The organism is Bradyrhizobium sp. sGM-13, assembly GCF_018398875.1.
GTDB lineage: Bacteria > Pseudomonadota > Alphaproteobacteria > Rhizobiales > Xanthobacteraceae > Bradyrhizobium.
Map to the genome: position 1 here is coordinate 222,883 of NZ_JAGWDK010000011.1, position 56,004 is coordinate 278,886.

54 protein-coding genes and 1 pseudogene (1 of these 55 only partly in view) are annotated in these 56,004 nt (G+C 62.6%); 25 read left to right on the forward strand and 30 right to left on the reverse strand.

Annotated features, from left to right (window positions below; genetic code table 11):
- Window positions 1-26, reverse strand: the 5' end (the start) of a protein-coding gene (locus tag KJQ96_RS19160) for a cupin domain-containing protein (protein WP_213288106.1). The gene continues 433 nt to the left of window position 1, outside the view; 26 of the gene's 459 nt are visible here — the first part of the coding sequence; its start codon is at window positions 24-26; the stop codon falls past the left edge of the window.
- A gap of 340 nt (window positions 27-366) precedes the next feature.
- On the opposite strand from KJQ96_RS19160, the gene KJQ96_RS19165 reads away from it, so the two are divergent.
- Complete coding sequence (locus KJQ96_RS19165; protein WP_213288107.1) at window positions 367-1,056, forward strand: hypothetical protein; 690 nt, start codon at window positions 367-369, stop codon at window positions 1,054-1,056.
- Window positions 1,057-1,069: 13 nt separating this feature from the next.
- Here KJQ96_RS19165 and KJQ96_RS19170 read toward each other — a convergent pair whose 3' ends face one another.
- Entirely contained in the window at window positions 1,070-1,483 is a 414-nt protein-coding gene (locus KJQ96_RS19170; protein WP_213288108.1) for an META domain-containing protein, read from the reverse strand.
- Window positions 1,484-1,744: 261 nt separating this feature from the next.
- Between KJQ96_RS19170 and KJQ96_RS19175 the strand changes: the two genes are divergently transcribed.
- The gene (locus KJQ96_RS19175) at window positions 1,745-3,487 is read left to right on the forward strand and encodes an ABC transporter ATP-binding protein/permease (protein WP_213288109.1); all 1,743 of its coding nucleotides are present in this window, start codon (window positions 1,745-1,747) and stop codon (window positions 3,485-3,487) included.
- A 16-nt stretch (window positions 3,488-3,503) separates the two neighbouring features.
- Here KJQ96_RS19175 and KJQ96_RS19180 read toward each other — a convergent pair whose 3' ends face one another.
- The 6 genes from KJQ96_RS19180 to KJQ96_RS19205 form a co-directional block, all read right to left on the reverse strand.
- Entirely contained in the window at window positions 3,504-4,016 is a 513-nt protein-coding gene (locus KJQ96_RS19180; RefSeq protein ID WP_213288110.1) for an HPP family protein, read from the reverse strand.
- A gap of 66 nt (window positions 4,017-4,082) precedes the next feature.
- The gene (locus tag KJQ96_RS19185) at window positions 4,083-5,096 is read right to left on the reverse strand and encodes a TorF family putative porin (RefSeq protein ID WP_213288111.1); all 1,014 of its coding nucleotides are present in this window, start codon (window positions 5,094-5,096) and stop codon (window positions 4,083-4,085) included.
- 373 nt (window positions 5,097-5,469) lie between these two features.
- Window positions 5,470-5,835 carry a histone gene (locus KJQ96_RS19190; RefSeq protein WP_213288112.1) on the reverse strand — a complete coding sequence of 122 codons (366 nt, stop codon included), beginning with the start codon at window positions 5,833-5,835 and terminating at the stop codon, window positions 5,470-5,472.
- A gap of 215 nt (window positions 5,836-6,050) precedes the next feature.
- On the reverse strand, window positions 6,051-7,361 hold the full coding sequence (gene glcF / locus KJQ96_RS19195) for a glycolate oxidase subunit GlcF (protein ID WP_213288113.1): 1,311 nt from the start codon (window positions 7,359-7,361) through the stop codon (window positions 6,051-6,053).
- Window positions 7,358-8,596: an FAD-binding protein gene (locus tag KJQ96_RS19200; RefSeq protein ID WP_213288114.1), complete on the reverse strand. Its 1,239-nt coding sequence runs from the start codon at window positions 8,594-8,596 to the stop codon at window positions 7,358-7,360. The genes glcF and KJQ96_RS19200 overlap by 4 nt, the downstream gene beginning before the upstream one ends.
- Window positions 8,597-8,914: 318 nt before the next feature.
- Window positions 8,915-10,408 (reverse strand): FAD-linked oxidase C-terminal domain-containing protein, encoded by a 1,494-nt coding sequence (locus KJQ96_RS19205; protein WP_213288115.1) that lies wholly within the window; start codon window positions 10,406-10,408, stop codon window positions 8,915-8,917.
- Window positions 10,409-10,633: 225 nt separating this feature from the next.
- Between KJQ96_RS19205 and cycA the strand changes: the two genes are divergently transcribed.
- The gene (gene cycA / locus KJQ96_RS19210) at window positions 10,634-11,026 is read left to right on the forward strand and encodes a cytochrome c-550 CycA (RefSeq protein ID WP_057841445.1); all 393 of its coding nucleotides are present in this window, start codon (window positions 10,634-10,636) and stop codon (window positions 11,024-11,026) included.
- A gap of 234 nt (window positions 11,027-11,260) precedes the next feature.
- Here cycA and KJQ96_RS19215 read toward each other — a convergent pair whose 3' ends face one another.
- Together KJQ96_RS19215 and KJQ96_RS19220 are read right to left on the reverse strand one after the other, a co-directional pair.
- Window positions 11,261-11,554, reverse strand: coding sequence for an antibiotic biosynthesis monooxygenase (locus tag KJQ96_RS19215; protein WP_213288116.1), 294 nt, complete (start codon window positions 11,552-11,554; stop codon window positions 11,261-11,263).
- Between the two features lie 127 nt (window positions 11,555-11,681).
- Complete coding sequence (locus KJQ96_RS19220) at window positions 11,682-12,647, reverse strand: alpha/beta fold hydrolase (RefSeq protein WP_213288170.1); 966 nt, start codon at window positions 12,645-12,647, stop codon at window positions 11,682-11,684.
- 263 nt (window positions 12,648-12,910) lie between these two features.
- On the opposite strand from KJQ96_RS19220, the gene KJQ96_RS19225 reads away from it, so the two are divergent.
- Complete coding sequence (locus tag KJQ96_RS19225; RefSeq protein ID WP_028351545.1) at window positions 12,911-13,090, forward strand: hypothetical protein; 180 nt, start codon at window positions 12,911-12,913, stop codon at window positions 13,088-13,090.
- A gap of 174 nt (window positions 13,091-13,264) precedes the next feature.
- On the opposite strand, the gene KJQ96_RS19230 is transcribed toward KJQ96_RS19225, so the two are convergent.
- From KJQ96_RS19230 to KJQ96_RS19245, 4 genes are all read right to left on the reverse strand, one after another.
- Window positions 13,265-13,921: a tetratricopeptide repeat protein gene (locus KJQ96_RS19230; RefSeq protein WP_213288117.1), complete on the reverse strand. Its 657-nt coding sequence runs from the start codon at window positions 13,919-13,921 to the stop codon at window positions 13,265-13,267.
- Window positions 13,922-14,013: 92 nt separating this feature from the next.
- Entirely contained in the window at window positions 14,014-14,139 is a 126-nt protein-coding gene (gene ykgO, locus KJQ96_RS19235; protein ID WP_002718645.1) for a type B 50S ribosomal protein L36, read from the reverse strand.
- Between the two features lie 287 nt (window positions 14,140-14,426).
- Window positions 14,427-14,876 (reverse strand): MaoC family dehydratase, encoded by a 450-nt coding sequence (locus tag KJQ96_RS19240; RefSeq protein ID WP_213288118.1) that lies wholly within the window; start codon window positions 14,874-14,876, stop codon window positions 14,427-14,429.
- Window positions 14,877-14,890: 14 nt separating this feature from the next.
- Complete coding sequence (locus KJQ96_RS19245) at window positions 14,891-15,367, reverse strand: MaoC family dehydratase N-terminal domain-containing protein (RefSeq protein ID WP_213288119.1); 477 nt, start codon at window positions 15,365-15,367, stop codon at window positions 14,891-14,893.
- Between the two features lie 107 nt (window positions 15,368-15,474).
- On the opposite strand from KJQ96_RS19245, the gene KJQ96_RS19250 reads away from it, so the two are divergent.
- The 4 genes from KJQ96_RS19250 to KJQ96_RS19265 are packed head-to-tail and all read left to right on the forward strand — an operon-like array spanning window position 15,475 to window position 18,423.
- Window positions 15,475-16,359, forward strand: coding sequence for an amidohydrolase family protein (locus tag KJQ96_RS19250; protein ID WP_057841450.1), 885 nt, complete (start codon window positions 15,475-15,477; stop codon window positions 16,357-16,359).
- A gap of 47 nt (window positions 16,360-16,406) precedes the next feature.
- Complete coding sequence (locus KJQ96_RS19255) at window positions 16,407-17,189, forward strand: dienelactone hydrolase family protein (protein ID WP_309142439.1); 783 nt, start codon at window positions 16,407-16,409, stop codon at window positions 17,187-17,189.
- Window positions 17,186-17,932 carry a haloacid dehalogenase type II gene (locus KJQ96_RS19260; protein WP_213288121.1) on the forward strand — a complete coding sequence of 249 codons (747 nt, stop codon included), beginning with the start codon at window positions 17,186-17,188 and terminating at the stop codon, window positions 17,930-17,932. Before KJQ96_RS19255 ends, KJQ96_RS19260 begins: the two co-directional genes overlap by 4 nt.
- A gap of 5 nt (window positions 17,933-17,937) precedes the next feature.
- Window positions 17,938-18,423 carry a YbaK/EbsC family protein gene (locus KJQ96_RS19265; protein WP_213288122.1) on the forward strand — a complete coding sequence of 162 codons (486 nt, stop codon included), beginning with the start codon at window positions 17,938-17,940 and terminating at the stop codon, window positions 18,421-18,423.
- Here the strand turns inward: KJQ96_RS19265 and KJQ96_RS19270 are convergent.
- The 3 genes from KJQ96_RS19270 to KJQ96_RS19280 form a co-directional block, all read right to left on the reverse strand.
- Window positions 18,420-18,779 (reverse strand): hypothetical protein, encoded by a 360-nt coding sequence (locus KJQ96_RS19270; protein ID WP_213288123.1) that lies wholly within the window; start codon window positions 18,777-18,779, stop codon window positions 18,420-18,422. The genes KJQ96_RS19265 and KJQ96_RS19270 overlap by 4 nt on opposite strands.
- A 124-nt stretch (window positions 18,780-18,903) precedes the next feature.
- Complete coding sequence (locus KJQ96_RS19275; RefSeq protein ID WP_213288124.1) at window positions 18,904-19,893, reverse strand: tripartite tricarboxylate transporter substrate binding protein; 990 nt, start codon at window positions 19,891-19,893, stop codon at window positions 18,904-18,906.
- A 173-nt stretch (window positions 19,894-20,066) separates the two neighbouring features.
- On the reverse strand, window positions 20,067-20,978 hold the full coding sequence (locus KJQ96_RS19280; RefSeq protein ID WP_213288125.1) for a LysR family transcriptional regulator: 912 nt from the start codon (window positions 20,976-20,978) through the stop codon (window positions 20,067-20,069).
- Window positions 20,979-21,095: 117 nt separating this feature from the next.
- Here KJQ96_RS19280 and KJQ96_RS19285 point away from each other — a divergent pair, with 117 nt between their 5' ends.
- The 4 genes from KJQ96_RS19285 to KJQ96_RS19300 all read left to right on the forward strand — a co-directional run bounded on the left by KJQ96_RS19285 (window position 21,096) and on the right by KJQ96_RS19300 (window position 24,561).
- Complete coding sequence (locus tag KJQ96_RS19285; protein WP_213288126.1) at window positions 21,096-21,848, forward strand: SDR family oxidoreductase; 753 nt, start codon at window positions 21,096-21,098, stop codon at window positions 21,846-21,848.
- A 72-nt stretch (window positions 21,849-21,920) separates the two neighbouring features.
- The gene (locus KJQ96_RS19290; RefSeq protein ID WP_213288127.1) at window positions 21,921-22,619 is read left to right on the forward strand and encodes a pirin family protein; all 699 of its coding nucleotides are present in this window, start codon (window positions 21,921-21,923) and stop codon (window positions 22,617-22,619) included.
- A gap of 175 nt (window positions 22,620-22,794) precedes the next feature.
- Entirely contained in the window at window positions 22,795-23,394 is a 600-nt protein-coding gene (gene wrbA / locus KJQ96_RS19295) for an NAD(P)H:quinone oxidoreductase (protein ID WP_213288128.1), read from the forward strand.
- Window positions 23,395-23,613: 219 nt separating this feature from the next.
- Window positions 23,614-24,561 (forward strand): DUF5996 family protein, encoded by a 948-nt coding sequence (locus KJQ96_RS19300; protein ID WP_213288129.1) that lies wholly within the window; start codon window positions 23,614-23,616, stop codon window positions 24,559-24,561.
- Window positions 24,562-24,729: 168 nt separating this feature from the next.
- Here the strand turns inward: KJQ96_RS19300 and KJQ96_RS19305 are convergent, their stop codons facing one another.
- Both KJQ96_RS19305 and KJQ96_RS19310 read right to left on the reverse strand, forming a co-directional pair.
- Window positions 24,730-24,921 (reverse strand): hypothetical protein, encoded by a 192-nt coding sequence (locus tag KJQ96_RS19305; RefSeq protein ID WP_213288130.1) that lies wholly within the window; start codon window positions 24,919-24,921, stop codon window positions 24,730-24,732.
- Between the two features lie 221 nt (window positions 24,922-25,142).
- Window positions 25,143-26,174 carry a glycosyltransferase family 2 protein gene (locus KJQ96_RS19310; RefSeq protein WP_375293184.1) on the reverse strand — a complete coding sequence of 344 codons (1,032 nt, stop codon included), beginning with the start codon at window positions 26,172-26,174 and terminating at the stop codon, window positions 25,143-25,145.
- A 323-nt stretch (window positions 26,175-26,497) separates the two neighbouring features.
- Here KJQ96_RS19310 and galE point away from each other — a divergent pair.
- Window positions 26,498-27,507, forward strand: a pseudogene (galE, locus tag KJQ96_RS19315) (UDP-glucose 4-epimerase GalE).
- Between the two features lie 104 nt (window positions 27,508-27,611).
- Here the strand turns inward: galE and KJQ96_RS19320 are convergent.
- Entirely contained in the window at window positions 27,612-28,214 is a 603-nt protein-coding gene (locus KJQ96_RS19320; RefSeq protein ID WP_213288131.1) for a DUF1080 domain-containing protein, read from the reverse strand.
- 462 nt (window positions 28,215-28,676) lie between these two features.
- On the opposite strand from KJQ96_RS19320, the gene KJQ96_RS19325 reads away from it, so the two are divergent.
- Window positions 28,677-28,916 (forward strand): DUF2171 domain-containing protein, encoded by a 240-nt coding sequence (locus KJQ96_RS19325; RefSeq protein ID WP_057841461.1) that lies wholly within the window; start codon window positions 28,677-28,679, stop codon window positions 28,914-28,916.
- Between the two features lie 60 nt (window positions 28,917-28,976).
- Window positions 28,977-29,315, forward strand: coding sequence for a hypothetical protein (locus KJQ96_RS19330; protein ID WP_213288132.1), 339 nt, complete (start codon window positions 28,977-28,979; stop codon window positions 29,313-29,315).
- Here the strand turns inward: KJQ96_RS19330 and KJQ96_RS19335 are convergent.
- Entirely contained in the window at window positions 29,289-33,377 is a 4,089-nt protein-coding gene (locus KJQ96_RS19335) for a GAF domain-containing protein (RefSeq protein WP_213288133.1), read from the reverse strand. The two genes, KJQ96_RS19330 and KJQ96_RS19335, sit on opposite strands and share 27 nt — an antisense overlap.
- Window positions 33,378-33,756: 379 nt before the next feature.
- Between KJQ96_RS19335 and KJQ96_RS19340 the strand changes: the two genes are divergently transcribed.
- The 5 genes from KJQ96_RS19340 to KJQ96_RS19360 are packed head-to-tail and all read left to right on the forward strand — an operon-like array spanning window position 33,757 to window position 37,921.
- Complete coding sequence (locus KJQ96_RS19340) at window positions 33,757-34,809, forward strand: Ldh family oxidoreductase (protein ID WP_213288134.1); 1,053 nt, start codon at window positions 33,757-33,759, stop codon at window positions 34,807-34,809.
- Between the two features lie 30 nt (window positions 34,810-34,839).
- Entirely contained in the window at window positions 34,840-36,207 is a 1,368-nt protein-coding gene (locus tag KJQ96_RS19345) for an LLM class flavin-dependent oxidoreductase (protein ID WP_213288135.1), read from the forward strand.
- 14 nt (window positions 36,208-36,221) lie between these two features.
- Window positions 36,222-37,007, forward strand: coding sequence for a fumarylacetoacetate hydrolase family protein (locus KJQ96_RS19350; RefSeq protein WP_213288136.1), 786 nt, complete (start codon window positions 36,222-36,224; stop codon window positions 37,005-37,007).
- Between the two features lie 26 nt (window positions 37,008-37,033).
- A complete protein-coding gene (locus KJQ96_RS19355; protein WP_213288137.1) occupies window positions 37,034-37,492 on the forward strand; it encodes a carboxymuconolactone decarboxylase family protein in 459 nt (152 codons plus the stop codon).
- A gap of 15 nt (window positions 37,493-37,507) precedes the next feature.
- Window positions 37,508-37,921 (forward strand): cupin domain-containing protein, encoded by a 414-nt coding sequence (locus tag KJQ96_RS19360; protein ID WP_213288138.1) that lies wholly within the window; start codon window positions 37,508-37,510, stop codon window positions 37,919-37,921.
- A 173-nt stretch (window positions 37,922-38,094) separates the two neighbouring features.
- Here KJQ96_RS19360 and KJQ96_RS19365 read toward each other — a convergent pair whose 3' ends face one another.
- The 6 genes from KJQ96_RS19365 to KJQ96_RS19390 form a co-directional block, all read right to left on the reverse strand.
- Window positions 38,095-38,952, reverse strand: a complete 858-nt coding sequence (locus tag KJQ96_RS19365; RefSeq protein ID WP_213288139.1) for a D-amino-acid transaminase — start codon at window positions 38,950-38,952, stop codon at window positions 38,095-38,097.
- Window positions 38,953-39,120: 168 nt separating this feature from the next.
- A complete protein-coding gene (locus KJQ96_RS19370; protein ID WP_213288140.1) occupies window positions 39,121-39,852 on the reverse strand; it encodes an amino acid ABC transporter ATP-binding protein in 732 nt (243 codons plus the stop codon).
- A gap of 88 nt (window positions 39,853-39,940) precedes the next feature.
- The gene (locus KJQ96_RS19375) at window positions 39,941-40,633 is read right to left on the reverse strand and encodes an amino acid ABC transporter permease (RefSeq protein WP_213288141.1); all 693 of its coding nucleotides are present in this window, start codon (window positions 40,631-40,633) and stop codon (window positions 39,941-39,943) included.
- A 2-nt stretch (window positions 40,634-40,635) separates the two neighbouring features.
- Entirely contained in the window at window positions 40,636-41,367 is a 732-nt protein-coding gene (locus KJQ96_RS19380; RefSeq protein ID WP_213288142.1) for an amino acid ABC transporter permease, read from the reverse strand.
- Between the two features lie 227 nt (window positions 41,368-41,594).
- Window positions 41,595-42,506: an amino acid ABC transporter substrate-binding protein gene (locus KJQ96_RS19385; protein WP_213288143.1), complete on the reverse strand. Its 912-nt coding sequence runs from the start codon at window positions 42,504-42,506 to the stop codon at window positions 41,595-41,597.
- 43 nt (window positions 42,507-42,549) lie between these two features.
- Window positions 42,550-43,644 (reverse strand): LysR family transcriptional regulator, encoded by a 1,095-nt coding sequence (locus KJQ96_RS19390; RefSeq protein WP_249734206.1) that lies wholly within the window; start codon window positions 43,642-43,644, stop codon window positions 42,550-42,552.
- 302 nt (window positions 43,645-43,946) lie between these two features.
- Here KJQ96_RS19390 and KJQ96_RS19395 point away from each other — a divergent pair, with 302 nt between their 5' ends.
- The 4 genes from KJQ96_RS19395 to KJQ96_RS19410 all read left to right on the forward strand — a co-directional run bounded on the left by KJQ96_RS19395 (window position 43,947) and on the right by KJQ96_RS19410 (window position 48,617).
- Window positions 43,947-45,206 (forward strand): FAD-dependent oxidoreductase, encoded by a 1,260-nt coding sequence (locus tag KJQ96_RS19395; protein WP_213288144.1) that lies wholly within the window; start codon window positions 43,947-43,949, stop codon window positions 45,204-45,206.
- Window positions 45,207-45,472: 266 nt separating this feature from the next.
- On the forward strand, window positions 45,473-46,441 hold the full coding sequence (locus KJQ96_RS19400; RefSeq protein WP_213288145.1) for a tripartite tricarboxylate transporter substrate binding protein: 969 nt from the start codon (window positions 45,473-45,475) through the stop codon (window positions 46,439-46,441).
- A gap of 174 nt (window positions 46,442-46,615) precedes the next feature.
- Window positions 46,616-47,101, forward strand: a complete 486-nt coding sequence (locus KJQ96_RS19405) for a tripartite tricarboxylate transporter TctB family protein (protein WP_213288146.1) — start codon at window positions 46,616-46,618, stop codon at window positions 47,099-47,101.
- A gap of 7 nt (window positions 47,102-47,108) precedes the next feature.
- A complete protein-coding gene (locus tag KJQ96_RS19410; RefSeq protein ID WP_213288147.1) occupies window positions 47,109-48,617 on the forward strand; it encodes a tripartite tricarboxylate transporter permease in 1,509 nt (502 codons plus the stop codon).
- On the opposite strand, the gene KJQ96_RS19415 is transcribed toward KJQ96_RS19410, so the two are convergent.
- Complete coding sequence (locus KJQ96_RS19415) at window positions 48,614-50,011, reverse strand: M20 family metallopeptidase (protein ID WP_213288148.1); 1,398 nt, start codon at window positions 50,009-50,011, stop codon at window positions 48,614-48,616. The two genes, KJQ96_RS19410 and KJQ96_RS19415, sit on opposite strands and share 4 nt — an antisense overlap.
- Before the next feature lie 185 nt (window positions 50,012-50,196).
- Here KJQ96_RS19415 and KJQ96_RS19420 point away from each other — a divergent pair, with 185 nt between their 5' ends.
- Window positions 50,197-51,579: an LLM class flavin-dependent oxidoreductase gene (locus KJQ96_RS19420; protein WP_213288149.1), complete on the forward strand. Its 1,383-nt coding sequence runs from the start codon at window positions 50,197-50,199 to the stop codon at window positions 51,577-51,579.
- Between the two features lie 137 nt (window positions 51,580-51,716).
- On the opposite strand, the gene KJQ96_RS19425 is transcribed toward KJQ96_RS19420, so the two are convergent.
- Both KJQ96_RS19425 and KJQ96_RS19430 read right to left on the reverse strand, forming a co-directional pair.
- A complete protein-coding gene (locus KJQ96_RS19425) occupies window positions 51,717-53,381 on the reverse strand; it encodes a thiamine pyrophosphate-binding protein (RefSeq protein ID WP_213288150.1) in 1,665 nt (554 codons plus the stop codon).
- 403 nt (window positions 53,382-53,784) lie between these two features.
- Window positions 53,785-55,722, reverse strand: a complete 1,938-nt coding sequence (locus tag KJQ96_RS19430) for an adenylate/guanylate cyclase domain-containing protein (protein ID WP_213288151.1) — start codon at window positions 55,720-55,722, stop codon at window positions 53,785-53,787.
- Window positions 55,723-56,004 lie beyond the last annotated feature (282 nt).

Sequence of the window (56,004 nt, forward strand, 5' to 3'; positions counted from 1 at the left end):
GTCGCCGTTAGCAGCAACTTTTTCATGCGAGTTTCCTCCCAAGCTGTATGCAGCAAGAGACGCAAATCGCAATGGGCGGTCAGGTATGGGAACTGGAGTGAAGCCTCGCGCCACAACGTTGCGTGCGTCACACCAGAAAAACTACATCATCAACGAAGGGCGAACCACAAGTCAGAAATGCTGACTTAATAGGCTGCCAAAGAGGTCGGTGTGCGCTTTGGGTCCTTCGCGTCTTAGGATTCGACGCTAATGACCCGGACGAACATCTTCTGTCAACCGAGCTCGTGCAGCACTTCGTTCGCCAGGTTGTTAAGACTCGATTCAGTTTAAAGGAACATCATCGGCTAGCCGAACCTGGGTCACACCATGCAAGACCGCGAGCCGAATACCGCTGAAAGCATCTTGTCGGGGAATGTGGTTGACGGCCGAGGGCCGGAGCAGCCAGCGAACTCGTGGGATTTTCTCAGGCTCGATCGCGATGACGTATTGGTGGTGCGGGAGTCATTTCGCGACCGGGCGCGCAACAGGTTGCTGGTCAGCGTGGCCGTGGCGGCCAGCTTTGGGTTGGGATGGGCGGGCGGCCTGAGCTGGCCCGAGTTGGCAGGCACGATCGGCCTTGAAACCGTTGCGCAGAAAGAAGCGCCCGCGCCGCGCATTGCTGAAGCACGGTCGAGCGGCAGAAGCGAAGGCACCCGGAAGACCGCATCCGCCTCGGACTCGCCCGCCATCGTCGGAAGCATTCCCAAGCCGTCCGCCGTGTTGTCGGCCGGTGCACGCCCGTCTGCGGGCCCTGCCTCGCAGGCAAATGCGAGCCCGTCGGCGATTGCGATGCGGCCGCAGCCTTTGGTGGCGGCGCCGGAAACCAAGCCGACGACCATTTCCGGCTGGACGGTTGTCGATGTTCGGGATGGCACCGCCGTTCTCGAAGGTCCCGACGGTATCAGGATGGCCGCGCGCGGCGACACCATTCCCGGAATCGGACGCGTCGAATCGATCGTGCGCTGGGGCGGCCGCTGGGTCGTTGCCACCGCCAGCGGCCTGATTGCGACCCCCTGACTGAATTCCCGACCTAGTTCGTGTTGATGCGGAAGCGCAGCGTCTTTGCGCCGACGAACGACACGAAATCGCCCTGCCGCTTCCAGGTGCCCGCCTCGGCGAGCGCTGCGATCAATTCGTCATCCTGCTGCGCGCGATCCAGCGGACAGGGCCGGTTCTCCATCGGGCCGTGAACGAAGATCACGGTATTGCCGGCCACCGAGAACTGGCCCTTGCCGCCCTTGCACCAGAGTTCCAGCACCACCTCGCCCTTGTCCCCGATCTCGAGATTGGGAATCCGCTTCGACCCGCGCTGACGATCCAGGTCGAGTGTCATTTCCGAGCCGAACGGAAAGCCGTTCTCGGCCCTGACCGGGCTGAGATGAAGTGCTGCGGTGATCAGCAGAATTGATGCCGCCGGCTTCGACATGCGCGCGAATGAAATCATGCAACCTCTCAAACGTCCGACACTGCGCGCCGTTCTATTGAACAACGATGTGATTGGCTAGCTGCCCGGCACGGCGAATTCGGCACTGCCGAAATCACTCACATCCTCGCGAAGTGGTCTCCCGGCCCGCGATGCCAGGGTTGACTTCAACACCCGGACACGCCAACGCTGACCGCGGCACCCCGTGTGGCCTAGCCCCGTAAAATCACCAATTGTCCCGATTTTTCAGGCCTTTGAGGCCCTCCCCGGAGACGGCAATCTGTGAAAAACATTCGCTCGACGCTCGCCGCCGTATGGCGCATCTCCGCGCCCTATTTCCGTTCCGAAGACAAATGGGCCGGCCGTGGTCTGCTGGCCGCGGTCATCGTGATCGAGCTTGCGATCGTCGGCATCAACGTCCTGATCAATCAATGGAATGCCCGCTTCTACAACGCGCTGCAGGATCGCAACTGGGACTCCTTCGTCAGCGAGATCATCTATTTCTGCGTCGTTGTCAGCATCTTTGTCGTGCTGGCGGTCTATCAGCTCTATCTCAATCAGTGGCTGCAGATCCGCTGGCGGCGCTGGATGACCGCGCAATATCTCGGTGACTGGCTGCATCAGGCCAATCACTACCGGATGCAGCTTCAGGGCGACGCGGCCGACAACCCCGACCAGCGCATGACCGACGACGTCAAGCTGTTCGTCGATCGCACCCTCAACATTGGCCTGGGATTGCTGAACTCGATCGTTACGCTGGCATCCTTTGTCGGCATACTCTGGGCCCTTTCGAACGCCGCGCCGCTGCATCTGTTTGGTCAGGACTTTGCGATTCCAGGCTACCTGGTCTGGGGCGCATTGATCTATTCGGTGCTCGGCACCATCCTGACCCATCTGATCGGCTGGCCGCTGGTGGGCCTCGATTTCCGGCAGCAGCAATATGAAGCGGATTTTCGGTTCAATCTGGTACGCGTGCGCGAAAATTCCGAGCAGATCGCGCTGCTGCACGGTGAGCAGGCCGAGCGTGAGCGCCTGCTCGTTCGCTTCGGACGCGTGGTGGAGAACTGGCTCGGCATCATGAGCCGGACCAAGAAGATTACGGCATTCACGGCGAGCTACAATCAGGCTTCAGTGGTCTTCCCCTACGTGCTGGTGGCACCGGCCTATTTCGCGGAGAAGATTCAGCTCGGCGGCATGATGCAAACCGCATCGGCGTTTTCGAACGTGCAGGGCGCGCTGTCGTTCTTCATCACCATCTACCGCCAGTTGGCGGAGTGGCAGGCGGTGATCAACCGCCTCGACGGGTTCGAGGCGGGGATCGTGGCGGCGCGCGAACTCACCACCCGCGACGACCGGATTCACGTCGTCAGAGCGGGCGGAGGCGCCATCGACCTCAAGGCTTTGACGCTGCGTCTGCCGAACGGAGCGCCGCTGGTGAACGCAGATGGATTCAGCTTGCGCAGGGGCGAGCGCACGCTGGTGACCGGCCCGTCCGGCTCCGGCAAATCCACGCTGTTCCGCGCCATCGCCGGCATCTGGCCGTTCGGCTCCGGCTCGATCACCGCGCCTGCCGGGGCGACCTTGATGATGCTGCCGCAGCGGCCGTATTTCCCGACCGGAACGCTACGGGCTGCGGTCGAATACCCGGCCAAGGAAGGGGTGTTCACGACCGGCCAGATCAGCCAGACGCTCGAATTGGTGGGATTGCCGAAGCTCGCGTCGCAACTCGATGAACACGGGCACTGGAATCGGACGCTGTCGCTCGGCGAACAGCAGCGACTTGGATTGGCGCGGGCGCTGTTGCATGTGCCGCAATACCTGTTTCTCGACGAGGCGACGGCGTCACTCGACGAACCTTCGGAAGCGGCGCTGTATCGCCTGCTCGAAGCTAAATTGCCGGCGACTACCATCATCTCGATCGGCCATCGTTCGACGCTCGATGTCTTCCATGATCGCAACGTCGTGCTTGCCCGAGCGGGAGACGGATTCGCGCTGCAGGACAACAAGAGCGCCGCTGCGTCGTAGCCATGTAGCCCGTTTCCTACAACCAGCGCCGCGGCCATGGCTGGCGGCGCACCCAGCGGTGCCAAACCCAGGAGAAGGCGGTCAACAGCAGCGCGCCGGCCAGCACCGGCGCGAGCAGGAACGTCCAGGGCAGATTGCCTGAGACCACCAGCAGCGGATTGATGCCTGCCGGCGGGTGGAAGGTCCCGGTGACGTACATCGCCAGGATCGAAAGGCCGACGGCGGCGGCCGCTGCCCAGGCCTGCGGTCCGGTCAGCTTCAGCACCGCGAGGCCGACCAGGGCCGACACCACATGACCGCCGATCAGGGCGCGCGGCTGCGCCGGCGCCACGTCAGGCGATCCGATCACCAGCACGATCGAAGTGGCGAACGGAATCACCGCGAGCGGATAATGCGCGGCGAACGAAAGCCACTCCATGATGCCGATGGCAATCGCGCCGCCGAGGCCCGCGACCGCGCCGGCCAGAATGTTGCGGTGATCGTTGCGGGAGATCGCCCGATACGCCGCGCGCCGCCAATCCCGTTTCATCTGCGCTACCCAAAAGAAAAGGGCGGCAGATCGCTCTGCCGCCCCCTCGTCTTCGACAGGAAGATCTTACTTCAGGTTGGTCATCGCGGTCAGGTCAGCCGACAGCTTGACGATGCCGGCGGCGCCGCACCAGTTCGAACCGACGCCCGACGGATTGATCGGGGTGACGAAGGTACCGCTCGAGACGGTGAGATTGCCGCGGGCGCTGAAGTCGCTGGTGAAGGCGTTGCAATCACCCTTCGACAGGTCGGTGTCGGAGTAACGGAAGTCCAGCGTGAACACCTTGTAGGTGAAGCCGATGCCGATATTCCAGGTGTTGTAGTCGGCATAGTTGATGCCGTTCGGGAAGATCGCGGTGCCATAGAACGAGTCCGAGGTGCCCAGCCACTGGCGGCCGAATTCACCCGACACATACATGCCGATGCCGCTGGCGCCGAACCAGGTGCTCGGCGCAATCGCCTTGCCGACGATCGAAGCGTAGGTGCCTTCGGCGCCGCTGTTGAGGAAGCTCGGCGTATAATAGGCGTTGCCGCCCAGCGAGAAGTTGTCGTTGAAGGTGTAGTTCACCTTGCCATAGACCTCGAAGAAGCTGAGGTCCTTCTTGATGACGTTGGTGTTGAGCAGAGCGTTCTGCTGACATTCGAGGCTGAGCGGATTGCCCGCGAAATCGGTCGTAACGCCGCCACCGTAGTGGCAGGTGCCGCCCGGATACATGTAGCCCCAGGCGCCGACGTCGACGGCGAAAGCGCCAAACGTCGCGCGGACACCGCCGTAGGCGTCAACTTCAGCCGCGGCACGGTTGGGGAAGGAGATGCTCGCGGCACCCAGGCCGACATAGAGCTGGAGGTCCTTGGTGACGTTGTAGCGGGGCTCGAAATAGGCGTTGACCGAGGGCTTGTGATTGGACTGGGTGATGCCGCGGAAGATGTAGTCGTTGGTGATCCCGGCGCCGAAGGCAATATCCCAGGGATCGAACGCGACCGGCGGCGGCGCCTTGAGGGCCTTCATCCGCAGATCCGCGGCGAGAGCCGAACCGGACACCATTGCCAGCGCCGTTGCTAACAAAGCCACTTTCTTCATATCGATCCCCATCACCCTTCTTGACAGTCCAGCTCCGGCGCCCCCCGGGCAAGCGATAACCGACTGCGGCCAAATGTCTTAACGTGGTCACAGAGTGGGCCGCGGCGTCATGGTCGTGAAGCAAAAAAGTCAAGCACGTGCCGCCTTTTTAGGCGTTTGGGACGTTTCCAGAAATGTTCTGGGCGTGTGTTGCATTCTCACAACAATTTCAGGGCTCCCGGCTTGCCCGGCAGCGTTCGGAATCGAAAAAGGCGGCACCGGTGACACACCGGAGAGCGGCTCTTACGAATCAGTCCTTTCGGTAGTCACAACGAAAAAGCCGCAGCGGGTGGGACGCTGCGGCCTCTCGAAATGTCCGGTCTCAGCGAACGAGCTAGTGCTGATCGCCGCCGCCGTTGGAGGAGCCCGATCCCCATGACGGATTGGACGGCTCCGGAGAAGCCCAGCTCGGCGCAGGCGCCGGTTCGGGCTCCGTCATCGCCGGCTGCGGCTGGGGAGCGGCGGGCTTGGCAGCCGCCTTCCTTTTCTTGGCCGGGCTCTTCTTTGCGGTCTTTTTCGGTGCGGCGGCCTTTGACTTCTTGGCCGCCGTCTTGGCGGATTTCTTCGCCGACTTCTTGGCGCCCTTCTTCGCTGTTTTCTTGGCAGCCTTCTTCGCCGACTTCTTGGCGGACTTCTTCTTCGCCGCTACGGCCTTCTTGGCCTTCTTAGCCTTCTTCGCCTTCTTACTCTTCTTCGCCATCGTGGTCCTCCTGTTGCGCCTGTCCATGTCGAGCGCTTCGATAGTCCGCAGGCTAGACCGGGGCGACACTTCTTCGAAGTGCCCTCCCGCTCCATCCTTGTCTGGGCATGATCCCGGGCGAGACGCTTAGCGCGCCTGTCCCGACGAAAACCGGATGCCGATCCGCTGTCGACGCGCGGAGCAGGCCTTCCGGATCATGCCCAAGGGCCGATCGATCAATTCAATCCTGGCCTGGGACCTCCCGTCGCCCAATCGAGAAGCTCAATCGTGTGCACCACAGGAACTGACGTACCGCCGGCAATTTGCACCATGCATCCAATATTGCCCGCAGCGATCATGTCCGGTTTGACTGTCGCAATGTTGGCGACCTTTCGATCGCGCAACCTGCTCGCAATGTCGGGCTGGAGAATGTTGTAGGTCCCCGCCGAACCGCAACACAAATGGCTCTCAGGTACATCTTTCACCACGAATCCATTCTTGGAAAGCAATTCTTTCGGAAGGGCTGTGATTTTCTGTCCATGCTGCAGCGAACAGGCCGAGTGATAGGCCACCGTTACGTCGCCTTTCTGGCTCGATGGCGTGAGCGCGATGCCGGCGAGATACTCGGTGATATCCTTTGCCAGCGCAGAGATTTGCGCTGCAGGGCTAGCGAAATCGCGATCCTCGCGCAGCATGAAACCATAGTCCTTGATGACCGTGCCGCAGCCCGACGCCGTGATCAGGATGGCGTCGAGGCCGCCTTGTTCCGCTTCCGTTTTCCACACCTTGATGTTGGCGCGAGCCCGCGCCAGCGCGTCGCCGTCCTGCCCGAGGTGATGGGTGAGCGCGCCGCAGCATTGCTCGTCCCTGACCAGGACCACCTCGATGCCGTGGCGCGTCAGGAGATTGATGGCGGCCTGGTTGATGCGCGGCGCCAGCACCTGCTGGGCACAGCCCTGCAATAGGGCGACCCGCCCGCGCTTCTCGCCCTGGGCCGGAAACACGCTGCCGCCCGAGGGGCCCGGCGGCGGAAGGCGTTTCGGCGCGAGCGCCAGCATCGCCTTGATTCGCCGCATCAGGCCGGGGGTCGCGGCCGCCTTCGCCGGCAGCAGGGCCGCGAACGGGCGGGCGAGCCGCGCCATGATCATGCTGGCGCGAAACAGCTCTGGCCGAGGCAGCACGAGCGCCAGCACCGCGCGCAAGGCCCGCTCGGCGAGCGGCCGCGAATAGTCGCGCTCGATCCGGACCCGCGCCTGATCGACCAGGTGCATGTAATGCACGCCGGACGGACAGGTCGTCATGCAGGCGAGGCAGGAAAGGCAGCGGTCGATGTGCTTGACCACCTCCGCCGTCGGCGGGCGGTCCTTTTCCAGCATCTCCTTGATCAGGTAGATGCGCCCGCGCGGGCTATCGAGCTCGTCGCCGAGCAGGACGTAAGTCGGACAGGTCGCGGTGCAGAAGCCGCAATGCACGCAGGCGCGCAGGATCTTGTCGGCTTCGGAGATATCGGGATCGGCGAGCTGGGCCAGTGAGAATTCGGTTTTCATGACGCTGATACCCTCACCATCCGGCCGCGGTTGAGGATGATCTTCGGATCGAAGCTGTGGCGCACGCGCTCGCTCAGCGCGGCGATGCCGCCGGATTGCGGATGGAAGACGTCGACATTTTGCCTGATCTCTTCGGACGCGCGGATCAGCGACGCGTGGCCGCTGGCTGCCTCGACGCGCTGACGCACCATCGCGGTTAGCGCGTCCGGCTTGGGCGGCAACGCCGCCCAGATCAGGCCGCCGCCCCAATCATAGATCACGTCGCCGCCGGTCTCGCGCGCCACCGCCTGCCCGAGCGCGCCGCCGGATGCCGGCGGACAGACGATCCGCCACACCGGCCAGGCGCCGAGCGCGCCGCTTGCGGCGAACGGTTCGACGTCGCGGATCGCGCTCCAGAGCGTTGCCGAGGCGGCGTCCTCAAGCATTTCCACCGACCCGAACGGCGCAAGCGTTTTGCCCAGCGAAGTGGCGCGATCCGCGACCGAAGCTGCGATGCCCTCAAGCCGCAACAGCGTGACCGCCCGCCCCTGAGAGGCAAAATCCGCAAGCGCGCCGGTCGCAGGGCGGAACGCCGAATTCGGCAGGTGCGCTGCGCCCGAGACGTCAAACGGCGAGCCGAGTGCTGTGGTCATCGCCCGGTTCGCGACCACATCGTCGAGGCCTGCGAGCACCAGCGTGCGCTCGCTCTCAGGCTTCGGCATCACCTTCAGCGTGACTTCGGTCATGACAGCCAGCGTGCCCCACGAGCCCGCCAGGAGCTTGCAGAGATCGTAGCCGGTGACGTTCTTCACCACCCGTCCGCCGGTCTTGAAGCTGTCGCCGAAGCCGGACACCGCATGCGCGCCCAGCAGGTGATCGCGGGCGCCGCCGGCCTTGATGCGGCGCGGACCGGCGAGACCTGAGCCGATCATGCCGCCGACCGTGCCGTTGCCGGATATGCCTGTCAGTGCCGACGTATCGATCGGCTCGAAGGCGAATTGCTGGTTCTTGGAATCGATCAGCGACTGCACGTCGGCGAGCGGGGCACCGGCCTGCACCGTGATGATCAGCTCGTTCGGCTCATAGGCGCTGACGGCGTTCAGCGCCGACACATCGAGCACGGCATTGGTCGCCATCGGCTGGCCGATGCCACGCTTGGTGCCATGGCCGACGATCTCAAGCGGCTGCTCGCCGGCGATCGCCGCCCGCACGACCTCCTCGACGTCCTTGGCGTCACGTACTTTTAGCGTGTCCACGGCGCACCTGATTTGCACGCGCTGAAACGCGGTCTTCGTATCTCGCTCGTCAGCGCCCGGAGGGCGTGAGAGTCCCCTTCACGTCTGAGACCGACTTCGGAGTCCGTCGCTAGAGCATGATGAATTTTGGTTAGATCGGTCTGGCCGCGCTTTACCTCTCCCGCTTGCGGGGGAGGTCGGCGCGAAGCGCCGGGTGGGGGTTCTCTCCACTCCGGCAGTGTCGCCCGCGGAGACACCCCCACCCCGACCCTCCCCCGCAAGCGGGAGAGGGAGCGCACCCTATCCGTGGTCGCAATCAACTCCAATTTCATCATGCTTTTAAAATCTCGGAATGTCCGGAAACGCCAATTTGCCGGCGTGCACGTGCATGCGGCCGAGTTCGGCGCAGCGATGCAGCGTCGGAAACACTTTTCCGGGGTTGAGCAGGCCCTGCGCGTCGAAAGCGCATTTCAGGCGCTGCTGCTGGTTGAGGTCCACTTCCGAAAACATCTCGCCCATCAAATCGCGCTTCTCGATGCCGACGCCATGCTCGCCGGTCAGCACGCCGCCGAATTCGACGCAGGCCCGCAGGATGTCGGCGCCGAAGGCTTCCGCCCGCTCGATCTCGCCGGGCTTGTTGGCGTCGTAGAGGATCAAGGGGTGCAGATTGCCGTCGCCGGCGTGAAACACATTGGCGACGCGCAGATCGTATTTCGCCGAGAGGTCGCGGATGCACGCGAGTGCCTTCGGCAGCGCGCCGCGCGGAATCGTACCGTCCATGCAGAGATAGTCAGGCGATATCCGCCCCACCGCCGGAAACGCCGCCTTGCGGCCAGCCCAGAACAGGTTGCGCTCGGCCTCCGACGTCGAAATCTGGCAACTCGTCGAGCCGCAGCCTTGCGCGATCGCCTCGACCCGCTTGATCAATTCGTCGACCTCGACGCTCGGACCGTCGAGCTCGATGATCAGAAGCGCATCGACATCGAGCGGATAGCCGGCGTGAACAAAAGCCTCGGCGGCGTGGATCGCCGGCTTGTCCATCATCTCCATGCCGCCGGGAATGATGCCGGCGCCGATGATCCGTGCCACGCATTCGCCGGCCGCCTCGACCTCGGCGAAGCCGACCATCAGGGCGCGGGCCGTCTCCGGCTTCTGCAGGATTCGCACCGTGATCTCGGTGATGACGCCGAGCAGGCCCTCCGAGCCGGTGATGATGCCCATCAAATCGTAGCCGGAATTTTCGGCGGCCTTGCCGCCGATGCGCAGGATCTCGCCGGACATCAGCACGATCTCGCAGCCCAGCACGTTGTTGGTGGTCATGCCGTATTTCAGGCAATGCACGCCGCCGGAATTCTCCGCGACATTGCCGCCGATCGAGCAGGCGATCTGCGAGGAGGGATCGGGCGCGTAATAGAAACCGGCATGCGCCACCGCCTGGCTGATGGCGAGATTGGTGACGCCGGGTTCGGTGACCACCACGCGGTTGTCGAAATCGATCTCGCGGATGCGCTTGAACTTGCCCAAGCCCAGCAGCACGCCGTCCACGAGCGGCAGCGCGCCGCCTGACAGTGACGTGCCGGAGCCGCGCGGTACCACCTTGATGCCGTGTTCGAAGCAGTATTTGAGAACTCTGGATACCTGCTCCGTGGTATCGGGCAGCACCACGACCATCGGCGGCTGCCGGTAGGCGGTGAGACCATCGGACTCATAGGCCAGCATCTCGGCCGCACTGTCGATCACGCCCTCGCCCGGCACGATCGTGCGAAGAGCGGTAACGATGGCCTCCCGGCGTTCCAGAACCGCCTGATCGGAAGCCGGCATCATGATGGCCATGCGAATCCTCCAGGCCCGGCGAATAACGATTTGTGGTGGTAAATCAAGCACGTCTGCCAAGGTTTGGGTAGGCTATCCGAAGGTCGGATTGCCATGCTTCAGACGATCAGTTCTCTCTGGGACAAGTCGGCAATGGTGAAACCTGTCAAAGTTTCGTGGCTTGTCCAATCCAAGCGGGCCTGCCACAAGAAATCTGCCTCTCTGGGAAGAAACAAAGAGCACCACATGAAAATATCGACTTTGAGCGCGCTGGTCGTCGTTACCTCATTGGCCGCGTCATCGGGCGCGCTGGCGCAGGACGTCGCCGCCGGCAAAACCTCGTTCAACAAATGCCTGGCCTGCCACGCGATCGGCGAGGGTGCCAAGAACAAGGTCGGTCCGGTGCTGAACGGGCTCGACGGCCGCAAGTCCGGCACCATCGAGGGCTATTCCTATTCGGAAGCCAACAAGAATTCCGGCATCACCTGGGGCAAGGATGTGTTCCTCGAATACATCAAGGACCCCAGGGCGAAGATTCCCGGCACCAAGATGATCTTCGCCGGCATCAAGAACGAGAAAGAGGCGAACGACCTCTGGGCCTATATCTCCTCGTTCGACAAGGACGGGAAGCAGAAGTGAGAGCTGCTTTTCTCCACCGTCCCCTGGAGGGGTCCGAGACGAGCGAAGCTCGCTCGTGGGTCGCCGCGTAGCGGCGGGGTGGGGTGAAGGTCTCTCCCCACCCCACAGTACCCGAGTGGAGAGATCACCCCACCCCGTCTCAGATTTCGCTGCGCTCCATGTGAGCCGACCCTCCCCCTCCAGGGGAGGGTGAAAGATGCTGCCCTGCTCGAGAGAGCTCCAGCACTCGCCGCGTCAAGCCAGCGTGTGCACGATCACCGGTCCGGCCGTCGCGGTGGCCGGCCCGGTCAGCAGCGGCGCCAGGTCGTGTTCGATCCACGCCAGCGCGCGCTTGTTGGATTCCTCGGCGGCCGCATAGTTGTTGAACAGGCTGATCGCGATCACCGTATCGTCGGGTGCGTAGACCACATAGTAGCCCATGAAGCCCTCGACGCCGCTGATGACGGGAATCGCGCCCTCCTTGATTCTGCGTGTCAGCTCTTCGGCCTTGCCGGGCTTGGCCTTGCCCTGACGAATGGCGGCGTACATGGGGCTCTCCCTCGAACGTAAGCTGCCCGATATCGCAACTCTTAAGCCTCATCCCTCGCGGGACGAGCAGCGGAATCCCGCGCGCGTTGATCGTATCTCATCCAATGCCGTCAGGCCACGCGCACGCTCAACGCGCCGCTACGGTCGCCACACTCGGCGGCAATGCGCCGATCATCGCCTCGATTTCGGCGACGACGAGATCGGGAACCGCATTCTGAATCATGTGACCGACGCCCGGCAGCACGATCAGTTTCGCGTTCTGGGCTGCCGCCGCGAACGGCCGTGAGTGGATGTTGGTCGACACCGTCTTGTCGGCGTCGCCGGTGATGATGGTGACGGGCGCCTTGATCTCGCCGTAGCGCGGCGCCTGCTCAGCGACCGCCGCTTTCAGCGTTACCAGATCGCGCGCATTGGCAATGAATTCGCGCGGCCGCAGCAACAGCGGCGTGGCGGTGTTTCTGACAAAGCCGTCCGGCATGGTCTGCGGCAGGAACACGCCCCGCGCGCCCGAATCCGCCAGCAGCATTCCGAGCGGCAGCGTGATGGTGTAGGCGAACAGCGGGCCGACTACCGGCGTGGCGATCAGCCTGTTGTAGCGCCCGACGCCACCGGGCCAGGGATAGGCCACCGGCGCGAGCATCACCAAACCGGCGACAGAATGCGGGTAGTCCAGCGCGATACGCGCCCCCAAAGCGCCGGCCCAGGAATGAACCACGAAGATCGCCTGGCCGACGCCGAGCTTGGTCAGCGCCTCCTCGATCATGCGGGCCTGAATTTCGGGCGTGGAGTCCTGAAGGCGGGCGCGGGTGCTCCAGCCATGCCCGGGACGGTCGATCAGGATCACGCGGTGGTTTCCGGCAAGCCGCTCCCCGACCGGCTGCCGCATCACTTCCAGATTGGAACTGGCGCCGTGCAGCATTACGATCGGCGGACCAGCCGCATCGCGCGGGCCGATATCGAGGATATGCAGGGCTCCGCCCGCCACCTCGACCATCCGGCCCTGGGCCGGATGGGCCCGTTCGCTGAGAAAAACGCCGGCTTGCGTGGCCAGCGCCAGCACCGCCAGCGCCGCCACTAAAATCACCACCACCATCAAGAGTTTCCGGCTGATTTTCTGCACCAGCGAGCTACGGCCCGGATCGGCGCGGGTTTCGGAAGCTGTCCACAGAGGGCAGAACCTGTGGATAGCGGGGTCATACTGACGTCATCAGCAAATTTGTACAGTGACGTTGCCACTTTTGCCATGTGTGCGCGTGCCTGATTGGGGGGTAGCCAGGCGCTTGCACTGTACCCAACATCCACAGGAACAGGGCCGCTCACTACAAATTGTTCCAGCGTATCATCGGAGGACTACCCATGATTTCCGACGCAAGCGAAGCCGCCATCGACCAGATCGTAGCGAGTTGCAATGGCGACATCCGCGGCGCACTCAAGGCGCTGCTGCGGGTCAACGAGCAGCTTGAGACTGAGTTGGCGCAAATCTACGCGGCGGTAGGCCTCGACGGTCTGGCCCGCGGCAGCAACGCCGTACACTAAGTCTCGTGAGAGGTCCTGTGAGCCGACGCGTTTTCCAAGACGCAAAAGGGCTCAATAGCACTCTGGTTGGTGCTCGTTTTCCGGCGTCTCTGCGGGCGGCTCGTCGACCGCCAGCTAGCAGCAGTTGGCGCACGCGGCGCGACGTGTCATGCTTGGTGCAATCGCCGCGAAAGTTCAGATATCGCGGCCTTCGACCTTTTCGGTCAGCGTCTTGACCAGTTCCGGCACCTTCTCGAGATGCGGGTTGACGGCCAGCGCCTTGCGGAAGGCTTCCAGCGCACGCTTTTCGTCGCCGATCTCCTGCATGATCATGCCGAGCCCGGCCAGCGCGCCGAAATGCCGAGGCTCGCGGATCAGCACCTGCCGAATGTCCTCAAGCGAACGGGTGTAGTCGTTCTTCAGGTAATACAGCGTGGCGCGACGATTCCATGCCTCGACGTAGTCGGGACGCAGCTTGACGAGAGAATCCAGCAGTTTTAGCGCGACGTCGACCTTCTGTGCATCCATCGCGGCCTTGGCGCGCAGCATCAACAGCGCAGCCGTGTCGCTCGGCGTCTGCATCCACTGCGCCCAGATCCGCGCCTCGACGTGTTTGGCGCTGGCTTCATCGGGGGCAGCTTTCAGGGCGCCGAACAGGAAATCCAGCCCGCGGGTGCGATCCGCATCAACCTTCGGAAGCTTGCTCGGCGCTTCCGGCAACTTCTTCTCGGATTTCGGTGGAGGAATGACCCTGGGGTCGTTCTGGGCAAACGTAGCGGCCGGCACGGCCGTCAAGGCAGCGGCAAGGACTACGATCCGGTAATTACGCGCGCCTGGGAATCTCAAAACCATGGAGCAAGTCTAGACGCGCAAAATCGCGCCGCAAAGCAGCAGATCGTCAAAGACCCGTGAAGCGAAGGAAAAAGCCGGCTGAGCCGCCAGGATTAACCCTGGCGGGCCTTGAAGCGGCGCTGCACCTTGTTGATCACGTAGACCCGGCCCTTGCGGCGGACCAGACGGTTGTTGCGGTGGCGACCGCGCAGCGATTTCAAGGAGTTACGGACCTTCATGGGACAATCCTGATGCTTTGAAAGGCCGTGTTGGAGGCCCGAACCTGAGCTACCCGAAAGTGGCAAAATGGGATTAATCCCGAAAAGCGGCCAACCGCCCGGGACGGGGCGGTTTCTAAGCAGCGCGAGCTCGGATGTCAATCCAGATGCGCCGTCTCAAGGCAGGCCCTCGGAAAATAGCCGTCATTCCGGGGCGATGCGCAGCATCGAACCCGGAATCTCGAGATTTCCGGGTCTGGTCCTTCGGACCATCCCGGAATGACGGTGTAGGGGCGGCCCAATCTGAATCAGTGGCAGAACAGGTCGCGCGGGAACTCGACCAGGGCCTCGCCGGTCGCGACCTTTTCGCCCGTCTGGTTCTTCACCACGACGTCGATCAACACCCAGCGGGATTTTTCAGTGACCTGCTTGGCCTTGATGATTCCGCTGGGCTGGATGGTGTCGCCCGGCCGGACCGGCTTGACCCATCGCGTCTCAAGCCGGCGGTGGATCGCGCCTGCAGGATAGGCCCAGTCGGTGATCATCCGCGAGATCAGACCAAAATTGTTCATGCCGTGCATGATGATGCCGCCGAAATTGGTCTTGCCGAAACTGCCCTTCATGTACTCGTCGTCGAGATGCAGCGGGTTGTAGTCCAGCGAGGCGTCGCAAAACAGTCGGATGGAGTCACGGCTCACCGCGAAGGCGGGACCGTCGATGGCATCGCCGGCTCTGAGCTTTTCGAACGTCGTGGTCATCGCAACCTCCCCGCTCACATCGGCCGAATCGTCCAGCCACGGCCGGAACAGATTACGTCGCCCTTCTGATTAAAGAAGACGTTGTCGTGCACCACGAACAGCCGCTCACGCTTGATGAACTTGTCGAGCGCGCGGGCCTGCAAGGTGATGACGTCGTTGGGCCTGGCCGGAATGTTATAGCTCCAGGACTGCCCGGCATTGACGGTGCCCGGCGAGCGCATCCAGTCATCCGCCGGAGTGCAGGAGAACATCAGGAGGATGTGGATCGAGGGCGGCGCGATCAGCCCGCCATAGCGCGTGGTCTTCGCATAGGCCTCGTCGAAATAGATCGGATGAGTTTCGCCGACCGATTTGCAGTACAGCTCGATCGCCTCTTTGGTCAGCGTGTAGGGGATGGTCTTGCGCGGCTCGCCGGGAACGATGTCGTCCCAGACCTTTCGTAAATTGGCGTCTTTCCAGAAATCGGTCTCGAAGGCCTGCGTTTGGGCCATGCCGCGCTCCCTTATTTTCCGTCTTTTGTTTCTGCCGCCTTGCGGAATTCGTTATATAGTATAATCAATTTTCCAGACCCAAAAATCAAGCCGGCGGGAAACTCAGGATGACCAAGCTCAAGCTGCCCGATATCGAGAAAGTCGTCGCGATCGACATCCACACCCATGCGGAAGAGCCCTGCGGGTTGCATGGCGACGACGGCTATGACGATTTTCAGGAGCGCATGGCCGAATACTTCAAATCGCCGCACAAGCATCCGCCAACCGTGCCGGAGACCGCGGCCTATTACCGCTCGAAGAACATCGCGGCCGTGATCTTCCCGGTCGATGCCGAGCGCGAGACCGGCTTTCGCCGCTACAACAATTACGAGATGCTGGAAGTCGCCTCCGACCATCTCGACGTTTTGATCCCGTTCGTCTCGATCGATCCGCACAAGGGCAAGTTAGGGGTGCGCGAGGCGCGCAAGCTGATCGAGGAATACGGCGTCCGCGGCTTCAAATTCCATCCGACCATGCAGGGCTTTTACGCCAACGACCGCATGGCTTATCCACTTTACGAAGCGATCAACGACGGCGGCGCGATCGCATTGTTTCACACCGGGCAGACCGGGGTAGGTTCCGGCATGCCCGGCGGCATGGGGATGCGCTTAAAATATTCCAACCCGATGTACATGGACGATGTCGCGGCTGACTTCCCCGACCTCAAGATCATTCTCGCGCACCCCTCCTTCCCGTGGCAGGAAGAGGCGCTGTCGGTCGCGACCCACAAGCCGAACGTCTATATCGACCTCTCCGGCTGGTCGCCGAAATATTTTCCGCCGATTCTGGTGCGCTACATCAACTCGATTTTGCAGGACAAGATGCTGTTCGGCTCGGACTGGCCAGTGATCACGCCAGACCGCTGGCTGGCGGATTTCGCCAAGCTCGAGATCCGCGAGGAGATCAGGCCCAAGGTGATGAAAGCCAACGCAAGGAAGATTTTGGGTATATAGTACGATGTCCCATGCAAGCGGACTATTGAGCACGAGGATGGTCCGTGGTGAAGCTCGCCAAAATCGCCTTCGCCGCCGCGCTCCTGATTGGAAGCGCGGCCAATTGCTTTGCGGCTGACAAGTCCCCGATCGTCGTTGAAATCGAAAGCCCGCTTGCCAGCCCACACCCGCTTCAGGGTTATCTAAGGCAAACCACTGACGCTGGCCCTTCCCCGGCCGTCATCCTGCTGCACAGTTGCAACGGTAACTGGCAGCGGACCGACGAGCGCTGGGGAAAGCGGATCACGGAGTGGGGCTACGTGACTCTCACGGTAGATAGCTTGGGTCCGCGCGGCATCGATAGCTGCCACCGGGCCCTGAAGTTTCTGGTACGGCTTCCATCGGTTGATCCCGCCCGCGTCGCGGTGCTGGGTTTCGCGCGCGGTGGCGCGACGGCACTCAGGGCGGTCGAACATGGCCCCTTCGAAAAGACATCGCCGAACAAATTCGGGGCCGCTATCGCGTTCTATCCACCTTGCAGCAGCTTCAAAGGCTATATGACAGCGCCGACGCTTATCCTGATCGGCGAACTCGACGACTGGACGCCCGCCGAGGAGTGCCGCAATATGGTGGACGGCCAGGACGCTTGGGGGATTTCACGGCAGGAGCGCGGCGCCCCGGTCAAACTGATCGTCTATCCCGGCGCCTATCACGCTTTCGATGCGCCTGGTCCAAAGAATCCGATCGAGGGTCACCACCTCGAATTCAACCAGTCGGCGACGGATCAATCGTCCGAGGCGCTTCGCGAGTTTCTCGGCGCGACCATCGGCGCGAAAGAGCAGTTACCATGACCATCAAAGCCGTTGTCTTCGACGCCTATGGCACGCTTTACGATGTCCAGTCGGTGGCTGACGTCACCGAGGACGCGTTTCCGGGCTATGGCGGGATCATCACGCAGGTCTGGCGCATCAAGCAACTCGAATACACCTGGCTGCGTTCGCTGATGGGACGCTATCAGGATTTCTCGGTCGCCACGCGCGACTCGCTGGCCTACACACTGCGCAGCCTCGGGCTGCAATATGACGACGATGCTTTCGCGCGCATCATCGAGAAGTATCTGCATCTCGATCTCTATCCGGATGCGCTTGCGGCGCTATCGGCGATGAAGGATCGCAAGCTCGCGATCCTGTCCAACGGCAGCCCCGGCATGCTGGGCGCGCTGGTGAAGAACAGCGGGCTCGAGCAGGTGCTCGATGCCACCATCAGCGTCGACGCGAAGAAGATCTTCAAGCCCAGCCCCGAAGTCTATGCGCTGATCGAGGAGGTGCTGCACGTGCCGCCCGCCGAGGTGCTGTTCATCTCCTCCAACCCGTGGGACGCCTGCGGCGCCAAGGCGTTCGGGCTCCACGTCGCCTGGATCGAGCGGGTGACGCCGGAAGCGATGGCGCTGGCCTGCCTCGAAAGCGAGACGCTGCCGCCCTTGACGATGTTCAAGATATTGCGCACCCAGATGGATGAGCTGGGATTTGAGCCCGATCATCGCATCCACAGCCTCTCCGAACTGCCCGCACTGGTGTCTGCCCAAAGGTCCTGAACAAGATGAGTCTACAATCCGTGCGCGCCTTCTTTGCAGAAAGGGCGCCCGAAATCCCCGTGATCGAATCCGAGATGAGTTCTGCGACCGTCGCGCTGGCGGCGGAGGCTTACGGCGTCGAGCCGGCGCGGATTGCGAAGACGCTGAGCCTGCGGATCGGCGACCGCGTCATCCTGATCGTCGCGGCCGGCACGTCGCGAATGGACAACAAGAAGGTGAAGGCGCTGTTCGGGGGAAAACCGAAAATGCTCGGCCTCGAGGAGGTCGCCGAGATCACCGGGCACGAGGTCGGCGGCGTCTGTCCGTTCGGACTGAAGACGCCGCTGCCGGTCTATTGCGACGTGTCGCTGAAGGCGTTCGACATCGTGGTGCCCGCCGCGGGCTCAACCCACAGCGCGGTGAAGATTACGCCTGCGCGCATGGCCGAACTGACGTCGGCCGAATGGGTCGACGTCTGCGAACTCAGGCCTGCGTCGGAAGCGGCTGCCTAATCGTATTCAAAGAACGGCCTCGGCTGCACCGCCTGCGGCTGTACCGGTTGCGGCGCACGTGAACGCGGCACCGTCTGTTGCGGCACTCCGCGCGGAGGCGGCGTCGGCTGCGCGTTGGCCTGCGATTCGAATACGGCGCGGCAACCGGTGGAGAGCTGCGGCGTGTTGTACCGCAAACATGCCACGATCCGGTTGACGTCCGGAATCTGGTCGCCGCAGAGCCGCCAGACGTCGGGCGTGCAGGCCATCTGCTGTTCCCAGGTTCCGCGATATTCCTGCGAGAAAGCGGGAACGGCAGTACCAGTTCCGCCGCCGATCGCGAGGGCGAGTGCAAGGACGATCCGCTGCGTTTGCATGGACAGGTCCCCTTCCTTTCAATTTTCACAGGCGCGGAAGCTCCGCGCGGCGACGGCACTAAGCCTGTCGAATGAATGCGGCCACGCGACGTTAGTGCGAACAAAAAAATGTGAAGCGGGTTCCCTACTCCACTTTGCCGATCTTCTTCACCGCCGCGACCAGCCGCGCGCTGTCTTCCGCAACGAATTTTGCAAATTCCGGCGCGTCCAGATAGGCGACCGGGCTGCCGGCGGTCTCATAGGTCTTGACCACCTCGGGCGCCTTCACGGCTTCCGCCATCGCTTCGCGCAGCCGCGTCATGATCGGGGCCGGCAATGCGCGTTGCGCAAACAGTCCCGCCCAGATGTAGAACTCGACATCCTTGTAACCGAGCTCCTTGAAGGTAGGCAGATCGGGAAAACTCTTGATGCGCTCGGCGCCCCAATTGGCGAGCACGCGCATTTTGCCGTCATCAACCTGCTGCTTCAGCGTGCCTGGCGCCGACGCCACCGCCTGCACGGTGCCGCTCAAGAGTGCGGTGAGCGCCGGCCCTGCGCCGCGGAACGGCACGTGCAGCAATTTGATGCCGGCGCTCGCGGCAAACATCTCCATCGCCACATGCAGCGTGCCGTAGGGACCGGACGAGCCGTAGGGAATTTGCCCGGGACGTTTCTTGGCATCGTCGACGAACTCCTGCAGCGTCTTCCACGGCGCGGATGCCGGCACCGCCAGCAGCGTCGGATCGGCGAGCACGCGCGCGATCGGTGCGAATTGCGAGACTTCATACGCCACCGGACGATCGAACAGACGGTCGGCTTCCGGCAGCACCGCAAGCGAAGACAGCGTCATCAATAGTGTGTGCCCGTCGGGCTCGGCTCGCGCCGCCGCTGCGTTGCCGACCGATCCACCACCGCCGCCGGCGCGGTTGTCGACGATCACAGGCTTGCCGAGGATCCGCTCCAGCGCCTGCGCGATCGGCCGCGCCGCGAGATCGGCCTGCCCGCCGGGCGGGAATGGGACGATCATGGTGATGTTGCGCGAGGGGTATGGCGCTTGCGCCAAGGCGGCGTTGGAGAGCACGGCTGGCGCGAGCGGCAATGCGGCGGCAGCTTTCAGAAGTTCGCGGCGGTTCATGGTGGTTTCTCCCCAGCGTTTGTTTTCGTTGTTGGAGACAGCCTAGCCTCAAATCGTAGGGTGGGCAAAGCGAAGCGTGCCCACCATTCATGCACAACGCCTGAAGTTGCTCGATACAAGCTCCTTTTGCCTGATCGTGGTGGGCACGCTTCGCTTTGCCCACCCTACGAAATTCACTTCCGCTTCTTCGCTTTCGAAAACTGCTTGGCCAGAAACTCCGCCAGCACTTCGACGCGCGCAGGCCTTGGGCCGCCGGGCGGCGTCACCAGGTGCACCGCGCCTTCGGGCTGGTGCCAGCCTTTCAGGATCACCTCCACCTCGCCGGACGCAATGGCGTCGCCGACGATGAAGTCCGGCAAATCGGCGATGCCGAGGCCGGCGATGACGGACGGCAACAGCGCCTCGCCATTGTTGACGCGGAGCTGGCCTGCGGGCCGCACGCTGGCCTGTTCGCCTGACGCATTGGTGTAGTGCCAGACGCCGGCTGTCGAGAGATAAGCGTAACCAAAACACCTGTGCTGGGCGAGATGCATGGGATGCGTCGGCCTGCCGTGGCGCTTGAGATAGGACGGCGCCGCGACCGTGTAGCGTGGCATCGCGCACAGCCGCCGCGCGATCAGCGACGAGTCCGGCAGGCGCGCGATGCGCAGGCCGGCATCGAAACCTTCGCCGATCAGATCCACCGTCGCGTCGCTCAGATGAAGATCAATCGAGACTTCCGGGAAGGCTGTGAGAAATGCCGGCAAGATCGGCGCAACGGCTTTCACGCCGAACGTCATCGGCACCGCGAGCCGCACCAGTCCGCGCGGCGCCATCGCTTGCGACAGGGCCTCGTTCTCCGCATCCTCGCCGTCGGCGAGCAGGCGCGTGGCGCGCTCGGCGAGCCTTTGCCCGGCATCGGTCAGCGCCAGCCGCCGCGAGGTGCGGTTGAACAGCCGCGCACCGAGCCGCTGCTCCAGCCGACTGACGGCCTTCGACACCGTGGCCTTGGACAGCGCCAGTTCGGTCGCGGCCGCCGCAAATGACCGTAATTCCACGACTTTTGCGAAAATCGCCAGCGCCTCGAAATCCGGGAGCTTGGACATTTTGGATCGCCTCCAAGGCTCATTTTCAGAAACAATGAGTTTCAACAGTTTCTATTTCTATACCACGGCGGGAGGCATATCCAATGGCCATCGGAATTCGAGCAACGGAGAAATCCAGTGACCAAGAAGCTCTCAGGCAAGGTAGCCCTCGTCACCGGCGGTTCGCGCGGCATCGGCGCGGCGTCTGCGCGCGCCCTCGCCGCCGATGGTGCCAATGTCGCCATCAGCTACGTCGCTTCTCCCGACAAGGCCGAGGCCGTCGTCGCCGAGCTGAAGGCCAAGGGCGTCAACGCCCGCGCTTACAAGGCCGATCAGGCATCCTCCGCCGACGTCGACCAACTGGTGAAGAACGTCGCGAAGGATTTCGGCCGGCTCGACATCCTCGTCAATAACGCCGGCGTCGCCGTCGGCGGCGCGGTCGATGATCCCAATGCCGACACTGCGGCATTGGCCCGGCAGCGCGCGTTGAACGTCGACGGGGTCATCACCGCGATCCGAGCGGCGGCGAAGCTGATGGGAGAAGGCGGCCGCATCGTCACGATCGGCTCCGGCATCGCGACCCGCGCCTCGTTCCCCGGGCTTGCCGATTACGCCGCCACCAAGGCTGCCGTCGTCGGCTACACCAAGGGCGCGGCGCGTGACCTCGGTCCCCGCGGCATCACCGTGAATGTGCTGCAGCCGGGATCGATCGACACCGACTTGAATCCGGACGACGACCGCGACTTCGCCGACCTCCAGCGCAAGCAGCACGCGCTGCAGCGCTTCGGCAAGCCGGAAGAGATCGCAGCCGGCGTGGTGTTCCTCGCGAGCCCTGAAGCCTCGTTCGTGACCGGCACAGTGCTCAATGTCGATGGCGGCTTCGGCGCTTAACTCAAATCCAGCGTGGCCGGGCGCATGCCGCCCGGCCACTTAATTCAAGAACTTTCAACGAAGGAATATCCCATGATCGAACTCAGACCATTTGCAAAACTCGCCAGCGCCGATCACGGCTGGCTGAAGGCAAAACATCACTTCTCATTCGGCAGCCACTACGATCCCGACAATATGGGCCACGGCGCGTTGCGAGTGTGGAACGATGACGAGATCGGGCCGAACACCGGCTTTCCCGCCCATCCCCACGCCAACATGGAAATCATCACCTATGTCCGCGAAGGCGCGATCACGCACCAGGACTCGCTCGGCAACAAGGGCCGGACTGAAGCCGGCGACGTGCAGGTGATGAGCGCCGGGAGCGGCATTCGTCACTCCGAGTACAATCTGGAGCCGAGCAAGACCAAGATCTTCCAGATCTGGATCGAGCCGACGACGAGGGGTGGCCAGCCGACCTGGGGCGCCAAACCGTTTCCGAAGTCGGATCGCTCCGGCAAGCTCGTCACCATCGCCAGCGGCATTGCCGGCGACAAGGATGCGCTGCCGATCCGCGCCGATGCGCGGGTGCTCGCCACCACGCTGAAGGCAGGCGAAAGCGCGGCTTACGAGTCGGCGAAGGCGCGTCACCTCTATCTCGTGCCGGCGGCCGGCAGCGTCGAAGTCAACGGCGTGCGCGTCAATGCCCGCGATGGCGCTGCGATCCGCGACGAGGCGAAGCTGACGATTACCGCGCTGGAAGATTCCGAACTGGTGCTGGTCGACGCGGCGTAGGGCCATTCACCGCTCGTCATGCCCGGGGCAAAAGCGCGAAGCGCGTCTTCGCGCTAGATGACCCGGGCATCCATCCTTCTTCGCGAGACTCCTTGCGAAGGCGATGGATTGCCGGGTCAAGCCCGGCAATGACGGCCCCAAGGACAACTCACATCAAACGCAAAGGACAATCACTATGGCGAAAGTACTCGTGCTATATTATTCCGCTTACGGTCACATCGAGGCGATGGCGAATGCCGTAGCCGAAGGCGCGCGCAAGGCCGGCGCCACCGTCGACATCAAGCGCGTGCCGGAACTCGTGCCTGAAGCGGTCGCCAAGGCCTCGCATTACAAGCTCGATCAGGCCGCGCCGATCGCAAACATCGAGGACCTCGCCAATTACGACGCGATCGTCATCGGCACCGGCACCCGCTTCGGCCGGATGGCGTCGCAGATGGCGAACTTCCTCGACCAGGCCGGTGGCCTCTGGGCCAAGGGCGCGCTGCACGGCAAGGTCGGCGGTGCCTTTACCGCGACGGCGACCCAGCATGGCGGGCAGGAAACCACGCTGTTCTCGATCATTACCAATCTCTTGCACTTCGGCATGACGGTCGTCGGCCTGAACTACGGCTTTGCCGGCCAGATGAAGCTCGACGAAGTCACCGGCGGCGCGCCCTATGGCGCCACCACGATCACCGGCGGCGACGGCAGCCGCCAGCCGAGCGAAAACGAACTCGCCGGCGCGCGCTATCAGGGGCGCGTGATCGCGGAGACCGCGAACAAGCTGCATGGCTGAAAGCGAAATGGGCGGCGTTCTCTCTTGCGAATGCCGCCCTATCGCAACTGGCATGCCGGCCGCTGCCGGCCATGGCGCAACGCATTGTGGTGCAAGAGCGCGCCTCGCGCGGAGCGCGGCGCTGCCCGGAATGCACGAAATCGTGAGGCATAGTTTCTAAACGCCTTATGAATTCGTGATAGGTCTTCGGCCTCCCGGTCGGCGCGCAAAGGTTCTAGCATGAGCAACAATTCGCAAGTCCGGTGGCCGGAATTGCCGACCGCGGCGTGGCGTGACACCTATGCGACGCTCCATCTTTGGACCCAGATCGTCGGCAAGATCCGCCTCGCTAAATCGCCATGGCTCAATCATTCCTGGCACGTGGCGCTTTATGTCACGCCGCGAGGATTGACGACATCGCCAGTGCCCGACGGCGCACGAACGTTCCAGATCGACTTCGATTTCATTGACCACACGCTGCGCATCTCGACCAGCGACGGCTCGCTAGAGCAATTTGCGCTAGCAGGACATTCGGTCGCCGGATTCTATGCCGCCACGATGGCAGCGCTTGCCGAACTCGGCATTGCCGTTGCCATCGACGAGATGCCGAACGAACTGCCCGATCCGATCAAATTCTCCGGGGACACCGTGCACGCCGCCTACGATCCAGATGCTGTCGGGTGCTTCCTGCAAATTCTCGTCAACTGCGACCGCATCTTCAAGCAATTCCGCACCGGCTTCCTCGGCAAGGCCAGCCCGGTGCACTTCTTCTGGGGCAGTTTCGATCTCGCGGTGACGCGCTTCTCAGGCCGCCGCGCGCCACGCCATCCCGGCGGCGTGCCACATTTGCCCGACGCTGTTGCCCATGAAGCCTATTCACACGAAGTCAGCAGCGCAGGGTTTTGGCCGGGCGGTGGCGCTATCGATTATCCTGCCTTCTATTCCTATTCCTATCCCGAGCCGCCGGGTTTTCGCGCGGCGAAAGTGCAACCGGATGCGGCATTCTTCAGCGAAGCGCTCAGCGAATTCATCCTGCCATACGACGCTGTCCAGACGGCTGCCGATCCCGACAAGGCGCTGCTCGATTTCCTGCACAGCACCTATGAGGCCGCGGCAATCGCGGCAAATTGGGATCGCGACGCGTTGGAATGCGATTCCGGGCAGCCCGGCGTGGTGAGGCAGGTTTGAAGCTGCTGTGCAGGGTGGCAAGGCCAACGGGTCGCGCGAAGGCGAGCCCAGCGACGAGCGCAAGGGCGCTCGCGGAGTGATGACAGGCTCCGCGTGCCCACCATCACGCGCGTGCAATGTCGAAAATGGTGGGCCCGCCTGCGGCTTTGCCTATCCTACGAACTGCCACTAATGACGCAGTTGCGGCTTCATAATGGTCTGGCGAACTTCGGCGCCGCAATCGGCGCATTCATAGGTGAAGTCAATCTTTGCCTGGTTCCAATGCGGTTCGACGTCGCGCACATACATTGGAAGCCCGACACAGCTCGGACAAAGGACGAAACCTGGCTCAATGCCATCATGATGAATATAGGCTGGCATGTTGGCTCTCCCCACGGCAGCAATTCACGAAGTAGCCCATCACCCGAAGCGCAGCATACGCGCGTGCGGCTAAGCCGATCATCAACTCTCGCGAACACACGATGAACGGCTGCATAATCCTGGCACGTGTTGCAGATTTGCACGGCAGTTCCCGTGCGGCAACAATGTGTCAGCTCATATCGCGCGACGGTGGCTTGCCGAGCGGGCGTCGATGAGCCGGCTCATGAGCCGATCTTCGATGCCTTGTAGGGCTGCGGCTCGAGGCCGAACGCAGCCAGCACGCCGCCGATCGCCACCATGACGGGATGCATGGCAATGGTCCACTCACGCTCGGTGAAGACCGCGTGCACGGCATAGCCGAGCGAAAGCGGCAGAGCAGCCAGCAGTTTGGCCGTCAGCTTCGCCCGCAACCAGAACGTTGGCGTCGCCTTGCGCTGGACGTGATAATTGATGGCCCCGATCCGCAGACCCCGCATCGCCAGCCATTTCAGGCTGGTCCGGCTTTGCGGCACGGTCTCGCTGATCGCGACTTCGGCCACCCAATGAAACTGCAAGCCGAGCCTTTTACAGCGATAGAAGAAATCGGTGTCTCCGCCGCCGAGAAAATTGAAGCGGAGGTCGAATGCCGGCATGCCCAATCGATCAAACACCGCGCGCCGGATCAGGCAATTACCGCAGCCATAGATCACCGGCACTGGACCTGAGGCGTCGTAGGCCGGTGCAAAAGCGGGATGGCGCCGCAGCCCACGCTTCCGTTCGTCATCGAATTCAGGGAAGACCGGCCCGCCGACGATGTCGGCGCCAGTCGCCTCCGCAGTCCCGACCATCTGCTCCAGCCAGTCCGGCGAAGCGATGTCGTCATCGTCGATCATCAAAAAGCTGGTGGCCAGCGGGAACATCTGCAGCGCCGTCTCGAAAGCGGCATTGATCGCATAGCAATTTCCCTGCCGCGGCTCGATCACGCACAGGCCTGCGAATTTCCCCGACGCGAGGTATTCGGCGGCAACCGGCACGCTCTCGCTCCTCGATGCATCGTTCTCCACCATCACGACGGCGAAGCGGCGGCTGGTGCGCTGAACGGCAAGCGACTGCAGCGTCCGGCGCAGGTATTCGGGACGGCGAAAACAGGGGATACAAACCACCGTTTCGGTTCCTGGATCGAGTGTCGGTGAAGCCGCCACCAGCGCACGCAGAGCCCTGACCGCCGGATCAGGCCGGCCCATCCTGATATCGCCGATTGAGCTCTCTGCCATGAAAGTCTGGTCGTTCACGAATATGTCTCATCGTCCCGAAACGGGATTGCCGGATTAATTCCGGGACACTTCCGTCTCGATAAAGCCGCTCGCTCGGGGGATTATCCCGTCCTTGCGGACGTAACGCGCACGGTGGTGCAAAAACCAATCCGGCAGCGAAACGTGACGCACCGAATTCCAGCGACGGTTAATGGATGGGGTTAATCCGCGGGCATCTGGCTGGAGCCGCGCCCGCTGTTCTGGCGCTATTGACCACCAATCCGCGAGCGCTTTATCTGTTGCTGAACAGGAGCCGATCGAGAGATCGGCGGGGCACAAAGCCGATGAACAGCCGTCCAATCATTCTCGTCACCGGCGGTGCGGGCTACATCGGCTCGCATTGCTGCAGGGCGTTGGATCAGGCGGGCTACCAGCCCGTCGTCTACGACAATCTTTCGACCGGCCATCGCAGCTTCGCCGCGGGCACGCTGGTGGTCGGCGACATCGCCGACAAGACGACGCTGGCGCGGACCTTTGCCGAGCATGACATCGCGGCGGTCATGCACTTCGCCGCGTCGAGCCTGGTCGGCGAATCCGTTGCCGATCCGCAGAAATACTACGTAAACAATCTCGCCGGCACGCTGTCGCTGCTCGAGACCATGCGCGCGGCCGGCTGCACCCGCCTGGTGTTTTCATCGACCGGTGCGGTATATGGCAACGCTGACAGCAAGGCGCTGCGCGAGGACTATCCCTGCGCGCCGATCGACCCCTACGGTGCCTCGAAATGGATGATCGAGCGCGTGCTGGCGGATTATCGCATAGCCTACGGCTTCGGCTCCTTCGCACTGCGCTACTTCAACGCCGCTGGCGCCGACCCTGCCGGCGGCATCGGCGAATTGCGCGAGGTGGAAACCCACCTCATCCCCCGCGCGATGATGGCACTGCAGGGACACGTGCCCGATTTCGCCGTGTTCGGTGACGATTACGACACGCCCGACGGGACGGCGATCCGCGACTACATCCACGTGACCGATCTGGCGGCTGCCCACGTGCTTGCGCTCGAGCTTCTGCTGCAGGGGCACACCGGCGGCGCCTTCAATCTCGGCACCGGCAACGGCTTTTCGGTGCGCGAAATCCTCGCGGCGATTGCCGCCGAGACTGGCCGCGAAGTCCGCATGTCGTCAAGCCCCGCCGACCAGGCGATCCGACCTATCTGGTCGCCGATCCCTCCGCCGCACGCGCGACATTGAACTTCCGTCCCGCCCATTCGGATCTGGCCACGATCATCCGTACCGCCTGGGCGTGGCACAAGAAGGCTCACCCGCTGAAGACGGGTGCGCCTGGTCGCGATTGAGGCGGATCGACTTCCGCTTCAATGCTGATGCGGCGACACCCCCACCCCGGCCCTCCCCACACGCGGGAGAGGGAGCCCAAGAGTGGCACAAGCCCCCAACGACTTTACAGCGGTTTGATCTGCACCTTGCGGAACTTGATCACGCCAGAGCCGTATTGCAGCGCGAACGGGCCGCTGGCGTGTTTTGAGTCCTGAACATCAACGGTCTTCTGGCCGTTCAGCACGACGACGAGTTGCGAGCCCTTGGCCGTGATTTCGTAGGTGTTCCACTTGCCGCCCGCTTTCGGCATCGGGTCGACCTTGGCCACATCGACAATCGCGCCGGTGCCGTAGGTCGGATCGGGCCGTTTGTCGAAGATGTTGACCTCATAGCAAGTCTTGGAATCGATTTTGGTCGACTCGTCGCATCGAATGAAAATTCCGCTGTTGGTGTCATCGTCGGCCCAGAACTCGACCTTCATCTCGAAATCCTTGTAGGAGGCCTTGCTGACGAGATACGAGGGATCCTTGCCCTCAGTGATCTTGTCTGCGACCAGCGCGCCGTCCTTCATCGCCCAATTGGCTTTGCCGACCTCGGTCCAGTCGCCCATCTTGGTGCCGTCGACAAGCGTCACCCAGCCATCGCTCTGGCCGGACGCGACGCTGGAAAATTGAACGGCGGCCGCGCCCATCAACAGGCCGGCGGCAAGTCTCGACAAACGGGTCATGAACATAGCCCTCCCATGCTGCTCTTGGTTGGGCGGCAACCTAGCATCACAAGGCCAGGCGGAAATCCCTTTTTCATGCTGCAGTTGCGTCATACGCATCATGCGTATCGCAGCCGGTCACGCATGCATGTGCGCGCCTTGTCCCACGAGAACGGGGGTGGCTAGCGCGGATGGACCACAGACATGAGCCTCGGCTCACGAGCCGATCGAGGAATCCATGAGGCTGACAAGCAGGTCTTGGCGATGCCTAGTGATACTGCTGCCGTTCGTTGCAATGACAGGCGTGACCGTTGTCGCCGCGCCAAGGATAAAGACGCCGTGCTGCTGATCATGGGCGAAGGTCCGGCGAGCTCAACGGTGGCGAAAGAGAAATAACCCCGGCCCCGCCGGTCTATTCCCCGCAGGCAACCATTTTGGGTGCGGGGCGTTTTTATGTCCTCAACTATCTAAGGGATGTAGAACATGGCTGTTACCGCTCAGATCAAGGAACACATGGACGTCATCTCGTCGGACAGGAAGACGGTCGGAAAAGTCGATCATCTGGAAGGACCCGACAAGATCAAGCTGACCAAGCAGAGCTCGCCTGATGGTGAGCATCACCACTTCATTCCAGTATCATGGGTCGATCACGTCGATCAGCACGTGCATCTCAATAAATCGGGCGCGGATGTGACCGCGCACTGGCAGCACGGCCGGCAGTGACCGGCTGACACGCATTGCGCCGCGTGCGGATGTGGATATCATCTGATGACAGGAGATGAGATGCATCATGCGGCGCGATTGCAGTTCGAACGCTTGATCGGCGAGTATGCGCGCTGGCGGGCTGTTCCTGAAACCGAACGATCGGCCGCCCCGGCCTGGTGGTGGGGACCGGCGATGGAGTTGCGCGGCGCGTCGCAATCCCTGCCGGCGGAATGGTGTGCCGAGCTTGGCCTGCCCAACCAGGCGACATATGCCGCCGCGGCAGAACTCCTCCTCAAAGCCTTCGCGGGACAGACGACCCTGCCCTGGCCGGACGACTTTCCTCGCAAGGCTTCGGACACCAAGCTCGCACGTGAGCTGCACCCGCAGCCGTCAGACGACGGTGCGTTCCAACCCTGACCCGGCTTCCGGCTGCAACGGCGGCGAGGCGAGTCGCGGTTCGGCCCGAAGCAGATCAGCCATCTGCTTTGCCGGCAGCGGTTTCGAGAACAGAAAGCCCTGCATCTCGTCGCAGGCGTGATTGCGCAGGAACGCCTCCTGCTCGACAGTCTCGACACCCTCCGCAATGACGGTCATGCCAAGCGCCTTGCCCATGCTGATGATCGCCTGCGCAATCGCCTGGTCTTCGGAATCGACAGGCAGGTCGCGAATGAAGGAGCGATCGATCTTGATGGTATCGATCGGGAACTGTTTCATCAGCGACATCGACGAATAGCCGGTTCCGAAATCGTCGATCGCAAGGCGAATGCCGCGGCTCTGGATCGCGTCGAGTACCTTGATCGCGCGCGAGACATTCCGCATCACCATGCTTTCGGTGACTTCAAGCTGCAGCAGCACCGGGGACATGCCGCTTGCCAACAGCGCCTCGTCGACATCGTGCAGCAGATGCGGATCGGCGAATTGCCGCGGCGACAGGTTGACCGCCATTGTAACCGGCCGCAGGCCACGGCGCTGCCAAGCCATGTTTTGCGCGCAGGCTTCCTTGAGCACCCAGCAGCCGATCGGAACGATCAGGCCGGTTTCTTCGGCTAGCGGAATGAATTGTCCCGGGGAGACGGTGCCGAGTTCGGGGTGTACCCAGCGCAGCAGCGCCTCGACCCCGGTGATCTGGCCGCTCGCCATGTCGATCTTCGGCTGATAGTGCAGCGAGAACTGGTCGCGCTCCAGCGCGCGGCGAAGCGCGCTCTCCAGCGTCAGCCGCTCGATCGATTGCGTCTTGATCTCCTTTGTGAAGAAGCGGAAGCCGTTCTTGCCGTCCTCCTTGGCGAGATACATCGCCATGTCGGCGTTCTTGGTCAGCGTTTGCATGTCGGTGCCATCCGACGGATACATCGCGATCCCGATCGAGGCCGTGGTGTGGCATTCGTGACCGCTGAGCTGCAGCGGCTGACCTAGTACGGAGAGAAGCTCGCCGGCTATGCGCTCCACCTCGTGGCGCTCGGCCGCCTCCTCCAGAATGACCACGAACTCGTCGCCGCCGAGCCGCGCCACTACATCGCTCGAGCGCAGCGCGCGGCGTAGCCTGTCGCCGATTTCCACCAGCAGCATGTCGCCGGCGTCATGCCCCAGCGAATCGTTGATGACCTTGAACCTGTCGAGGTCGATGAACAGCAGCGCAAACTCCCGCTGGTAGCGCGCAGCGGAGTCGATCGCGCGGCGAAGCATGCCGTTGAACATTTCCCGGTTCGGCAGGTTGGTCAGGCTGTCGTGCGACGCCAGGTACTCGATCCGCTCGTCCGCGCGGGTCTTCTCATCCGCGCGGTCGAAATTCTCTAGCGCAAAGGACACGTTGTCGACGAGCCGTTGCAACAACTCGGCAAATTCGGGCGTGAACGTATCCTTCTCGCGCGACATGAACGACATCACGCCGACGGCTTTCCCATGCACCAGCAGGGGGAATGAAGCGCCGGAATTCGTACCATCAAGACGCGCGCTCTGATGAAACGCCTCGGTATTGGGATCCGCGAGGTAGTCGTTGATGATGCAGGCGCGCTGCGAACGGATCGCCTGACCGCACAGCCCACGTCCCTCCGGGTGCGCCTCACTGGCCGATATCTTCGCCAGACGTGCGCTGAGGGCAGTCGGACCGGCGGCAGCGACAACGTCGAGATAGTCGCTGTCGGGTTTCGTCAACACGATGGAAGTCAGGGTAAACTTGCCTCCGTCGGCCGCGGCCTCGCAAACCAGATCGAACAGTTCCGCCCGCGACGTCGCGCGGATGATCGCCTCATTGGTTGCGCTCAGCGCCGCCAGCATGCGCGTCAGGCGCTCCTTCTGGATTTCGGTCCTCGCCTTGTCGTCGGCGCGGTCGAAATTCTCCAGCGCGAAAGACACGTTGTCGGCCAATCGCTGCAGCAGTTCCGAGAATTCGGGAGTGAAAGTGTCCTTATCCAAGGACATGTAGATCATGACGCCGACTGGCTCGTCATGCACCAAGAGGGGAAAGGCGGCGCCCGACTGAGCGCCATAGCTACCTACGACGGCCTGAAAGGCGGCAACGCGCTGGTCGCCAACATAATCATTGGTGATGCATGGACGCCTGGTTCGGAACGCCGTTCCGCTGAGCCCACGTCCCTCGGGTCGGCTTTCATCCGTCGACAACCTGACGTGCCGCGTCGTCTCGGCTGCCGGGCCAGAGGCGGCCACGATCCTGAGAAGGTCGCTGCCCGGAGTTGCCAGCGCAATGGTGGCCGATGTGAACCTGCCGCCATTTGCTGCAGCTTCGCACACGAGATCAAAGAGCTCCGTGCGGGACTTGGCCCGCATGATGGCTTCGTTGGTCCGGCTCAAAGCAGCGAACATCCGCGTCAGGCGCTCTTTCTGACTTTCGGTCCTCGCCTTCTCGTCCACACGGTCGAAGTTTTCCAGCGCGAACGAAACATTCACCGTGAGCCGCTGCAGCAACTCGGAAAATTCAGGCGTGAACGTGTCTTTCTCGGACGAGATGAAGAACATCACACCGACGGGCTGACCGGAAACGAGCAGCGGAAACGCAGCGCCCGACATAGCACCGTCGCTGTGAATGAACTGACGAAATGCCGATCCTCGCGGATCGGACCGAAAGTCGTTTGCGATGCAAGCTCGCCTGGAGCGGAACGCATTGCCGCAGAGACCGCGCCCTTCAGGCAGATCCGCGTTGGTCGAGACCTTGACCCGCCGCATGTTGTTTGCCGTCGGCCCTGCAACGGCCACCAGATCGATATCGTAGCTGTCGGGGCGGGCCAACAGGATACTGGTCGAGTTGAACCGTCCGCCGTTCGCGGCAGCTTCGCACACCAGCTCGAACAGCTCCGTGCGCGATGTTGCACGAACGATAGCTTCGTTGGTGGCGCTGAGCGCCGCCAGCATGCGCGCCAGACGTTGCTTCTGGGCGTCGGCCCGCGCCTTCTCGCTGGCGCGCTCGAAGTTTTCCAGCGCGAAGGAGACGTTTTCCGCAATCCGCGCCATCAGCGCGACGATCTCTTCATCCTCCGCCCACAGCTTTCCGACGAAGAACAGCAGCACGCCGATACTCTCATCCGCCTTGATCAGGGGAACGGCGACGCCGGCGGTAACGCCTGTCTCGCGGGCGGCCTGATGCCAGGGCTGCCCCTGTGTCGAACTGAGGATGTCGTTGTTGACGGCCGGCTGCTGTGTCCGGAATGCCTTGCCGCAGACGCCCGTTCCGTACGGGTTGCCGGCGTCGATCGAGAACGGCGCTCGCATGATCTGTTCGACGATTGCGCCTGTCCCGGCGGCCGGCTTCAGCCAAATCGAGTCCGGCTCTGCGAGCAGAACCACTGTGGCCGCGGATTTGCCGCTGTACACTGCGGCGTCGCAAACACGCTGATAGAGATCCTGTTCGGTCTTGGCGCGAAGAATGGCTTCGTTGGTCGCGCTGATGGCGCCGAACATCCGGTTCAACCGCCGCATCGCACGCTCGCCGTTCTTGCGCGCGGCTTCATGGTCGAAATTGTCGAGCGCAAACGAAATGTTTGCCGACACACGCTCCAGCATCGATACGAGCTGCGCGTCGATCGAGTGCGCCTCGCGCCGCGAGACCAGCAACACGCCGACGCTCTGGCCATTGCAGATCAGCGGCAGCGCTGCCGCCGCGCCCACCTGGTTGGCCTTGGCGCCCTCGCGCCAGGCCAGGGAACGCTGGTCGTTCAGGAAATCATTGCTGACGCATGCGCGCCGGTCACGGAAGGCGGGCCCGGCAACCCCGTTACCCTCTGGCGTATCAGCCACAATCGAAATGTCGATGCTGCGAAGGCGGAGCACGTCATCGCCGCAGCCGGCGGCAAAGCGCAGGAGATTGGTTTCCTTCTCCAGCAGGAAGACCGAGACAGCCAGGAAGTCGCCGACCGAGAACGCGGCTTCGCACACCTTCGCATACAGTTCTTCGGGCGATTTGGCGTACAGAATCGCTTCGTTGGTCGCATTCAACGCCGCGAGTGTGCGCGCGATGTCGGTCTTCACCTTCCCAAAGCTCCCTGCCGGCAGCGCCGGCTGCCGCTTGTGGATTTTATGCGTGCAACAGGCCTAAATGCGCGTTATTGGCGGCGGGAGTTGCGATTCAGAGTAAACGTCAGACCAACGGTGAACGACGCTGCTCCGGAGAACTACGGCCCATTCACGATTTGTCAGCCATACCGCTGGCGCGCGCCGGCCGGGATGCGGGACCTGCTGCAAGCAATCTTCGAATTTTGCAGGATGAAAATCCTGATGCGTGAGGGCCGTGCTGATGGCATGGCTAACAGTATATTTCCACGCTTGCCCTGCCGCGGGCGCTTTGAGAGCATGCCGGTACCAAGCACGACCCGCGGTTCGCGCGGGCGCTCAAGGTGGGGAAACTCCCATGCCGATGGTTCAGGCCGACCGTCTCACGCGAATCGGCGCGGCCCTGCTTAGGGCTGCCGGTGCAACTGAAGAGGAAGCCGGCGCGGTCGCCGTCGGCTGCGTCGACGCCAATCTCGCCGGCCACGATTCGCACGGGGTGATCGCGATCCCGACCTATATCGACCGCATCAAGGCCGGCCATATCGTACCCGGCGCCAAATGGACCATCATCCAGGAATCGCCGACTACGACCGTGATCGACGGCCATTGGGGGTTCGGCTTTCACGTCAACGCGAAGGCAATGGCCCTGACGATCGAGAAGGCGAAGACCGCCAATGTCGCGGCCTGCACGGTGTTCCGGCAAAGCCATGTCGGGCGTCTCGCCGCCTATCCGCTGATGGCGATGCGGGCCGGCATGATCGGGATTGCCGCCGCGGATTCCGGCCGCTCGCCGAAGCATGTCGCGCCGTTCGGCGGCCGCGAGGCAAGGCTCGGCACCAACCCGATCTCGATTGCGGTGCCGTCGGATCTTGAGGCGCCGTTCTATCTCGACATGGCGACCTCGGCGGTAGCAGCCGGCAAGATCGCACTGTCGGTCGCGCGCGGCGAACGGATTCCCCAAGGCTGGATCATCGACGCCGACGGACGGCACACCACCGACCCGACCCAGTATCGCAAGGGCGGGGCGCTGCTGCCGCTCGGCGGCAGCGAGGGCTACAAGGGAAGCGGCCTCGCCGCGATGGTGGAAGTGCTCTGTGGCCTGCTCACCGGCCTCGGTTTTGGCGTCGAGCCGACCGGCCGGCACAACGACGGATGTTTCATGGCGGTGTTTAACGTCGCGGCCTTCCGCCCCCTGAAGGATTTCGAGAAGGAGGTCGGCGAGTTCGCGCGTTATCTCAAATCGACGCCGCCGTCGGAAGGCTCGCCGGGCGTGTTCTATCCCGGCGAGATCGAACATATCCGCGAGCAGCAGCGCAGGCGCGACGGTATCGAGGTCGAGGACGCCACCTGGGAAAAATTGAAGGCACTCGCTACCGACTACAAGCTCATCGCTGAGCTCGACCTGAAATGAATCCAAACCAGTCCGCACAAGGAGAACGGCATGACACGGCAAATGGCGCTGGTCGGATTTTTGCAGGCGCAGAACTGCACCAACCTGCCGAGTTCATGGCGGCACCCGGAATCGCGCGACGATTCGATGTCGGCCGACTACTACCAGGAGATCGCCCGGATCCTCGAAGCCGGCAAATTCCACATGGCATTCTTCGACGACCGCCTGGCGATGCCGGACCGCTACGGCAACGACCATGCCCACACCGTCGAATACGGCATCCGCTGCGTGAAGATGGACCCGCTGATCGTGCTGACCACCATGGGCATGGTCACGACGAAGCTCGGCCTGGGGTCGACCTGTTCGACGACCTATTACGAGCCGTTCGATGTCGCCCGCCGCTTCGCCACGCTCGACCTGATGTCGGGCGGACGCGCGGGCTGGAACGTCGTTACCTCGCTTAACGACGGTGAGGCCCACAACATGGGCAAGGACGCCCATCTCGAACATGATTTCCGCTACGATCGCGCCGACGAGTTCATGGAAGTCGTGCTCGGCCATTGGGACACTTGGGAAGACGGCTCCTTGATCATGGACAAGAAGAGCGGCCGCTTCGCCGATCCCGCCAAGGTGAAGCGGCTCGATCACAACGGACAATTCTTCAAGTCGCGCGGGCCGTTCACGGTGCCCCGCTCGCCGCAGGGCCATCCCGTCATCATCCAGGCCGGCGCGTCCGGTCGCGGCCAGCGCTTTGCCGGGCGATGGGGCGAGGTGATCTTCACCGCGGCGCGCAACGTGGCCACCGCCAAGGAAGGCTATGCGGCGGTCCGCAACGAAGCGGCGAAAGCCGGCCGCGATCCCGACCAGATGTTTCTCTGTAACCTCACCACCCCCGTCTGCGGCGCGACCAAGGCCGAGGCCGAGGACAAGATGGCCGTCATCAACAAGCTGCCGCTGGAAATTGATGCGCTGTCGCTGCTGGCGGAAGCGCTGAACTACGACTTCGCCGCCAAGCCGCTCGATGAGCCGCTGACCACGGAAGAGCTCAAGAGCATGCAGGGCATCCTCGGCATTCGCGACGGCGTGCTGAAGGCATCAGGCAAGACCAATCCCAGCGCGCGCGACTTCGTCACCTTCTCCGGCCGCGGCCAGGTGCAGGATGCGATCGCCGGCGGCCCGAAGGAGATCGCGGACAAACTCGAAGAGATGTTCGTCGAGCGCGGCTGCGACGGCTTTGTCATCGCAGCCACCATCGTACCGGGCTCCTACGCCGATTTCGTCAAGCATGTGGTGCCGGAACTGCAGCGCCGCGGCCTGTTTCACAAGGACTATGCCGGCAAGACCCTGCGCGACAATCTCGGCCTGAAGCGGCCTGCCGCCAGCGCCTGGAAAAGCAGGCCCCAGGCCGCCGCCGAATAACAAGAGGACACTTTATGCGTTGGCTGAAATTCACCGCCGCCGGCAAGACATCCTGGGGCATTGTCGAGGGTGAGCGCGTGATCGCCGTCGATGGCGATCCGTTCGGCGAATGGCAGCGCGGAACGCAGTCGCATGCGCTAACGGACGTCAAGATCGAGCTGCCGCTGATCCCGCGCACCTTCTATTGCGTCGGGCTGAATTATCTCAAGCACCTCAAGGAAGCCGCCGACAAGGCCGGCACGGTGCCGAACGTACCCGACCGGCCCGAGATCGGCTATCGCGCGCAGAACGCGCTGATCGCCCATAATGAGGATGTGGTGATCCCGGCGAGCGCGACCGAGAAGGTTCATTACGAGGGCGAACTGGTGGTCGTCATCGGCAAGAAGGCAAAACACCTCACCGAGGCCAACGCGATGGATTGCGTGTTCGGCTACACGATCGGCAACGACGTCAGCGAGCGCACCTGGCAGAAGGCCGACCGCAGCCTGTGGCGCTCCAAGAATGCCGACACCTTCAAGCCGATGGGCCCGTGGATCGAAACCGATGTCGACCTCGACAGGATGGAAACCGTGATCCGCGTGAACGGCAAGGAGACCGGCCGCTTCCGCACCAACGACATGATCTTCGGCATCGTGCCGTTCCTCGTCGAACTCTCCAAATATTTCACACTGTCGCCGGGCGACGTGATCTGGATGGGCACCGACGGCGCCTCGCCGGATTTGAAAGCCGGCGATGTCGTCGAGATCGACATCACAGGGATCGGCACGTTGCGGAACAGGTTTGTGAGGGAGAAGGTTTGACGTCGTCAGAAAATGAGGAGAAGCGCATGAAGCCCCGGATGAACTACTACCAGGCCGCGCCTGAGACCATCAAAGCGCTTGTCGCGCTGGAAGCCCAGATCGTCGCTTCAGGTCTCGAAAAGTCGCTAATCGAACTGGTGAAGACACGCGCCTCGCAGATCAACGGCTGCGCGTACTGCATCAACATGCACACCCAGGACGCCCGCAAGCTCGGCGAGACCGAGCAACGGCTGTATCTGTTGAGTGCATGGCACGAGTCGCCGCTCTACACCGACCGTGAACGCGCGGCGTTGGCCTGGACCGACGCGCTGACGCTGATTGCTGAAACGCATGCCCCTGATGATCTCTACGAAGACGTGCGCGCCCACTTCTCGGAAACGGAGACGGTCAACCTGACCATGCTGATCGGGGCTATCAATGCTTGGAATCGGCTGGCGATCGCTTTTCGCGCGGTGCACCCGGTCAAGAAGGCGGCAGTGGCGTAAAGCGTGGAGGCCAATATGAAATTGACGATGCATCATGTCGCGGTAGCGGCCGTGGTTGCGCTGGCAATCGTCGGCATACCCACAGCCCATGCCGAAGGCGACAAGGTAACGCCGGTTCGTTCAGAGAGACTTCCCAACGTGCCCGGCAAGAGCCTGACGGCCGTCGTGGTCAACTACGAGCCGGGCGGCAAGTCGGCCAGCCATCATCACGCCGGCAGCGTATTCGCCTATGTGCTGTCGGGCAGCATCCGGTCAGAAAATTCGGCGACCGGCCCGGCGCGAGTCTACAAAGCGGGCGAAAGCTTCTTTGAGCCACCCGGCAGCGAGCACCTCGTCAGCGAGAATGCGAGCACGACGGAGCCCGCAAGCCTGCTGGCGGTTTTCGTTGCCGACGATGGCGCGCAACTGACGACGTTCGGCAAGAAGTGAGGGGTGTGAACCGCGCGCTCCGCTGTCATGCCCCGCCACCGGGTCTCGCCTTCGGCGAGCCCGATGACAGGCTCCGGCGGGGCATCCAGTACGCCGCTGCCTTTCGGCTCAAACACTGACGTCTCTGGAATACTAGGTCGTCCGGTCAAGCCGGACGACGACATCTTGGGATGCTAAACCGCCGTCGCCTTGGCGAACTCCACATAGATCTCGCGCAGGCGGTTGGTCATCGGGCCGGGCTTGCCGTCGGCGACCTTCTTGCCGTCAATCGACACCACGGCCTGTACGAACAGACTGGCGCTGGTAACGAAGGCTTCCTTGGCGGCCAGCGCTTCCTCGACGGAAAATGCCCGCTCCTCGACGCGGAGCTGGCGCTCTTCGGCCAGCGCGACGACGGCCTTGCGGGTGCAGCCGGGCAGGATCTCGCTGCCGTTCTGCCGCGTCACGATTACGTCGTCCTGGGTCAGGATGAAGCATGACGACGAGCCGCCCTCGGTCACCTTGCCGTCCTCGATCATCCAGGCTTCGCCGGCGCCCGCCACCGCCGCAGCCTGCTTGGCCAACACCTGCGCCAACAGCGCGACGCTCTTGATATCGCGGCGGGCCCAGCGCAGGTCCGGCACCGTGATCACGTTGATGCCGGTCTTGGCCGACGGCGCGTTGATGATGTCCTTGGTGGAGGTGAACATGATCAACGTCGGCCTTACGTTCTTCGGAAACGCAAAATCGCGCCCGGTGTCAGCGCCGCGCGTTACTTCCAGATAAACCATGCCGTTAATAAGATCGTTGCGCGCGACCAGCTCCTTCTGGATCTCCTGGATGCGCGCCGTCGTCTCCGGCAGCGCCAGCTCGATCTCGCCGACCGAGCGCTCCAGCCGCGCCAGATGCGAGGCGTTGTCGATCAATTTTCCGTCGAGCACCGCGGCGACTTCATAGATGCCGTCGGCAAACAGGAATCCGCGATCGAGGATCGAGACCTTCGCCTCGGAAAGCGGGACGAACGAGCCGTTGACGTAAGCGATCTGTTCCAAAATAGAGTCTCCTGGAGGTAGCGAAGCCGGTGGCGGCATTCCTATACGTAAATTGTTACCGTGGCTGAAGCTTAGACCGTCATTCCGGGACGCCTTGAAAAGGCGAACCCGGAATCTCGAGATTCCGGGTCTGGTCCTTCGGACCATCCCGGAATGACGGGAGCATCCCTAATGCGACAGAATCTTCGACAAGAACTTCTGCGCGCGCTCGCTGCGCGGGCTGCCGAAGAAATCCGTCTTCAGCGCGTCCTCGACGATCTCGCCCTTGTCCATGAAGATCACGCGATGCGCGACCTTGCTGGCAAAGCCCATTTCGTGGGTGACGACCATCATCGTCATGCCCTCATGGGCGAGATCGACCATCACGTCGAGCACCTCGCTGATCATCTCGGGGTCGAGCGCCGAGGTCGGCTCGTCGAACAGCATCGCGATCGGGTCCATGGCAAGCGCCCGCGCGATCGCGACGCGCTGCTGCTGGCCGCCGGACAATTCGGCCGGGTATTTATTCGCATGCACCGTCAGCCCGACACGCTCGAGCAGCTTCTGGCCCTTGGCCATCGCCTCGTCATGCGAGCGGCCCAGCACCTTCTCCTGCGCGAGACACAGGTTCTCGATGATCCTTAAGTGCGGAAACAGCTCGAAATGCTGGAACACCATGCCGACGCGCGCGCGCAGTTTCGGCAAATCGGTCTTGGGATCGTTGACCTTGATACCGTCGAGAATGATCTGGCCTTCCTGAAACGGCTCCAGCGCGTTGACGCATTTGATCAGCGTCGACTTTCCCGAGCCCGACGGGCCGCACACCACCACCACCTCGCCCTTGGCGACGCGGGTGGTGCAGTCCTTCAGCACCTGGAAACTCGGCCCGTACCATTTATTGACGTGGCTGATTTCGATCATGAACCCATCCTTTTGAGCATGATCTCCGGGCAAACGCTTCGCGTTTGTCCCGAGGAAAACCGGTTTCCACCTTTCCGGATCATGCTCGCTACCGAACAATAGCAATGCGTGCCTGCAGGCGCCGGACGCCATAGGACGCGACACAGGAAATCACGAAATAGACCGCGGCCGCGAACAGATACATCTCGACCAGCCGGCCGTCGCGCTGCGCCACCTTGCTGGCGGCGCCCAGGAAATCCGGGATCGACAGCACATAGACCAGCGAAGTGTCCTGGAACAGCACGATGGTTTGCGTCAGCAGCACCGGCAGCATGTTACGAAACGCCTGCGGCAGCACGATATAGCGCATGGACTGGCTGTAGGTCAGGCCGAGCGCGCTCGCCGCAGCCGGCTGCCCTTTGGAAATCGACTGGATGCCGGCGCGCATGATCTCGGAGAAATACGCCGCCTCGAACATGATGAAGGTGACGAGAGACGAGGTGAACGCGCCAACGCGAATGGGCCGCGATGCGCCGGTCAACCACTGTCCGATATAGGGCACCAGGAAGTAAAACCAGAAGATCACCAGCACCAGCGGCAGCGAGCGCATGAAGTCGACATAGAGCCCGGCGATGCTGCCGAGCAGCTTGTAGCCGGACAACCGCATCAGCGCGATCAGCGTACCGAAGACCAGGCCGCCCAGCGCCGACAACCCGGTCAGCATCAGCGTAAAACTCATGCCGTCGAGGAACAGGTAAGGCAGCGAGCGGCGAATGACATCGAAATCGAGATTGTCGAACATCGCTATTTCCCCGTGATATAGCCGGGGATCGCCAGGCTGCGTTCGAGGAAGCGCATGCCGGTGACGACGACGATGTTGATCGCGAGATACATCACGGTCGCGGCGGTGAAGGCCTCGAACACCTGGAACGAGAATTCCTGCATCGCCCGCGCCTGGCCGGTCAGTTCGATGAGGCCGATGGTAATCGCGACGGACGTATTCTTGATGGTGTTGAGGAACTCGGAAGTGAGGGGCGGCAGGATGATGCGGAACGCGATCGGCAGCAGCACGTAGCGATAGCCCTGCGCCGTGGTTAGACCCAGCGCGGTCGCGGCATTCTTCTGTCCACGCGGCAGCGAGGCGATGCCTGCGGCCAATTGCACGGCGACACGCGCCGACATGAACAACCCGACCCCGATCGCCGCCGTCCAGAACGGCGCATTGGGAATCTGCTTCAGCCACAGCCCCGCGCCGCGCGGCAGTAGTTCCGGCAACACGAAGAACCAGAGGAATAACTGCACCAGCAGCGGCATGTTGCGGAAGAATTCGACATAGCCAAAGCCGATCCAGGACGCGGTTCTCGACGGCAGCGAGCGCAGGATGCCGACGATCGTGCCGAAAAACAGCGCGATGACCCAGGCCAGCAATGCGGTCTGGATGGTCAGCAGCAGTCCCGACATCAGCATGTCGAGATAGGTCCCCGCCCCTGTCGGGTTCGGCTCGAAAAAGATGTGCCAGTTCCAGTTATAGTTCACGCTGCACCTTGTCCCCGAAAGTGCCGGTAAAGCTCTTGGTTATGACTGCGTATGCAAATGTCCGGCCATTCTTTGCTTTCAAAAATGGCCGGACTTGCCGGTTGGAAGACCCTCATCCTGAGGAGCCGCGCATTGCGCGGCCTCTCGAAGGATGAAGGCCCAACTGATGCCTCATGGATTCGAGACGGCGCTGGCGCGCCTTCTCACCATGAGGATCAACGTATCACTTACTTATACGAATCCGGATCCGGCGAGTCCGACGGCTTGGCGAATTCGTTCTTCAACTCGGCGCTGATCGGCGTGTTGAGGTTCAGCCCCTTGGGCGGGATCTTCTGCGTGAACCACTTGTCGTAGATCTTCTGGCCCTCGCCGCCGGTATAGAGCGCCGCCGTCGCCGCATCGACCACCTTCTTGAAGGCCGGATCGTCCTTGCGCAGCATGATGCCGTAGGGCTCGGGCTTGGAGAACGCATCCTTGGAGATGACGTAATCGCCCGGCGCCTTCGAACCGGCAACCAGGCTCGCAAGCAGGATGTCGTCCATCACGAAGGCCACGGCGCGATCGGTCTCGACCATCAGGAATGCCTCGGCGTGATCCTTCGCCGGGATGATGTTGATGTTGAGGTTGCGCGCCGCGTTGGCTTCGGTGAGCTGCTTGATGTTGGTGGTGCCGGCGGTCGAGACCACCGGCTTGCCCTTCAGATCGTCGATCGAATTGATCTTGCTCGCCTTCTTGGAGACATAGCGGCTCGCGGTCAGGAAGTGGGTGTTGGTGTAGGAAATCTGCTTCTGGCGCTCGGCATTGTTCGTGGTCGAGCCGCATTCGAGATCGATCGTGCCGTTGGCCAGCAGCGGGATGCGGGTCGACGACGTCACCGGGTTTAGCTTGATCTCGAGCTTGTCGAGCTTGAGCTCCTTCTTCACGGCATCGACGATCTTGTAGCAGATGTCCATGGCGTAGCCGATCGGCTTCTGGTTGTCGTCGAGATAGGAGAACGGAATCGACGAGTCGCGGTAGCCGAGCGTGATGGCGCCGGTATCCTTGATGTTCTTCAGCGTCCCGGTGAGTTCCTGGGCCGTTGCCGGCCCGGCGCACAACGCACCCGCGACCAGACAGCCGATAATATGACGGTGTTTCACGTAACTTCTCCCTCCAAAGGTTTCAGATGATTGCTCATCCACCCTAACTCAGCAACTTGCCGGGCCGTTTGGCCGGCGGTCTCGAACCTGTCTTGGCAAGACCCTTGGCAAGACCGCCTCCGGCGTGCCCGGCACTATGCCTGCACAATTCGGACCAAAACAGATTTAGCGCCCGTTGGCCATCATGCATTCGGCCCCTGAATGCGACTAAAGACAAAGGCAACGCCCATTTGTTGCCGCCGATCGGGACCAGCCGCTTCCGGCCGGAAGCCGCCACAGTCCCCTCCGTTAACCAAGCCACACCGCGTCCGCTGAGCGCCATCCCGCACAGCACGTCCGACATGTCGCTTTCAATGGCCCGCACACCGAAAATGGGGGCGGTCTCCAGGATGAGATCGACCAGCCGGGCAAAATAGACGCCGGGCGAATACATCAAAAGGGGGACCGGATGCGACGCCCGGCCGGGTAGCGACGCGCCGCCCTTCGCCACCAGCGCCTCGCTGGCATAGGGCCGCAGGAACTCGGTGCCGAGCGTGACGCGTTCGTAGCGGTCCGGATCGAGGTGGATCGGCTGCTGGGCATGGTGGTAGCAGATCATCAGATCCACGTTGTCGGAGACGAGCGAGGTGACGAGATCGTGGATGTTGCCGACGACCACGGAGCAGCTCAACCGCCGCTCCTGTGACCAGGCCTGCCACCAATGCGGCAGCCGGGCGGTGGCCATCGCGAACGGCAGGGCGATGCGGATATGTTCGTTGCGGCGAAGCGGCTTGCCGCCAAGCTCGACGCGGCTGTCGAGCATCTGCCGCAGCAACTCGCCGGCATGCTCGCGAAAGCGCTCGCCTTGCGGCGTGAGCTGCGTCGGGTACACGCTGCGGTCGATCAGGTCGAAACCGAGCCAGGCTTCGAGGGACTTGATCCGCCGGCTGAACGCGGCCTGAGACGTGTTTCGCTTCTCGGCAGCGCGGGTGAAATTGCCGGTCTCGGCCACCATCAGGAAATCCTGAAGCCAGCGAAGCTCCATCAAGCCCCCCGCATTGCAGGCGATCGCCGCGCCGTCACGATAGCCGCTCTGGGGCAACGCATGGCTGCGGACGCCAACCGGCGCCGGTTCTCGATAGCAAATGTCAGGCTCCATGCCGGCAAACGTAGCGGGTCGCCACGCGGCATGACCAATGCAAGCTTTGCATCGCCTCCGCTCGCCTTCGCTTCTGCGGCAGTCCCCGTCAATTCTCCCCCCGCTCATGTCAGCCGTTCCGCATTCGCCCATGATCGCATCTTCCTTAGCCTGCCACGCCTCCGGCAGGTTATGCAAATTTTGCATCATGCAGACTTGGCATCAATGGCGGCGTTCCGTGGCCTTAAACCTGGTGCGCAACAACCCTTCGTCTGATCGATCCTCATGCTCGATCGGGCGGTCACCAGGATTGAGACCTCGAAATGAAAATCTGCGTACTGGGCGCCGGCGTCATCGGACTGACGACCGCATGGTGCCTTACTGAGGCCGGTCACGACGTCATCATTGTCGACCGGCACGCCTCCACCGCGAAAGATGCCAGCGCCGCCAATGGCGGCCAGCTCTCTTACGCGTTCGTGGCGCCGCTGGCGTCTCCGGCAACACTCAAAAAGCTGCCGTCGCTGCTGCTGTCGCCGGATTCGCCGATGCTCATCCGCGCCGGCCTCGATCCAGCCTTGATTTCCTGGGGCGCGCGCTTCCTGCTCGCCTGCCGGCCGGCAGCCGTGCGCGAGACCATTGCAGCGCAAATTGCGCTCGCCGCCTTGAGCCGGAGCGAGCTGGCGCGGCTGACGCAAAGCCTGATGCTCTCATTCGGATTGCGAACGGCCGGCAAGCTCGTGGTGTTCCGAAGCCGGAACGAGTTCGATATGGCACGACGCGCGGTCACCGCGAAAGCCGGCGAGGACGGTCAACAGGTGTTGACGTCGGCGGAATGCCTGGCGCTGGAGCCTGCGCTCAGACTTGACGCGCACGAATTCGCGGGCGGCATCTTTACGGCCTCCGAGCAGGTCGGAGATTGCGCGGCCTTTTGCGCAGGACTGACGTTCCGCCTGCAACAGCAACGCAGCGTCGAATGGATACTCGGTACCGAGGTTGCCGGGCCGGTCCGTTCGGGCGGCCGGCTGGTCGCCGTCGACACCGGCAAGGGACATGTGCAGGCGGACCATTTCGTTTTGTGCATGGGCGCAGCATCGCGTGCATTTGCGAAGGCGTGCGGATTCTATCTGCCGATCCATCCGCTCAAAGGCTACAGCATCACACTTTCTCCGGCGCCGGAGGCGCGCCTTCTTCGGCACAGCGTCACGGATATGGAACGCAAGCTGGTATTTGCGCCGCTCGCGCGCGACGGGCGCACAACCATACGGGTTGCCGGCATCGCCGATCTCGAAAGCGACACCACGATCGATGCAGGACGCGTCGAAGTCCTGCGCAGCGCCTCCGCCGAGCTGCTTGGGATCGACGCAGCCGGCGACATCGAGCCCTGGTGCGGGCTTCGTCCTATGACGCCCGACAGCCGGCCGATCATCGGCTGGTCGCCGCTTGATGGCCTCTTCATCAACTCAGGACACGGCATGCTCGGTTGGACGCTGGCGTGCGGCAGCGCGCGGCTGACGGCGGACTTGATCGGTTGCAAGCCGTCGGTCACCGCGACCGGAGCGTTTGCCCTGCGCCGCGCTGCCTAACGAGCGGTGACGTTGCGAACGAGTGGGCCGACAATCCAGGCTGGTCGTCATTGCCCGAATTCGTATGGTGCGGCGGCAGCTAAATTCCGTCGTCCGGGATGCCGCGGCAGGCCGACTGCCGCTGGCGTCATTTCCAGCTTGTTGCGACGCGGACGCGAGCCCCCTGCCGCCAACACGCTTTTCTTCCTCGGCGATTTCAGGGATGATCCAGCCCGGGAAGAAACAAGCGGCTCTCGTGTCAAGGAAGCTGCAGGGGAGTGTTGCATATGTTCAGACGTAGCCATTTGGCGACCGCTATTGCTGCCTTCATGCTGATATCCGCAGCCGCCGGCGCGCAAGAATATCCCACCAAGCCGATTACGCTGATCGTCCCGTGGCCGGCCGGCGGCTCGACCGACATCTCGATGCGCGCGATCGCCGAAAGCGCTTCCAAGGTGCTGGGACAGCCGATCGCCATCGACAACAAGGCTGGCGGTAGCGGCACCGTCGGCCCGGCCACTATGGCGGCAGGCGCCAAGCCTGACGGTTACACCATCGCACAGATTCCGATCACGGTGTTTCGGCTGCCGCTGATGCAGGAAGTGTCGTGGGATCCGGCCAAGGACTTCACCTATATCGTCCACCTCACCGGCTACACGTTCGGCGTTACCACCAGCGCCGAGTCGCCCTTCAAGACGTGGAAGGACGTTGTCGACTACGCCAAGCAGAATCCCGGTAAGGTGACCTATGCGACGCCGGGCGCCGGCACATCGCTGCATATCGGCATGGAGCAGATCGCGTCCCTGGCCGGCATCAAGCTCACCCAGGTTCCTTTCAAGGGCGGCGCGGAAACCAACGCCGCGGTGCTGGGACAGCACACGATGCTGCAGGCGGATTCAACGGGATGGCGACCGCTGGTCGACGCCGGCAAGCTGCGGCTCCTGATGGTGTGGACCTCGGCGCGTTCGCCGAATTATCCCGACGTGCCGACGCTGAAGGAGCTCGGCTATCCCATGGTCTATGACTCGCCATTCGGCATCGCCGGACCGAAAGGCATGGACCCGAAGATCGTCGCCAAGCTGCACGACGCATTCAAGAAGGCGCTGGACGATCCGGCCGTGATCGCGACGCTGGCGAAATTCGACATGGTGCCCAGTTACAAGAGCACCGAGGACTACAAGAAGTTCGTCGTCGAAGTTACCGAGTCAGAGCGCAAGGTGGTCGACAAGCTCGGTCTGGCGAAAAAGACGAACTAGCCGCAATCGTGTCCCGGACGCGGTGCAGCGCGTTTGCGCTGCTCCGCAGAGCCGGGACCCATGACGCCAGCCGTGGACCCCACCTCTGCAGCGCAACGTCATAGCGCGTCAAGGCGCGCGTAAACGCGTTAACGGCGCTGCACTGCGTCCGGGGAACGCCTGAGAGAGTTTCGCATGAGTAACGACAGTGACGTCAAATTCCGCCTCAACAATTCCGAGCTGTGGGGCGGACTGATCGGGCTTGCGCTCGGCGGCTTTGTGATCTGGTCCGGGCTCAAGCTGAAGCTCGGCACCATCAACGATCCCGGCGCCGGCTTCGTGCTGTTCTATACCGGCATCCTGATGTGCCTGTTCGCTACCTCGATCATCATCGCCGCATTGACCGAGGGCGGGCCGACCTTCGGCTCGCGCTGGATGAACACGCGCTGGACCAAGCCGCTGCTCGTCATCGTCTGCCTCGTCGCGTTTTCGTTCGCGCTCAACCCGCTCGGCTTCCTATTGTCCTCGATTCCGCTGATGCTCTTGTTGTTGCGCGTGGTCGATCCGGTGCGCTGGTCGCTGGCCATTCCGATTGCCGTGCTGGTTCCGCTGGGCATGTGGTGGATCCTCAAACGCCTGCTCCTGATCCAGTTGCCCTCCGGCATTTTCGAAATCGGTTGATCGCGCCATGGATACACTCGTCAATGTCGCCCATGGCTTCGGCGTCGCCCTGCAGCCCATCAATCTGATCTACTGCTTCATCGGCGTGTTCATCGGCACGCTGGTCGGCGTGCTGCCCGGTATCGGTCCGATCTCGGCGATGTCGCTGCTATTGCCGATCACGCTGTCGGGCACACCGGAGTCCGGCATCATCATGATGGCCGGCATCTATTACGGCTCGATGTATGGCGGCTCCACCACATCGATCCTGGTCAACATTCCCGGAGAGGCCGCTTCCGTCGTCACCTGTATCGATGGCCACCAGATGGCCAAGAAGGGGCGCGCCGGTCCGGCGCTCGGCATCGCCGCGTTCGGCTCGTTCTTCGCCGGCACCTTCGCGCTGATCGCGCTGATGCTGGTGGCGCCAAAGCTCGCCAGCGTCGCGATCGCGTTCGGACCGGCCGAATATTTCAGCCTGATGGTGCTCGGCCTCGTCGTCTTGACCTTCCTGACGCAGGGCTCGATGGCGAAGGCGCTGTTGATGGCCTGCATCGGCGTCGTGCTCGGCGTGGTCGGGCTCGACAGCATCACCGCGCAGCCGCGCCTGACCTTCGGCCGGGTGGAGCTGATCGACGGCATCGGCCTCGTTCCTGTGGTGATGGGCCTGTTCGGCGTCGCCGAAGTACTGCTCAACACCGAGCAGGTCATCAAACGCGACATCATCAACACCAAGATCACGCACCTGCTTCCGAGCAGGGAGGACTGGAAGGTCAGTACCGGCCCGATGTCGCGCGGAACGATCCTTGGATTTTTCCTCGGCATTCTGCCCGGCGGCGGCGCGGTGATCTCCTCCTTTGCGTCCTATGCTCTGGAAAAGCGGCTGTCCAAGACACCGGAGCGCTTTGGCACCGGCGCGATCGAGGGCGTCGCAGGTCCCGAAGCCGCCAACAACGCGGCCGCTGGCGGCGCCTTCATTCCGCTGATGACGCTCGGCATTCCGCCGAATGTGGTGATGGCGCTGTTGCTCGGCGCCTTCGTCATTCACGGCCTGCAGCCCGGCCCCTTGATGATCACGCAGAATCCCGGCCTGTTCTGGGGCATCGTCGCCAGCATGTATATCGGCAATCTGATGCTGCTCGTGCTCAACCTGCCGATGATCGGGATGTGGGTTCAGCTTCTCAAGCTGCCCTATAACGTCCTGTTCCCGCTAATCATCCTGTTCACCATCATCGGCGTCTACTGCTCCAGCAACAACGTGTTCGACGTCCACGTGATGATCGCGTTCGGCGTGATCGGCTATTTCATGCGCAAGCTCGGTTACGAGCCGGCGCCGCTGGTGCTGGCCTTCGTGCTGGGGCCAATGCTAGAGAACAATCTGCGCAAGTCGCTGATCCTGTCGCAGGGCGATCTCATGACCTTCGTGGAACGGCCGATCTCGGCCGTATGCCTGACGTTCGCCTTGGTGTTGCTCGTCGCGCCGCTGCTGCCGGCGCTGCGCAAGAAGCGCGAAATGGTCGCTCTGGACGAAGAGGCTTAGCGCCGCACCGCGCCGACCGGCGGCTTCTCGCCGAGATCCCAGAACAGCCCTGCCATGATGGCGAGCGCCTCCTCGGTGACCGGCAGCAGGATGTGCTCGTCCGGCGCATGCTGCGAGCAGCCGGGATAGGAATGCGGTACCCAGATCGTCGGCAGCCCCAGCCCTTCGGCAAACACGTCGTTCGGCAGTGAGCCGCCGAAATTCGGCAGGATCGCCGGCGCCTTGCCCGTAGTCTTCAGGATCGATTCCGCAGTCCAATTCACCCAGGGGCTATCGACATCGGTGCGCGAAGCGGCGAAACGTTGCGTGCCGCTGACTTCCACCATCGGAAAGCCGTTGGCGTGCAAATGCGTGCGCACGGCGTCAATGACCTCTTCGTATTTGGTACCGACGACGAAACGAAGTTGCAGCACGGCATTGGCGCGTCCGGGGATGGCGTTGGCCGGCTTCTCGATACTGCCGGACGACATCGCCAGAACTTCCAGCGTATTCCAGGCAAACAGCCGCTCCGCCGGTGACAATCCCTCCTCGCCCCAGTCGGGCGCCAGCGCCGGCTCGTCCGCGGTCGGCTCGATGCTCACATCCGCAAGCGCCGCGCGGACGGCATTCGAGATCCGCGGCGGTTTGAGTGCGTCAAGCTTCATCCGCCCCTTGCCGTCGACGAGGCTCGCGATGGCGTTGCAAAGAATCGTCGCGGGATTGGCGAGCACGCCGCCCCAATTGCCCGAATGGTGGCCGCCTTCGCGCAGATTAACATCGAGATGAATGCGGTTGCCGCCGCGGCAGCCGAGAAAGATCGTCGGCCGATCGGCCGAGAGCCGCGGCCCGTCGGATGCCAGGAACAGATCGGCTTGCAGCTCCTCGCGATGGGCTTCGCACACCTGCCGCAGATCGGGCGAGCCGATCTCCTCGCCGGTCTCGATAATGAATTTGGCATTGAAGCCAAGTTTGCCGCCGCGGGTCTCGCGCACCGCGCGCAACGCCGCAAGGTTGATGCTGTGCTGGCCCTTGTTGTCGGCGGTGCCGCGGCCATAGACGCGCTCGCCCTTGGTCGTGACCTGCCACGGATCGAGATTGTCGCGCCATTCGCCTTCCATGCCGTCGACGACGTCACCATGGCCGTAGGTGAGCACGGTCGGCAGAGAGGGATCCTCACGATAATCCGCCAGCAGATAGGGGCCCTTGCCGGTCGGCGATTCGATCAGGCGGGTGGAGAAGTCGAGCGCGGCGAAGGCCGGCTGGAGGTCGTCCACGAGATAGGCGCGCAACGCCTCGCCGCTGCCGGGATTCTGGCTTTCGGTCCGATATCCAACCCTGCGACCGAGCTCGGCGAGAAACGCGCCGGAATGAAGATGCTCGCGTACCCGCGCAACCGCGTCGGTTCTATCAGCCATATTTCTTTCCCTTGTTCGCAAACGTGTTGGGGCCGCAACCTATCGGGATAAGCCGCCCGCTGGAAGTGGCAGGGCCCGCCGAATGGGCCTTGCTAAACGCAGCGAGGATGCAACAATTTCAGGCAACAGCCCGGCGTTTAACCGGGCAAATGCGCAAGGCAACTGCGCGCTGCGAGGTTCGCGTCATGACAAAGCAAATCCGGCTCAACGCCTTCGCCATGAACTGCGTGGCGCATCAATCGCCGGGGCTCTGGACCCATCCGCGCGATCGCACGCTGGACTACAACGGCCTGCCCTATTGGCTCGACCTGGCGAAGACACTGGAGCGCGGCCGGTTCGACGGACTTTTCCTCGCCGACGTGCTTGGCGTCTACGACGTCTTTGGCAACAGCCCGGACGCTGCCCTGCGCAATGCCGCGCAGACGCCGGCCAACGAGCCGCTGATGCTGATCCCGGCAATGGCGGCGGTGACGCAGAATCTCGGCTTCGGCGTCACCAGCAATCTCTCTTTCGAGCCGCCCTACCCGTTTGCCCGCAGAATGTCGACGCTCGATCATCTCACGGAGGGACGCATCGGCTGGAACGTGGTGACCGGCTATCTCGACAGCGCCGCCCGCGGCGCCGGTAAGGACAAGCAGACCGCGCATGACGACCGCTACGACATCGCCGACGAATATATGGAGGTGGTGTACAAGCTCTGGGAAGGAAGCTGGGAGGATGGCGCCGTGCTGCGCGACCGCGCGCACGGGATTTTTGCCGATCCTTCCAAAGTGCATCGCATCCAGCACGAGGGCCGCAACTACCGGCTCAACGCCATCCATCTTAGCGAGCCGTCGCCACAGCGGACGCCGGTGCTGTACCAGGCCGGCACCTCGCCGCGCGGTCGAAGGTTCGCCGCCCAACATGCCGAATGCGTATTCATGTCGGGCCCGTCGGCCAAGATCATCGGGCCGCGGGTTGCCGCGATCCGCGCGCTGGCGCAGGAGATCGGCCGCAATCCGGCTGAAATCCTGATGTTCTCCATGATGACCATCATCCTCGGCCGCACCGAGGCGGAGGCGAAAGCGAAATATGCCGACTATCGGGCGCACATCGCGACGGAGGGCGCGCTGGCTTTGATGTCGGGCTGGATGGGCGTCGATTTCTCGAGCTACGACCTCGACCAGGAAGTGCGCCACGTCCAGAACGACGCGGGCCGCACCGCGCTCGACAACGTCACCCGCGCCGATCCTGATAGGGTCTGGACCGTGCGCGAAGTCGTCGAACATGTCGGTATCGGCGGCGCGGGGCCGGTCGTGATCGGCACGCCCGAGAAGGTTGCCGACCATATCGAGGCCTGGTTCGAGGAGACCGACGTCGACGGCCTCAACGTCGCGTTCGCCACTTCGCCCGGCGATTTCGAGGACATCGCCGACATGCTGGTGCCTGAACTGACAAGGCGAGGACGGTACAAGGGCGAATATGCGAAGGGAACGCTGCGCGAGAAGCTGTTCGGCACAGGCCGCGCCCGGCTGACGGAGCAGCATCCGGCGGCGAGATTTCGCCCGCATGTGCAGGCAGCGGAGTAAGTGCTCCGTCGTTCCGGGATGGTCCGAAGGACCAGACCTCAGATGCGCAATTGCGCATCGGGGAACCTCGAGATTCTCCGATGCGCAATTGCGCATCGTAGTTCGATGCTTCGCATCGCCCCGGAATGACAAACCTCTCAATTCACCGCATTGCTCACGACGACTTCGATCAGCTTCGCGCCGGGGCGGCTGAAGGCCGACGACAATACGGACTTCAACTGAGAAGGATCGGTCACCTTCGTCGCTTCCAGACCAAGCGATTTCGCCACGCCGGCAAAATCCACCGGGGGATCCGCAAAATCCATGCCGACGTAATGATCGTCGCCGTGGAAGGCGAGCAGCCGCTGCTTGATGATGCGGTAGCCGCCATTGTTGACGATGACGAACGTCAGCGGCAGCTTGTGGTTTGCGGCCGTCCACAGCGACTGGATCGAGTACATCGAGCTGCCGTCGCCGGAATAACAGACCACTGGCCGTTGCGGATTGGCGAGGCTGACGCCGACGGACGCCGGCAGTCCCCAGCCGATGCCGCCTGAGGCGAGCGCATGATACCCGTAGCGGTCGCGATGCGGACGCAGCGCGATTATATGCCGCGACGACGTCAATCCCTCGTCGACCAGGATCGCGTTGTCGGGCATCGCTTCGACCACCTGCAGCGCCAGCCAGTCCGGATCGATCGGCGAAGTCTCGGCATGTCTCGCAATCTGTTCGACCAGCGGCTTGCGCCTCGCCGTCCAGTTCTTCGAGGCGAGCGCGTCCAATCCTTGGCTCGCGCGTGCCTGGAGCGCGCTGCCGCCGGCGGCCTTGAGTGCCGGCACCAAGGCGCGCAAGGTTTCCCGCACGTCAGCCTTGAGCGCGATTTCCGCCCCATAGTTCCTGGCGAGGTCGTGGTCAACCAGTCCGATCTGCACGATCGACAGCCCGTCCGGCAATGGATCGACTTCGCTGTAGACCGACATCCGCAACGGATCGCCGCCGAGCGCGATGATGAGATCGTACGGCGACAGTGCGTCACGGGCGATCTTTTGGATGCGCGCCAGCGCACCCATGAAGCACGGGCTCTCCGACAGGAAATGGGCGCCATAGGGCGTCGACGACTGGTAGGCTGGGCAACCCAGCGTTTCCGCGAGTTGAGCGGCCTCCTGCAACGCATCGCTTTTCACGATCTCGTCGCCAACAATGATCACCGGCCGCTCTGCCTTGAGAATCCGCGCGGTGAGCGCCTGCAACGATTCCTCCGATGGTTTGACGCGCGTATCGACGCGGGTCGAGCGGCCAAGCTCAATGCCGGCCTCGGAATTGAGGATGTCGCCCGGCAGCGAGATGAACACCGGCCCCGTCGGGGGCGTGGTCGCGATCTTGGCGGCGCGGCGCACAATCCGCGGCAGGTCCTCCAGCCGCGTCACCTCCACCGCCCACTTGACCAAGGGCGCAGCCATCTGCACCAGCGGACCATAAAGCACCGGCTCCGTCAGGCCGTGGCCCTGCTCCTGCTGGCCGGCCGTCAGGATCAGCGGCGTGCCGGTGAAGCTGGCGTTGTAGAGCGAGCCCATCGCGTTGCCGAGGCCGGGCGCGACATGGACGTTGCAGGCGACGAGCTTGCCGGAGGCGCGGCTGAAGCCGTCGGCCATGGCGACGACCAGGCTTTCCTGCATCGCCATCACATAGGTGAGGTCGGGATGGTCCTTCAGCGCGTGCATGATCGGCAGTTCGGTGGTGCCGGGATTGCCGAACAGATGCGTAACGCCCTCGTCCTTTAGCAGCGCCAGGAATGCCGAACGGCCGGTGATCTTGTTCTTCATTTTTCCTCCCGCCCGCCGCTTCGTTGACGTGCGGGGTAGAGGCAGATGACCAAACTTGAAGCGCGTAAGCAATGGATCGCGGTCATGGCTGCTCTGCACAGGCCATTTTCCGTGTCCCCGACGCCGTGCAGCGCGGCAGCGGCACACCGCGGGACCCGGACAAAAAACGCGAAAACAACCCCATGCAAAGTAGAATGGGACCCGGCTCGCAGCACTCAGGCCGCTTGCCTCCGAAGCACAAGATGGTCCGTCGCCACGGCCTCATCCCGCTCTAGGCCGTGTTCTCATTAAGCGACTGACTGATGTCCGCTCAACCCTCAACAGCGGCGGAATAGCGGACACAGCCCGATGTCGTAGAAGTGCCAGAAGCGGAACTTCGCGGCTTGCCACTAAGCAAGTAGCTCTACTGCTCCCGCACGCCTACCTTCCTGAGTCCATCGAGAATGTCGTCGAACTCACGGCGAAACTGCTGGTTGCTCGTGAGCGCATAACCGAAATCACGATACCATTGGATCGTAAAGTCTGGTCGGATCTTGTTCAATTCGGTTAAGCTTAGCTGTGCCTGCTCCAATTGCCCGGTCGCTGCGTAAGCCGAGACCAGACCTATATAGGCGAACCAGAACGCGCTGTTCATATTGGTCGTCCGCCTGCATTCTTCGATTGCTTCTTGATAATCGTGCAGGTGCAGGTGTGCATGGCAGAGAGTCCAACGCCAAGCGACAGCAGAAGGATCCCTGGGGCTGAGCCGGAGGGCTAGCTGCGTCACGGATATGGCTTCGCGTGCCCGCCCGACGAGGATTAGTGCATCTCCTTTACCTGAGTAGGCGGCCGGGAAATTCGGATTGATTTCAAGCGCAGCGTCGTATTGATGCAGCGCCTCTTCAGGGTTACCAAATCGAAGAGTGTCTCCCTTGACCACGTGAGCCATTGCGTTTGCCGAGCTTTTCGAAAGGGCTCTGTCAACGAGATTGGTCGCCGTCTTTTTGTTTTCCGTAACGGACACAGGCCATCCGGAGAGCAAATTGATAGGGGGGCTCAGATACCACGCCTTCCCGATCATTGCATCGACGTTGTCCGGATCGAGGCGCAGCGCATTGTCGAATAGCTCCTTTGCCTGCGCAATTGTCGTCTTCGATCGGGGCTCATAGGACTTTGCCCAGCCGCGCATGGCGAAGTCCACGGCATCCGGATTCTTCGAGCGGTCCGTTTCGCTACGGCGGCTTTCAGCTTGGACAAGTTCAATATTGAGCGAGCGGGCGAGCCGTGCTGTGATCTGGTCCGGCAAGACTGAGACTTTCGTGCGATCACTGTCGAAACGATCGGACCAGATGTCACGACCACTCGCGACATCTGTAAGCGACACGTTGACCCGGACCTGATCTCCGGCGCGCCGCACCGCGCCCTGTACGGCCCAGCGGATACCCAGGTCCTTGCCGAGAGTCTTCAGATCGACCTGCCTGTTCTTATAAGTAAAAGCCGTCCCGCGTCCGATGACAAATGCGTTGCGCATTCGCGCGAGATCTGTCGTTAAGTCGGTCGTAATGCTGTCAGCGAAATAATCCTGCTCCGGATCGTTGTTGAGGTTCGCAAAGGGCAGGACGACTAGAGACAAGCGAGGAGCGATATCGGGCCGGGCCGCTGCCTCTCGCTGTGTCCTTTGTCCGTCCGGCAAAACGTTAGTGCGGACGGAGTTCCAAGCATTCCAATAACCGAAGAGCCCGACCGCTCCGACGGTTACGACCGACGCGAGCACGCCGCCAGCAAGCTTTAGACGGCCCCGGATTCGACCCAGCGAGCCGCCAGCGCCAGCGGATACAGGCCGCTCCGGTACGTCCTTCGGGACTTCTGAGTCCGACGGCTTTGCGCGCCAGACACGTATCGGCTCGGCGATGTTTTTCAGCGCCTGCGGCCCCATGTCTTCGAACGCCATATCGACCTTGCCGCGGACCTGATCGTAGGCGGAAGACGAGATGCAGGTGCCGCCTGGCTCCGCGATACCTTCGAGGCGAGCCGCAATATTCACGCCGTCGCCGAAGATATCGTGGGGCTCGAAGATGACATCGCCTATGTTGATACCCACGCGAAAAAGAAGGCGTTTGCCCTTCGCGTCATTCTTCTGTAGGTCGCCAACAGCGCGTTGGAAGCGCGCGGCCGCTCGAACTGCCTGGACCGCGCTCGGAAACTCGGCCAAGAACCCGTCGCCGGTGTTCTTGACGATGCGGCCTCCGTGCTCTGCCACCGTGGGCTCGATAACATCGTCAAGGAGCGCCGTGAGACACCTGTGCGTGGCCTCCTCGTCGTCGTGCATGAGCCGCGAATAGCCCGCGACGTCGGCGGCCATTATCGCCGACAGCCTGCGTCCGCCAGGAACTCGCCGCTTTCCAGCCATGGCGCGAAAGCCTCAACTGGAAGGAGTGTACGATGAATCTGGCCGCCGAGCCAGTCGCACGATGGTTCGCTCGAATTGAGCCGGCGACAGCAATGCAGTGAAGTCTTTGCAATCCATCTTGGGCCAAGAGAAGGCCTGGCAATGGAGCTGCGGAACGATCGCTTCGTCAGGTCGGCTCAGGGTCCAGGCTGTGTGAAAACACCATCAATGATATGATTCTCCTGCGATTTGGCC

Bases quoted from the DNA above. Each gene is read 5' to 3' on its own strand.
- KJQ96_RS19165 (WP_213288107.1), top strand. From the start codon at position 367: ATGCAAGACCGCGAGCCGAATACCGCTGAAAGCATCTTGTCGGGGAAT.
- KJQ96_RS19170 (WP_213288108.1), bottom strand. From the start codon at position 1,483: ATGATTTCATTCGCGCGCATGTCGAAGCCGGCGGCATCAATTCTGCTG.
- KJQ96_RS19180 (WP_213288110.1), bottom strand. From the start codon at position 4,016: ATGAAACGGGATTGGCGGCGCGCGGCGTATCGGGCGATCTCCCGCAAC.
- KJQ96_RS19185 (WP_213288111.1), bottom strand. From the start codon at position 5,096: ATGAAGAAAGTGGCTTTGTTAGCAACGGCGCTGGCAATGGTGTCCGGT.
- KJQ96_RS19190 (WP_213288112.1), bottom strand. From the start codon at position 5,835: ATGGCGAAGAAGAGTAAGAAGGCGAAGAAGGCTAAGAAGGCCAAGAAG.
- glcF (WP_213288113.1), bottom strand. From the start codon at position 7,361: ATGAAAACCGAATTCTCACTGGCCCAGCTCGCCGATCCCGATATCTCC.
- KJQ96_RS19205 (WP_213288115.1), bottom strand. From the start codon at position 10,408: ATGGCCATCATGATGCCGGCTTCCGATCAGGCGGTTCTGGAACGCCGG.
- cycA (WP_057841445.1), top strand. From the start codon at position 10,634: ATGAAAATATCGACTTTGAGCGCGCTGGTCGTCGTTACCTCATTGGCC.
- KJQ96_RS19215 (WP_213288116.1), bottom strand. From the start codon at position 11,554: ATGTACGCCGCCATTCGTCAGGGCAAGGCCAAGCCCGGCAAGGCCGAA.
- KJQ96_RS19220 (WP_213288170.1), bottom strand. From the start codon at position 12,647: ATGGTGGTGGTGATTTTAGTGGCGGCGCTGGCGGTGCTGGCGCTGGCC.
- KJQ96_RS19225 (WP_028351545.1), top strand. From the start codon at position 12,911: ATGATTTCCGACGCAAGCGAAGCCGCCATCGACCAGATCGTAGCGAGT.
- KJQ96_RS19230 (WP_213288117.1), bottom strand. From the start codon at position 13,921: ATGGTTTTGAGATTCCCAGGCGCGCGTAATTACCGGATCGTAGTCCTT.
- ykgO (WP_002718645.1), bottom strand. From the start codon at position 14,139: ATGAAGGTCCGTAACTCCTTGAAATCGCTGCGCGGTCGCCACCGCAAC.
- KJQ96_RS19240 (WP_213288118.1), bottom strand. From the start codon at position 14,876: ATGACCACGACGTTCGAAAAGCTCAGAGCCGGCGATGCCATCGACGGT.
- KJQ96_RS19245 (WP_213288119.1), bottom strand. From the start codon at position 15,367: ATGGCCCAAACGCAGGCCTTCGAGACCGATTTCTGGAAAGACGCCAAT.
- KJQ96_RS19250 (WP_057841450.1), top strand. From the start codon at position 15,475: ATGACCAAGCTCAAGCTGCCCGATATCGAGAAAGTCGTCGCGATCGAC.
- KJQ96_RS19260 (WP_213288121.1), top strand. From the start codon at position 17,186: ATGACCATCAAAGCCGTTGTCTTCGACGCCTATGGCACGCTTTACGAT.
- KJQ96_RS19265 (WP_213288122.1), top strand. From the start codon at position 17,938: ATGAGTCTACAATCCGTGCGCGCCTTCTTTGCAGAAAGGGCGCCCGAA.
- KJQ96_RS19270 (WP_213288123.1), bottom strand. From the start codon at position 18,779: ATGCAAACGCAGCGGATCGTCCTTGCACTCGCCCTCGCGATCGGCGGC.
- KJQ96_RS19275 (WP_213288124.1), bottom strand. From the start codon at position 19,893: ATGAACCGCCGCGAACTTCTGAAAGCTGCCGCCGCATTGCCGCTCGCG.
- KJQ96_RS19280 (WP_213288125.1), bottom strand. From the start codon at position 20,978: ATGTCCAAGCTCCCGGATTTCGAGGCGCTGGCGATTTTCGCAAAAGTC.
- KJQ96_RS19290 (WP_213288127.1), top strand. From the start codon at position 21,921: ATGATCGAACTCAGACCATTTGCAAAACTCGCCAGCGCCGATCACGGC.
- wrbA (WP_213288128.1), top strand. From the start codon at position 22,795: ATGGCGAAAGTACTCGTGCTATATTATTCCGCTTACGGTCACATCGAG.
- KJQ96_RS19300 (WP_213288129.1), top strand. From the start codon at position 23,614: ATGAGCAACAATTCGCAAGTCCGGTGGCCGGAATTGCCGACCGCGGCG.
- KJQ96_RS19305 (WP_213288130.1), bottom strand. From the start codon at position 24,921: ATGCCAGCCTATATTCATCATGATGGCATTGAGCCAGGTTTCGTCCTT.
- KJQ96_RS19310 (WP_375293184.1), bottom strand. From the start codon at position 26,174: ATGGCAGAGAGCTCAATCGGCGATATCAGGATGGGCCGGCCTGATCCG.
- KJQ96_RS19320 (WP_213288131.1), bottom strand. From the start codon at position 28,214: ATGACCCGTTTGTCGAGACTTGCCGCCGGCCTGTTGATGGGCGCGGCC.
- KJQ96_RS19325 (WP_057841461.1), top strand. From the start codon at position 28,677: ATGGCTGTTACCGCTCAGATCAAGGAACACATGGACGTCATCTCGTCG.
- KJQ96_RS19330 (WP_213288132.1), top strand. From the start codon at position 28,977: ATGCATCATGCGGCGCGATTGCAGTTCGAACGCTTGATCGGCGAGTAT.
- KJQ96_RS19340 (WP_213288134.1), top strand. From the start codon at position 33,757: ATGCCGATGGTTCAGGCCGACCGTCTCACGCGAATCGGCGCGGCCCTG.
- KJQ96_RS19345 (WP_213288135.1), top strand. From the start codon at position 34,840: ATGACACGGCAAATGGCGCTGGTCGGATTTTTGCAGGCGCAGAACTGC.
- KJQ96_RS19350 (WP_213288136.1), top strand. From the start codon at position 36,222: ATGCGTTGGCTGAAATTCACCGCCGCCGGCAAGACATCCTGGGGCATT.
- KJQ96_RS19355 (WP_213288137.1), top strand. From the start codon at position 37,034: ATGAAGCCCCGGATGAACTACTACCAGGCCGCGCCTGAGACCATCAAA.
- KJQ96_RS19360 (WP_213288138.1), top strand. From the start codon at position 37,508: ATGAAATTGACGATGCATCATGTCGCGGTAGCGGCCGTGGTTGCGCTG.
- KJQ96_RS19370 (WP_213288140.1), bottom strand. From the start codon at position 39,852: ATGATCGAAATCAGCCACGTCAATAAATGGTACGGGCCGAGTTTCCAG.
- KJQ96_RS19375 (WP_213288141.1), bottom strand. From the start codon at position 40,633: ATGTTCGACAATCTCGATTTCGATGTCATTCGCCGCTCGCTGCCTTAC.
- KJQ96_RS19390 (WP_249734206.1), bottom strand. From the start codon at position 43,644: ATGGAGCCTGACATTTGCTATCGAGAACCGGCGCCGGTTGGCGTCCGC.
- KJQ96_RS19395 (WP_213288144.1), top strand. From the start codon at position 43,947: ATGAAAATCTGCGTACTGGGCGCCGGCGTCATCGGACTGACGACCGCA.
- KJQ96_RS19400 (WP_213288145.1), top strand. From the start codon at position 45,473: ATGTTCAGACGTAGCCATTTGGCGACCGCTATTGCTGCCTTCATGCTG.
- KJQ96_RS19405 (WP_213288146.1), top strand. From the start codon at position 46,616: ATGAGTAACGACAGTGACGTCAAATTCCGCCTCAACAATTCCGAGCTG.
- KJQ96_RS19410 (WP_213288147.1), top strand. From the start codon at position 47,109: ATGGATACACTCGTCAATGTCGCCCATGGCTTCGGCGTCGCCCTGCAG.
- KJQ96_RS19415 (WP_213288148.1), bottom strand. From the start codon at position 50,011: ATGGCTGATAGAACCGACGCGGTTGCGCGGGTACGCGAGCATCTTCAT.
- KJQ96_RS19420 (WP_213288149.1), top strand. From the start codon at position 50,197: ATGACAAAGCAAATCCGGCTCAACGCCTTCGCCATGAACTGCGTGGCG.
- KJQ96_RS19425 (WP_213288150.1), bottom strand. From the start codon at position 53,381: ATGAAGAACAAGATCACCGGCCGTTCGGCATTCCTGGCGCTGCTAAAG.
- KJQ96_RS19430 (WP_213288151.1), bottom strand. From the start codon at position 55,722: ATGGCCGCCGACGTCGCGGGCTATTCGCGGCTCATGCACGACGACGAG.